Raw genomic sequence first — 55,248 nt, 5'->3', positions numbered from 1 at the left:
CGCCTTGAACTCCGGCGAATGGTTCTTCCGTTTCGACATCTCTAATCTCCTTATCGTCGAAGACCAGCAGACAACAAATCGTAGCTTACGTCAGTGTCCGAATTTCAGGGGGTAGCTCATTCCGAGCTGAAATCTTGAAACTCACAGAATGGCATAGCAGCAGCGGTACCGCGGCCTCGTGCTCTCGGTAACAATGGCGCAATGTCCCTCGCTCAATATGACATCACTGCGCTCGGCCTGGCTTATTACCGCTATGGCGATGTGCCTTTCGGTATCCGTCAGCCGGATCGCCTACTGCACATCTACGTCGTCGGCCAGACCGGCACCGGAAAATCCACCCTCATCCACAATATGGCGCTGCAGGATCATCGGTCCGGGCGCGGATTCTGCGTGATCGATCCTCATGGCGACCTGGCCGACGCCCTGCACCGCGACTGCCCGGGCGTGATCTACTGGAACGTCGCCGATCCGGCGTCGCCCTACGGATACAATCCGCTGACCAAAACCTCTCCCGGTCTGCGTCCACTGGTGACCTCTGGCCTGATCGATGCCCTGAAAAAACAATGGGTCGATGCCTGGGGCGTGCGCATGGAGCATCTGCTGCGCCACGCGGTCCTGGCGCTGCTCGATTATCCCACCCCCGATCTACGTGATATTCCCCGCATGTTTCTGGACCGTGCCTTTCGGATCGAGGCGCTGGCCCACATCACCGATCCGCAGGTCCGCCAGTTCTGGACCGAGGAATATCCGGCCATGAACTACAAGAACGCCGCCGACGGCTTCGCGCCGATCGCCAACAAGCTGGGTGCGTTCCTGTCCCATCCGGTTTTGCGCGCCGCACTTTGCGAGCCGCAGGAGCCGCTCAGGTTTCGCCGGATCATGGATGACGGCCAGGCACTCATCGTCAACCTGTCCAAGGGACGGCTAGGGGCCGATCTGGCCAACGTGGTCGGCGGGCTGCTGGTATCCAGCCTGACCCATGCCGCGTTCACCCGCCATGACCTGCCCGAACACGCCCGCCGCCCGTTCTTCCTCTACGTCGATGAATTTCACGCCTTCACCAGCGAGGCTGTCGCCGATCTCTTGTCTGAAACCCGCAAATACAAGCTCGGAATGCTGCTCAGCCAACAACACACACAACAGAACCCCGCGCCGGTGTTTGCATCGGTGCTCGGAAACGCCGGAACCATGATCGTATTCCGCGTCGGCGCGACAGATGCTCCAATCCTGGCGGCGCAACTGGGCAAGATCGAACCGCGCGATCTGACGACACAGCCAAACTACCGCGCCACAATGCGCATGATGCTTGATGATGCCCCAAGTCCGGCATTTTCCATGACCACACTTCCGGTCACGTCCGGGTTTCGCAGGTGATCTGGGCTACTGCGGCAATCGCGCCGCCGTTATCCTGATGAGATGACACACGACGACCATCTCAAGGAGCATCTCGAAATCTGCAAGGCCATCTATCTTCGCATGCTGGCGGAGGGCACTTGGCCGTGGCCGGATTCGCAAAATTCCGAGGATTTGATAGAGTCAGGGTCCCCCCGAAAGGATTTATGAAACCGTGTTTTGGATACATCCGGGTGTCCACGCAAAAGCAGGGCTTGGGCGTCTCACTCGAAGCACAGAAAGAAGCCATCAAGAGTTTTGCGAGTCAGCACAACCTCACGGTCACGCAATGGTTCGAAGAAAAGGAAACCGCGGCCAAGCGCGGCCGGCCGGTTTTTACCCAAATGATCCGGCAACTCAAACGCGGCCGGGCCGCCGGGCTGATCATGCACAAAATTGACCGCTCCGCCCGTAACCTGCGGGACTGGGCGCTGGTGTCCGAACTGCCAAACCTCGGGATCGATATTTTCTTTGCCACCGAGACCCTGGATTTCCGGTCCCGCGGCGGGCGGCTTGCGGCCAATCTTCAAGCGGTGATCGCCGAAGACTACATCCACAACCTTCGCGAAGAGACCATCAAGGGATTGAATGGCCGCCTCAAACAGGGACTCTACCCGTTCCGCGCCCCGATCGGCTATCTCGACAACGGTCGCGGGGAACCCAAGACGCCCTGCCCGGTGAAGACGCCGCTGATCCGGAAGGCCTTCGACCTCTACGCTTCGGGCCAATATTCGCTGCGCACGCTCCTGCCGGAGCTTGAGCGTCTGGGCCTCAGGAACCTCGCCGGTCAACCCCTCAGCAAGCATGGGCTGGAAACCATTTTGGCCAATCCGTTCTACATGGGGATCATCGTCATCAAGCGCACCGGGTCGGTCTATGACGGGCTGCACGCGCCGATCATTGATGCCAAGACCTTCAAACGCGTCCAGGACGTGAAGGCAGGCCGTGCCGGCAAGAAGGTCACCCGCCACAACCACCTTTATCGCGGGCTGTTCCGCTGTGGACTCTGCGACGGGCCGATGTCGCCGGAACGGCAAAAAGGCCGGGTCTATTATCGCTGCCAGCGCCCGGAATGCCCGACCACGACCGTGCGCGAAGACGTGATTGACGCGACCATCATCGACATTCTGCGGCGCTGCCAGCTTTCCGCAGAACAGGCCGAGCAGCTTCGTACTGAATGGCAAGATTGGCTCGATGCCGCGCCCGGCGAAGATCAACTGCGCTCCATCGAGCTCAACATCGCGCAGTGCCAGTCTCGGTCTGATCGGTTGATGGATCTTCTGATCGACGGGACCATCGACAAAGCGGGCTACGACAAGAAGAAGCTGGCCATTGAGATCGACCTGGCCGGCCTTGAGGCGCAACGCGAGAAACTGCAGACGCCCGGCGACTTGCGCGAAAAACTCGGCACTTTCCTCGAACTCATGCAAAGCCTTGCAGAGCTTCATATTCGCGCCCACGCCGACGAAAAACGCCGGATCGTGCAAAACTGCTTCTCGAACCGCACCGTGGTTGGCAGAAACCTATTCCTTAAGCCGGATTCCTGGCTTGAAATGCGCGATGTGTCCGAGCTGTCCCCTTTGGTGACCCAGCACGACCCACTTCTCGAATTTTTGCAGCGTTTTGAAGAACCGCCGCTGGTAGACGGACCAAACAAACCGTGGCGGAATAACCTGAAAAACCAAACGCCACTTGATCTACGGAGTTAGGTGCGGGAAGACGCTCTGAGCGCTCTCCGAAGCGCACCAGCCGCAAAAATCCAGCAACCTCGATCAGAGGTCAATCACGACCCGATTCTCGGAACTCATCCAGCAGGTCGGCCCAATCCTGCATCAACTGTGTGCGTTGCTCCAGATATGTCGCCCGGTTGTAGGCCCGTCGGACAGCATTCTTGTCCTGGTGGGCCAGCGCGGCCTCGATGACTTCTGGATCGAACCCGCGATCATTGAGGATGGTGCTGGCGGTCGCTCGAAACCCATGCGCCGTCGCCTCGTCCTTGGAATATCCCATGCGGCGCATGGCTGAGTTAAATGCGTTCTCTGAGATCCATTTCCGGTTCGAGTTGAGCGACGGAAAGATCAACTCGACGCCGTCAACGTCGATCCAATTGCGCTCGACCAGCGCCAGAGCCTGATCGGACAATGGCACGACATGATCCCTGCGCATCTTCATCCTGTCGGCCGAGATAGTCCATTTCCGCTTCGGGAGATCGAACTCTGCCTGCTTGGCCCCGCGGACCTCGCCCGGGCGGGTCATTGTCAGGATTTGAAACAGGAGCGCATCCTTGATGACTCCTGCGCCGGTGTAAGCATCAAGGTCGCGCAGAAACTGACCGAACACCTTCTCGTCGGTGATCGCGGCACGGTTTGTGACCTTCACAGGCAAGAGCGCGCCCTTCACAGCAACGGTGGGGTCGTTCTCGGCCCGCAATGTCACGATGGCGAGGCGGAAAATGGCCGACAGGGTTCCCCGCAGCTTCTTGGCCGTTTCCCTGCGACCACTGTGCTCGATCCGTTTCAGTAGATGCAGGATCTCCGCCGACGTGATGTCGTTGATCGGGCGTTTGTGAAGTGGCTTTGCCAATGTGTTGATGTGCCATTCCTTTTTGCGCAACGTGGCGTCGGCCAGTTCGCGGTCGTAAGCCATCTGCAAGTAATCCTCGGCGACCAGCAGAAATGTCATGCGGGCATTGGTGTCTGAGGTGATCTTGTCGAGTTTTTTCTGGACGCCGGGATCAATGCCCTGTGCCAAGAGTTCCCTGGCAGCCTCCTTCTTACGCCTCGCTTCCGCGATCCCCACATCCGGGTACTGACCGTGCGACAGCATTTTTTCGCGGTCCTGAAAACGGTATCTTTGCTGCCAAAGCTTCGACCCGTTCGGCTTGACCAGCAGATGCAGGCCTTCGCCGTCGGACAGCCGATATTGCTTGTCTTTCGGCTTGGCTTTCCTGACTTGCAACTCTCTCAGGGGCATGGCGCGCCTCGGGTATCGGTGCGGGTATCTAGTGGTATTTGCCGCCGAATCGCCAAAATTACCCGATTTTGATACCCGAAATTGTGTGGGTAACGGCGAAAATCAGTGGTCAGCTATGTTCACCATCATACCGCACAACGCGCTGAAAAATCAACGTTTTTGAGGCGAAATGAGCATATATGTTCGGGAGAAATGGTGCCCAGGAGAGGACTCGAACCTCCACGTCCATACGGACACTAGCACCTGAAGCTAGCGCGTCTACCAATTCCGCCACCTGGGCAGGTGTCGTGAGGCAGGCGTTTAAATCGGGGTCGGGGGAGTGTCAACGCAGAATCTGCAAGAAATGCGATCCACGCGGCACCTTATCGCCTTGTCTCGGGTCAGAGGGGGAGATATGCCCAATAAAGACGAACATCAAAGCGAGGCGTCCATGTCAAAACTGGTCACGATTTATGGCGGTTCCGGTTTCGTGGGCCGTTACATCGCGCGGCGCATGGCCAAAGAGGGTTGGCGCGTGCGCGTCGCCGTCCGCCGCCCGAATGAGGCAATCTTTGTGCGTCCCTACGGTGCGGTGGGCCAAGTTGAACCGGTTCTGTGCAACATCCGAGACGACGCCTCTGTGCGCGCCGCGATGCAGGGGGCCGAGGCGGTTGTGAACTGTGTCGGCACTTTCGATGCCAAGGGCAAGAACAACTTTGACGCCATTCAGCACGAAGGTGCCGAGAGGATCGCGCGCATTGCCGCCGATGAAGGCGTGGCGCGCATGGTGCATATTTCGGCGATCGGGGCCGACAAAGAGGCCGAGAGCCAATACGCCCAGACCAAGGCGCTGGGCGAAGAAGGCGTGCTGGAACACATGCCGGGGGCTGTCATCCTGCGCCCCTCGGTTATTTTTGGCTCCGAAGACGGCTTCTACAACCGCTTTGCCTCCATGTCGCGCTTTGGCCCGATCCTGGCGATTGCCGGTGGCGACACCCGGTTTCAGCCGGTTTACGTGGATGATGTTGCCAAAGCGGCGGCCATGGGTGTCACCGGCGCGGTCAAGGGTGGTATCTATGAACTGGGCGGGCCGGCTGTGGCCACGTTCCGCGCCTTGATGAAAGAGATGCTGGGCGTCATCCGCCGCCGCAAGCTCATCCTCAACCTGCCGTTCCCGGTGGCTGGGATGATGGCATGGGGTTTTGATCTCGCGCAGACCCTGACGCTGGGTCTGTTCCACAACTCGATCCTGACCCGGGATCAGGTCAAGTCGCTGAAATCCGACAATGTGGTGTCCGAAGATGCGGCCGGATTTGCCGAGCTTGGAATCACCCCTGTGGATGCCAAGGCGATCCTGCCCGACTATCTCTGGCGTTTCCGGCCCACCGGCCAGTATGACGCGATCAAGGAATCCGCAGGCAATCTCAAGGCCTGACAGAGCCAGAACGATAGAATGGAAAAGGGGCCGCAATGGCCCCTTTGTCGTTTTCGGCGCGGATCAATGCAGTTGCAGCGACTGGAACTCTCGCGCGTTTGGGCATTGCTCCGGCGGGCTGCTATGCGGGACCGAACTGTTGGCCAGCCAGACCTGACATGAGCCGACCCGCGCGCATCCTCGGCACCGCGTGACCATGCGGGCATAGGTTTCCGGTTCCAGTTGCCCCGTGCGCAACGCGTCCCCAAGATTCAGCCCCATCGCCCGGGCAACGCCGCGGGTGATAAAGAAATGCAGGGCGGGATCACCAAGCGGGGCTGCCATCACGCCACCTCGGGATGGGCCGCGCGCAGAGCGGCAAGCGCCTCTTGGTTGCGGCATTGCGGCGGCGCGTCTTCTTGATGTCCGGCAAGCCGGGCACGCTCCATGTAGCGGTTGCACCCCCCGGTCCATTGGCAGCCACGGCATGTTTCAACAAGCTCTGCCCATTGCTTCTGTGTCAGGTCACCCTGGTCAAATGCTTCCGTGGCATCGGTCCCGGTGACGCGCAGCATGTTCTGCAATTTCCAGAAATGGGATAGGCGGGGTCCAAGCGGACGCATGGCAGTCTCCTTTGGCTCAGGATCTGAGCAGGTCTTCGAACAGGTCGGCATTCCGGCAATAGGACGGTCCGGCCTGTTCGGGCGCGGAATGGGTTTCCAGCCAATGGGCGCAGTCCTCGGGATTGGTGCATCCGGTGCAGTTCAGAACCGCATCGGCAATCCCGTCGGGCGAGATTTTCCCGCGCAGAGCGGCTTCTTCCAGATCAAGACCGCGGGCCGTCGCCATGCGATCTACAAGCGCTGCGTGTTTGCGCAGTTTTTCGACATCTGCCATGGGGTCTCCTCCTGACAAGCAATGCTCAAAGGCTAACAGCGCCGGGGCAATCCGCCTTGATGTGAGTCAATTTCAAACCTTGGATGAGGCGGAGCACCGGCAGAACACTATCATATTTGACGTTGTTACCGTTACGTTCACCTTGTTCGCCTAGTGTGAGGCGCATCACAAATGAGCTGATGTGCCGGGGTGATTCCTTTCCGGTATGTGGCTGAAGTTTTTTTGTGTTTTCGGATGATCCGCCTGTCGCGCTGATCATCCCCCTGTAGCGAGTGAGGTGGCGATGCCCGTTCAGCTTGAGCAATACATTCTTGGCAATTCCCTGGTGAACTTTTCTGGCGGGCCACACACCAACGTGCCCCACTGGACCGATTTTTTTGCCGAAGCCGCGGGCCATGATTACGCCGTGAGCGGTGCCTCGGGTTTCCTGCGCCAGTTCGCCGATCAGGACAGTCCGCAAAGCGGATGGGGCTTCGACGGAGACGATCCGGCGTGGAATGCGGAAAGCGAAGCTTTTGAGCAGGCCGGGATCGACGTGATTACCATCACGCCCGCAAATTTCGTTCAGGATCAGGCCCCGGATGCGCATTACTACGGCGACGACCGGTCGCCATTGGATGCCACGCTCGATATCGTTGGCGACATGACCACCGCCCATCCCGAGGCACAGGTGATGATCTACCAGGGCTGGGCCGACCTTGCCTATTTCACCGAAGACCTGTCCGGTGCAGAGGCTGTGATCGAAGACTACCATGCCTATAATCAGGGGGCCTATCTCGACTGGTATCAGACCCTTGTCGATCAGGTGAATGCCGCCGACCCGGATGCAGATGTCGTCTTGCTGCCGGTTGGCTCCATCCTGTCCGAATTGCTGCAGGGTGGCGGTGTTCTTGGCGACCTTTCGGTCGATGACCTTTATGTCGACAGCGCGCCGCACGGCACTGAAACGCTCTATTTCCTGGCCGGGATGATCAATTATTCCGCAGTCTATGGTGAGCCTGTTCCAACCGGATTTGCACCGCCCGAAGGGATCGACCCGCGTGTCATCGAACGGCTGGATGAGATCAACCAGACGATCGTGACCGAATTGGCTGAGGCCGGTTTTGTGATTGACGGCGTCGAACCCCCGGTCGAGCCTGAGCCTGAGCCTGAGCCTGAGCCTGAGCCTGAGCCTGAGCCTGAGCCTGAGCCTGAGCCTGAGCCTGAGCCTGAGCCTGAGCCTGAGCCGCTGCCCGACCAGGACCCGGTCACCGATCCTGCGCCGGAACCCGACCCGGTGCCAGAGCCGGACCCGGTCGACGATTCGGACCCGGTGATTGCGCCACAAGGTGCCATGCTGGCGGAATACGTGGTTGTTTCGCCGGATGTGGGTTCGGTCGAAGATGTGGATTTCTCCGACCCTGTCGTTCAGGAAGTCGTGGATGGATTCGGTTTCCTCGAATCCTCCGATCCGCTTTGGCAAGATGGGCCCAGTGACCATTTCGCGGCCCGCTACACCACCGAAATGACCTTTGACGAAGCTGCCGATTATCGGTTCGAGCTTTGGGCCGATGACGGCGCGGTATTGCGCATTGACGGGCAAACGGTCGTGACCAACGAAGGGGCAGGGCCGGATGCGCATGTGATCGCGGATATCCAGCTTGATGCCGGTCCTCATGTCTTTGAGATGCTGTATCTGGAACGCGACGGCGAACAATCGCTTGATCTGAAATGGGCGGGCCCTGCAACGGATGGCCAGATGCTGCCATTTGCCCCGATTGCAGAGCTTGTCGAACAGCCCACCGACCCCGCCCCGGAACCACCCGTAGAAGACGAGATCGTGACGCTTGAGGACGGTCGTGATGACACGGCAGATCCTGACGATGTCTATAGCGAGATGGCTGCAAGCCTGATGGCTCTTTTCGGCATCGATCCCGATACGGATGACGATTCCGATGCCGCCGCACTGACGGCGGAAGAGAGCGAAGCAGAACTTGTTTGAGCATGATTTGCCCTGCCCCCTTGCGCGTCAGGGGGACAGGGCGTATATGACGGCTCAACAGCGGCGCGTCGGGCCAAGTCCGAAGCTCCACCGGGAAAGATCGACGGGCCGCGCGCCCGTTTTTTTGTGCCCGAATGACGCCTGATCACAGGACCCGATATGACCGACATTCTGTCGAATACTCTGATAGCCAAGACCTCGCTGGACCGCAGGTTGGCCGAGATCATCGCACCGGTGATCGAGGATATGGGATTCGAGCTTGTGCGCATCCGTCTGATGAGCGGCAAGACCCAGACCTTGCAGATCATGGCCGAACGCCCCGGTGGCGGGATTGAGGTGGATGAATGCGCCGAGATTTCCAACGCCGTGAGCGCGACGCTGGATGTGGAGGACCCGATCCTTGACGCCTACACGCTGGAAGTGTCGAGCCCCGGCATCGACCGCCCGCTGACCCGGCTCAAGGATTTCGAGACCTTTGAAGGCTACGAGGCCAAGCTGGAAACCAATGAGCTGATCGACAACCGCCGCCGCTTTCGCGGCGAACTGGCCGGTGTCGAAGGCGACGAGGTGCTGATCAACGTGGACGGGTCTTCGGAAAATACCGAGACCATCACGCTGGGCCTGAAATTTGACTGGCTGGCCGATGCCAAGCTGGTCATGACCGATGATCTGATCCGCGAGATGCTGCGCCAGCGCAAGGCCGCGGGTGTGGACGAGACACAGTTTGACGAGATCGAGACCGACGCGTCTCGCGAGGAGGAATAACACACATGGCGATTACATCTGCCAACCAGCTTGAGCTGCTGCAAACCGCCGAGGCCGTGGCCCGGGAAAAGATGATCGACCCCGGTCTCGTGGTCGAAGCGATGGAAGAGAGCCTCGCCCGTGCCGCCAAGTCGCGCTACGGCTCGGAAATGGACATTCGCGTGTCCATCGACCGCAAGACCGGCCGCGCTACCTTTACCCGCGTGCGCACAGTAGTCGAAGACGAAGAGCTTGAGAATTACCAGGCGGAAATGACCGTCGAGCAGGCCAAGCAATATATGGAAAACCCTGCCGTGGGCGACACCTTTGTCGAAGAGGTTCCCCCGGTCGAAATGGGCCGCATCGCCGCGCAATCCGCCAAGCAGGTGATCCTGCAAAAGGTGCGCGAAGCCGAACGTGATCGCCAGTACGAGGAATTCAAGGACCGCGCAGGCACCATCATCAACGGTGTCGTCAAGCGCGAGGAATACGGCAACGTCATCGTCGATATCGGCCGTGGCGAAGGCATTCTGCGCCGCAACGAGAAAATCGGCCGCGAGAGCTATCGCCCGAATGACCGCATCCGCTGCTACATCAAGGATGTACGCCGCGAAACCCGTGGCCCGCAGATCTTCCTGTCGCGCACCGCGCCGGAATTCATGGCCGAGCTGTTCAAGATGGAAGTGCCGGAGATTTATGACGGCATCATCGAGATCAAGGCCGTCGCCCGTGACCCCGGTTCGCGCGCCAAGATTGCCGTGGTGTCCTATGACGGCTCCATCGACCCGGTCGGTGCCTGTGTGGGTATGCGCGGCTCCCGCGTGCAGGCCGTGGTGAACGAGCTTCAGGGCGAAAAGATCGACATCATCCCATGGAACGAGGATGTGCCGACCTTCCTCGTGAACGCGCTGCAGCCCGCCGAAGTGTCCAAGGTGGTTCTGGACGAAGACGCCGAGCGCATCGAAGTTGTGGTGCCGGACGAACAGCTGTCGCTGGCCATTGGCCGTCGCGGCCAGAACGTGCGCCTTGCCTCGCAGCTGACCGCGCTCGACATCGACATCATGACCGAGGAAGAAGAATCCGCGCGTCGCCAGAAAGAGTTCGAAGAGCGCACGCAACTCTTCATGGACACGCTCGATCTGGACGAATTCTTTGCCCAGCTTCTGGTCTCCGAAGGCTTCACCAACCTCGAAGAGGTGGCCTATGTCGAGGTGGACGAGCTTCTGGTCATTGATGGCGTGGACGAAGACACCGCCAACGAGCTGCAGACCCGTGCCCGCGAGTTCCTTGAGGAACAGGCGCGCAAGGCGCTCGAAGCGGCCCGTGAGCTTGGGGTTGAGGACAGCCTTATTGAATTCGAGGGCCTGACACCCCAAATGGTGGAAGCCCTGGCCAAGGACGGCGTGAAAACGCTTGAGGACTTCGCCACCTGCGCGGATTGGGAACTGGCCGGTGGCTGGACCACCGTCGATGGCGAGCGTGTCAAGGATGACGGCCTGCTTGAGCCTTTCGACGTTTCGCTCGAAGAAGCACAGGACCTCGTGATGACCGCCCGGATCGTTCTGGGCTGGGTTGACCCTGCCGATCTCGAAGCCGAGTCTGAGGAGGGTGACGAAGAACCCGCCGCCGAGGAGGCGGAGGAATAAGAGCACCGGAGCGGGGTCTGACCATGACGCGCGGCGGTCATAATAAAGAACAGGGCGGCACCGGCCCGGAACGTAAATGCATTGCGACCGGCGAGGTGCGCCCCAAGACCGAGATGATCCGGTTTGTCGTCGGCCCCGACGGGCAGGCGGTGCCGGACATCATGGGCAAACTGCCCGGGCGCGGTATCTGGGTGTCAGCCACGCGCGCGGCGCTGGACAAGGCGATGGACAAGAAACTGTTCTCGCGCAGCGCAAAGCAGCCCGTGACCGTTCCCGACGGGCTCGCGGCCGAGGTCGAGGCACAACTGGCGCGTCGCGTCGTGGACCTGATTTCGCTGGCGCGAAAATCCGGTCATGCCGTTGCGGGCTATGAAAAGGTCAAGGATTGGCTGTCCAAGGGCGTGGCCCAGGTTCTGATCCAGTCCTCTGACGGGTCTGAGCGCGGCAAATCGAAACTGAGCACGCCCTATGGCGGGTCCTATATCGGTTGGCTGAGCGCCGATGAGTTAGGATTGGCTTTTGGGCGACAAACTGTGATACATGGCGCGCTCGCGTCTGGTGGACTCACGGATCGTGTAGTAGAGGATGCCGCAAGATTACGTAATCTGCGCGTGCAAGACGACGGCGGCAGGGGTCGCCGGAAAGGAAAATAGAGCTTTATGAGCGATAACGACGGCAAAAAGACACTCGGTGTCCGCGGCGGACCGCGTTCGGGCAATGTGAAGCAAAGCTTCAGCCATGGCCGCACCAAGAATGTCGTAGTGGAAACCAAGCGCAAACGCGTTGTGGTGCCCAAACCCGGCGCGGCCAAACCTGCGGCCCCCGGTTCCGGACCCGGTGCCGGATCGAACCCGAACAAACGCCCGGCGGGCATTTCCGATGCTGAAATGGAGCGTCGCCTGAAGGCGGTTCAGGCCGCGAAGGCACGTGAAACCGAAGAAGCTGCGCAACGCGAAGCCGAGGAAAAGGCCCGCGCAGAAGAGCGTGAACGCCGCCGCGCCGAGCAAGAGGCCAAGGAGCGCGAACAGCGCGAGGCCGAGGAAAAGGTGCGCCAGAAGGCCGAAGAGGAAGAGCGCAAGAAGCGCGAAGCCGAGGAAGCGGCCAAAGCCGCTGCGGCTGCTCCTGCGCCCGCACCGGAACAGGATCGCGGCAAATCCGCACCTGCCAAGACCAAACAGGCGCCCCCGGCCCGCGAACGCGAAGAACGCCAGACCCGGGGCAAGGGTGCTGCCCGCAACGACGGCCGCCGCTCCGGCAAGCTGACCGTGAACCAGGCGCTGACCGGCGGCGAAGGCGGGCGGCAACGCTCCATGGCTGCCATGAAGCGCAAACAGGAACGCGCACGTCAAAAGGCGATGGGCGGTCCGGTCGAGCGGGAAAAGGTTGTCCGCGACGTCAAACTGCCCGAGGCCATCGTGGTGTCGGAACTGGCGAACCGTATGGCGGAACGCGTTGGTGACGTGGTCAAGTCGCTCATGAACATGGGCATGATGGTCACCCAGAACCAATCCATCGACGCCGATACCGCAGAGCTCATCATCGAAGAATTCGGCCACAAGGTCACGCGCGTCTCGGATTCGGACGTGGAAGACGTCATCAAAGAGGTCGAGGACAAGGAAGAAGACCTGACCCCGCGTCCTCCGGTCATCACCATCATGGGCCACGTTGACCACGGCAAGACCTCGCTTCTGGACGCGATCCGCGACGCCAAGGTTGTGGCGGGCGAAGCCGGCGGCATCACTCAGCATATCGGCGCCTATCAGGTGAAAACCGATAGCGGGGCTGTGCTCTCCTTCCTCGACACACCCGGTCACGCGGCCTTTACCTCGATGCGTTCGCGCGGGGCACAGGTCACGGATATCGTTGTGCTTGTGGTGGCGGCGGATGACGCCGTGATGCCGCAGACAATCGAAGCCATCAACCACGCCAAGGCCGCCAAGGTGCCGATGATTGTCGCGATCAACAAATGCGACAAGCCCGATGCCAACCCGGACAAGGTGCGCACCGATCTGCTTCAGCACGAAGTGATCGTCGAAGGCCTGTCGGGTGACGTGCAGGACGTGGAAGTGTCCGCCATCACCGGTCAGGGTCTTGATGAGCTGCTCGAAGCCATCGCGCTGCAATCGGAAATCCTTGAACTCAAGGCCAACCCCGAGCGCGCCGCCCAAGGTGCCGTGATCGAGGCACAGCTTGATGTGGGCCGTGGCCCGGTCGCAACCGTTCTGGTTCGGAACGGCACGCTGAAACAGGGCGACATCTTTGTCGTGGGCGAACAGTGGGGCAAGGTCCGTGCGCTGATCTCCGACACTGGCGAACGCGTGAAAGAGGCGGGGCCGTCCGTACCGGTCGAGGTGCTTGGCCTCAACGGCACGCCCGAGGCGGGTGACGTGCTCAACGTCGTCGATACCGAAGCGCAGGCGCGCGAGATTGCCGAGTACCGCGAAAAAGCGGCCAAGGACAAACGCGCTGCGGCCGGTGCCGCGACCACGCTGGATCAGCTGCTGGCCAAGGCCAAGGAAGACGAAAACGTCGCTGAACTGCCCATTCTGGTCAAAGCCGATGTGCAGGGCTCTGCCGAAGCCATCGTTCAGGCGATGGAAAAGATCGGCAATGACGAGGTGCGCGTGCGCGTGCTGCATTCCGGTGTGGGTGCCATCACCGAAACCGATGTGGGTCTGGCCGAAGCGTCCAACGCTCCGATCCTGGGCTTCAACGTCCGCGCCAATGCGTCCGCACGTAACACCGCCAACCAGAAGGGCGTGGAAATCCGCTATTACAGCGTGATCTACGATCTTGTGGATGACGTGAAAGCGGCGGCATCCGGCCTGCTCTCTGCCGAGGTCCGCGAAAACTTCATCGGGTATGCGCAAATCAAAGAGGTCTTCAAGGTCTCTGGCGTTGGCAAGGTTGCTGGCTGTCTCGTCACCGAAGGCGTGGCGCGCCGCTCTGCCGGTGTGCGTCTCTTGCGCGACGATGTGGTGATCCACGAAGGCACGCTGAAAACGCTCAAGCGCTTCAAGGACGAGGTTGCCGAAGTGCAATCCGGCCAGGAATGCGGCATGGCGTTCGAGAACTACGACGACGTTCGTCCCAACGATGTCATCGAGATCTTTGAGCGGACCGAAGTGGAACGCACGCTGGATTGATCCGGCGCAGCGACATGACACGAAAAAAGGGGACGGTGTGAGCTGTCCCCTTTTTCAGTTCTGCGTGAGAAGTCAGGTGGCCGAAAGCGGCGCGTCAGGCTGCCTTCCCGATGGGTGTTCCCTCAAAGATGCGTTCCCCATCGCGGACGGCAATGCGCCCATCCGGCAAACGCTTCACGAACACACCTTGGACGGAAATATATTTACCCAGAGATATCGTTTTCAGCACTGTCATTACATCCCCACTTGGCCATGACATGGATTAATGTAGTGCCGAAGCGTGGATTCCGGAAAACAAATTTTGACACAAAATGGTCACAATTGTGCTTTCGGCGCACAAATTCATGGCGAAGTTGAGAATTTCACGCCGCGCGACACGAAAAATCGTCTGTATGGGGCAGCTTAGAGCCAGTCCCGCAGTATGGGAATCAACGGAATGTCCGCCGGGGGCATCGGATAGTCGCGCAGCGATTCGGCCCGCACCCATTTGAGCGCCTGGCCTTCGCGCGACTGCGGAACCCCGTCCCATTTGCGGCAGGCAAAGAGCGGCATCAGCAAATGAAAGTCGTCATAGCTGTGGCTGGCAAAGGTCAGCGGCGCGAGACAAGACGCCCAGGTGTCGATCCCCAACTCCTCTTGCAATTCCCGGATCAGCGCCAGTTCCGGGGTTTCCCCGGGCTCGACCTTTCCACCCGGAAACTCCCAGAGCCCGGCCATGGATTTGCCCTCCGGGCGCTGCGCCAGAAGCACGCGCCCGTCCACGTCGATCAGCGCGACAGCAGCGACAAGGACAATTTTCATTGCCGCAATCCCGAACGGAAAACCGGTGCCCGCATTTCCTGAGATGTCTTGTCTTTCACGACCGGTAATCCGCGTTGATGGCGATATAGCCATGGGTCAGGTCACAGGTCCAGACCCGGCGCTTGCCGGTTCCCAGCCCGAGATCGACCGAGATCTGGATGCGCTCGCGCTTCATATGCGCGGCCCCATCTTCTTCGCGATAGTCCGGAGACACCCAGCCGTTTTCGGCCACCAGCACATCGCCAAACCGGATTGACAGCTTGTCCCGGTCCGCCGCCGCGCCGCTCTTGCCGATGGCCATCACGATCCGGCCCCAGTTGGGGTCTTCTCCGGCAATCGCGGTCTTGACCAGCGGGGAATTGGCAATCGCCATGGCGTGAACATGTGCGTCCTTGTCCGACATCGCGCCGGTCACGTCGATCTCGACAAACTTGGTCGCGCCCTCGCCATCGCGGACCACCTGATGCGCCAGGTCCATCATCACCTCAAAGAGCGCTTCCTTGAACGGGGCGCTATTGTCCGCGGCCACACCAGAGCTTCCTGTCGCGGCCAAAATCAGGCTGTCGGAGGTCGAGGTATCGCTGTCCACCGTGATGCAGTTGAAGGTGAGATCGGTGAGTTCCGACAACATGGATTGCAACGCGTCCTGGGACACGGCGGCATCGGTGAAGATGTATACCAGCATCGTCGCCATATCCGGCGCGATCATGCCCGAGCCTTTGGCGATCCCGGCAATTTTCACCGGCTTGCCGTCAATCTCCACTTCGCGGCCCGATCCCTTGGGAAAGGTATCGGTGGTCATGATGGCGCGCGCTGCATCTGCGATGCCGCCCGCATCCAGCGCGCCCGCCAGATCGCCCAACACTGCCGTGATGCGTTCGTACTTCATCGGCTCGCCAATCACCCCGGTGGACGAGGTAAAGACACGTGCCTCCGGGATGCCCAGCACCTGTGCTGTCGCGGCCGTGATGGCCGCCACCGCATCAACCCCGCTTTTGCCGGTAAAAGCATTGGAGTTCCCGGCATTGACCAGAATGGCCGCGCCATCGTTCGCATCACCGCCCAGCTTGGCCTGACAATCCAGCACCGGTGCCGAGCGTGTTGCCGATTTGGTGAACACCCCGGCCACTGACGTGCCGGGGACGAGCTTGGCCAACATCACGTCACGGCGACCGGAATAGCGGACACCCGCCTCGATGGAGGCAAAGCTCACACCTTCAATGACCGGCAGGTCCGGGAATGTTTCGGGCGCCAGCGGCGATACGGGCAGGGCTTTGGCCATTTATTCCCCCAGCAGATCGAGGTTTTGAAGAATGGACGGATCGAAATCCGATTTCGGCTCGGTCGCGATATCCGCTTCGGCCTTGAGCGCGTCCAGCGTCGTATCCACGGCCTTGGTCCGCACCGCGTCTTCAAGCTCCGCGCGGACCTCTTCCAACTTGGGTGCTTCGGCCACGCGGGTATCGTTGAGCTTGATCACATGCCAGCCGAACTGCGTCTGCACCGGGTCGGACACATCGCCGACTCCCATCGCTTTCACGGCGGTTTCAAACTCGGGAACCATCATGCCCTCGCCAAACCAGCCCAACTCACCGCCATTGGGGCCAGACGGACCGGTGGAATGCGCTTTTGCGAGCTCGGCAAAATCTTCGCCTCCGCGCGCGCGCTCGGCCAGCTCCGCCGCCTCGGCCTCGGTCCCGACAAGGATATGCGAGGCGTTGAATTCCACACCCCGATCGCCGTCGGCATAGGCGGTCGCGTATTCTTCCGCCACCGCTGCCTCGGTCAGCGCTTCCTCCATGATGCCCTGCATGTACTCCGCTGCCTGCAGGGACCGCTGCTCGTTTTCGAGCGCAATCGCCACGCGCTTGGAGATATCTTCCGGCCCTGCCTGCACCAGCAGGGTCTGTTGCACGAGCTGATCCAGAATGCCGTCCCACAGCACGTCGTCGGGCAGTTGCTTGTATTGCTCAGGAAGACCGGCGCGGATCATGATCATGTGACCCAGCGTGATCTCGGTTCCGTTGACGGTGGCCACCACGGTGTCTGCCGTAGGCTCCTGCGCCGTTGCCGCGTTGGCCGCGAGCGCCAGAGCGGCTGCGATTGCCGTGGTTTTAAGGCTTTTCAACATCATATCTTCCTTCATTTCTGACCGCGCCGGTGGGCGACGTTGACACTCTCAGATGCGCCGCTTACATCGCTCATGTCCTGCCGGACGCGTGTTTCCCCCAAGCCATATGGGTTGCAGTCGAGACGGGCAAGCCGGGGACACGCAGATTTGCGCATTATTCGACGGAGTGACTATGCTGGGCCTTGGAAAAATTGCCAAAAAGGTGTTCGGAACACCGAATGACCGCAAGATCAAGGCGACCCGCCCGCTGGTCGAACAGATCAATGCGCTGGAACCCGAATTCGAGCCGCTGAGCGATGAGCAGCTGATCGAGAAAACCCGCGAATTCCAAGAACGTGCCAAGGGCGGCGAAAGCCTTGATGACCTCCTGCCCGAAGCCTTTGCCAATTGCCGCGAGGCCGCCAAGCGCGCGCTGGGCCTGCGTGCCTTTGACACCCAGCTGATGGGCGGCATTTTCCTGCATCAGGGCAATATCGCCGAGATGAAAACCGGCGAGGGCAAGACGCTGGTTGCGACCTTCCCCGCCTATCTCAATGCGCTGACCGGCGAGGGCGTGCACATCGTCACCGTCAACGACTATCTCGCCAAGCGGGACGCTGAATGGATGGGCAAGGTCTATGCCGCGTTGGGCATGACCACCGGCTGCGTCTATCCGTGGCAATCCGAGCAGGGCAAGCATGACGCCTATGATTGCGACATCACCTATGCCACCAACAATGAGCTTGGCTTCGACTACCTGCGCGACAACATGAAGTCCGAACTGAACGACATGTTCCAGCGCGGCCACAACTTCGCCATCGTGGACGAGGTGGACAGCATCCTCATTGACGAGGCGCGCACCCCGCTGATCATTTCCGGCCCCGCCGAAGACCGCAGCGAGCTTTACGTGACCATCGACAAGCTGATCCCGCTGGTCGAAGAGGATCACTTCACGCTGGATGAAAAGACCCGCAACGTGACCTTCACCGACGAAGGCAACGAATTCCTTGAGGCTCAATTGCGTGCCCATGATCTTTTGCCCGAGGGCCAGTCGCTTTACGACCCCGAAAGCACGACGGTTGTGCACCACGTGAACCAGGGTCTGCGTGCCCACAAACTGTTCACCAAGGACAAGGACTACATCGTCCGCGACAACGAGGTCGTGCTGATCGACGAATTCACCGGGCGTATGATGTCCGGCCGCCGCCTGTCCGATGGTCTGCACCAAGCCATCGAGGCCAAGGAAGGCTGCGAGATCAAGCCCGAGAACGTGACGCTCGCCTCGGTCACCTTCCAGAATTATTTCCGCCTGTATAACAAGCTGGGCGGCATGACCGGCACGGCGGCCACCGAAGCCGAGGAATTCGCTGAAATCTACGGTCTGGGTGTGGTTGAGGTTCCCACCAACCGCCCGATTGCCCGTCAGGACGATGACGACCGCGTCTATCGCTCGGCAGAGGAAAAATATCAGGCGATCATCGAAGAGATCAAACGGGCCCATGAAAAGGGTCAGCCGGTCCTCGTGGGCACGACCTCGATCGAGAAATCCGAGATGCTGAGCCGGATGCTTCAGCAGGAGAAGCTCAAGCATAACGTCCTGAACGCGCGCCAGCACGAGCAAGAGGCGCAGATTGTCGCCGACGCGGGCAAGCTGGGCGCGGTGACCATCGCCACCAACATGGCCGGTCGCGGAACCGACATCAAACTTGGCGGCAATGTCGAGTTCAAGATCATGGAGGCCATCGCCGCCGATCCCGAAGCCGACCCCGAAGCCATTCGCCAGAAGATCGAAGAAGAGCACGCCGCCGATGAGCAGGCGGTCAAGGACGCGGGCGGGCTCTATGTTCTGGCCACCGAGCGCCACGAAAGCCGCCGCATCGACAACCAGCTTCGCGGCCGTTCGGGCCGTCAGGGCGACCCGGGGCGCTCCTCCTTCTTCCTGTCGCTTGACGATGACCTGATGCGCATCTTCGGTTCCGAGCGGCTCGAAAAAGTCCTGAGCACGCTGGGTCTCAAGGACGGCGAAGCCATTGAACACCCCTGGGTGAACAAGTCGCTGGAGCGCGCTCAGGCCAAGGTCGAAGGGCGCAACTTTGACATCCGCAAGCAGTTGCTCAAGTTCGATGACGTGATGAACGACCAGCGGAAAGTGATCTTTGCGCAGCGTCGCGAGATCATGGAGGCCGAGGACCTGTCGGAAATCGTGCAGGACATGCGCCACGAGGTGATCGACGAACTGGTCGACCAATACATGCCGCCCAAATCCTACTCCGACCAATGGGATGGCGAAGGTCTGCAAGGCTCTGTGATCCAGTATCTGGGCATGGACCTGCCGGTCGTGGCATGGGCGGATGAGGATGGCGTGGATCAGGACACGATCCGCGAACGCCTTGAGGATGAGAGCGACAAGTACATGGCACAAAAGGCCGCCGCTTTCGGGCCGGACACGATGCGCCAGATCGAGAAACAGGTACTGTTGCAGACCATTGACGGCAAGTGGCGCGAACACCTTCTGACGTTGGAACATCTGCGCTCGGTCGTGGGCTTCCGCGGCTATGCCCAGCGTGACCCGCTCAACGAATACAAGAACGAGGCATTCCAGCTCTTTGAATCCATGCTGGACTCCCTGCGCGAAGAGGTAAGCCAGAAGCTCGCCCAGATCCGCCCCATGTCCGAAGAAGAACAAGCCGCGCTCATGCGCCAGATTCAGGCGCAGCAAGCGGCGCAAGAAGAGCTTCAGAAACAGGCCCAGCCGGTCGGCGCCGGTGCGCCAGCCCCCAACCCGGACGCCCCCGCGCCGCTGGTTGCGGGCTTTGACGAAAACGATCCTGCCACATGGGGCAATCCCGGCCGGAACGAACCTTGTCCTTGTGGGTCGGGCAACAAGTTCAAGCACTGCCACGGTCGCATCTGATCATTCTGCATGGCAAACGATGCCACCCTGTTTCCGGCCATTGTGTCGGAAATGGGGGCAATTCCCGCGCAATAGCCTGAAACTCTCCGCGCGCGCGCCCTATCTCCGCCCCCTTTTCTAGCCATTGATTGGCCAGCGAAAAGTCCCGCAACGGGATACAGGAGGCCGAGATGAAATTGCCGCTGAACCTGAAAATGCCTGAGATCAACCTGCCCTTTGGCCGGTCCGGGACATCTGACGCGGATCCAGCCGAGGCAGCGGAACGCGCGCCCAAGCCGGGCCTGTCCGGAAGGACACGGCTGATCGCAGGGACCGCGCTTGCGGTGTTCGGCATTGGCTATCTCATGCAGAACGTGATGGGCGGACCAACGCCTCAACAGCTTCCGAAACGCGGCGCGGAAGCCCAATCCATGCAGGTTGAAAATGTCATGCCGACGGCCTCGGACATGGCATCGGCGACATTGAACGCAGGTATGCTCACCCAACCCGCACCCGAACCGGCGCGGGAAATGACCAACACCGCGTCGTCGCGAATCGAGGTTCTCGAAGATGTGGCGCAGGACGGGGCGCAGCCAGTGGCGCTGGGCGATCTGGAGCCGATCCAGACCGCCGCGCTGGACGAGGTCGAGCCGGAGTTGCCGAAAACGGAAAGCGTGCCCGAACTGTCCTGCGACATGACGCTGGATGCCGTGTCCGCACCCGCCGCGACGGTGGACCTGACGCTGAGCGCGCCCTGCCTGCCAAACGAGCGTCTGACGATGCACCATAACGGCATGATGTTCACGGCAGTGACCGATGCATCGGGCCAAAGCCGGATGCGCGTTCCGGCGCTGAGCGAGAACGCGGTCTTTATCGTCTCCTTCACCAATGGCGAGGGGGCGGTGACCCAGATCGACGTGCCGACGCTGGAATTCTTTGACCGCGTGGTGCTGCAATGGCGCGGCAAATCCGGGCTGGGTGTGCATGCGCTTGAGTTTGGCGCAGAATATTTCGGCAAGGGGCATATCCATGCCGAAACCACCGGCGATGTCGCGGCCACGGCCAAGGGCGAATCGGGTTTCCTGATGCGCTACGGTGTCGATGCAGGCCCTGAGGCGCTGATGGCCGAGGTCTATACCTTCCCCACCGGCACCGCCGTGCGCGACGGCCGGATCGCGCTGAGCGTCGAGGCCGAGGTCACGGGTGCCAATTGCGGCACCAAGGTAGATGCCCAAACCCTGCAAATCCGCCCCGGCGAAGCGTTGCGCACACAGGATCTGGAACTTTTCGTGCCGGACTGTGACGCCGTGGGTGATTTTCTGGTGTTGAATAATTTGCTCCAAGACCTGAAAGTCGCATCCAACTGATCAGCGACGCATCGGGGCAACATGAGCAAGTGTCGTGCGGCGGTTCTCGCCGCACTTTTCCTTTTTCTGACCGCGTTTTCCGCAGCGGCCCAGGATGTCACACTCACCAGCCATGACGGTGACGTGGAGATCGAGGGTACGCTGTTGGGCTTTGACGGTGAGTTTTATCGCGTTGACACCATCTATGGTGAAATCACCGTGGATGCCTCCGGCGTGGTGTGTCAGGGGCCGGGCTGTCCCAATCTCGAAGCCTTCGTGGCGCGGTTGCGCGTGTCCGGATCGGCCACCATGGGCGAGGTGCTCATGCCCGCCCTGATCGAGGCCTTTGCCCTGCGCAACGGGCTGACCGCGCGTCGGGAACAGGACGCGCCGACGCGCTTCACCTATGTTCTGGCTGATAAGGGCTCGGGCGAGGAAAAGGCGCGTTTCAGCTTTCACAACACCACAACCGACGAAGGCTTCAGCGATCTGCTCGCTGACGAAAGCGATATCGTCATGTCCCTGCGCGAGGTGCGCCCATCCGAGCTGCGCCGTGCCAGAGAGCTTGGGTTGGGCGATCTCACTGGCCCGAACCGCAGCCGGGTACTGGCGCTTGACGCGCTGGTCCCTGTGGTCTCCGCCCGCAATCCGCTGCGCGCCATCAACACCGATCAACTGGCGCAGGTCTTTGCAGGCAAGATCACCAACTGGGCACAGCTTGGCGGCCCGGACGCGCCGATCATCCTGCATCTGCGCGCGCCGCAATCCGGCCTGACCCAGACTGCGCAGGACAAGCTTTTGTCCCCTGTCCGCTTGTCGCTGTCACTGGGGGTGACGGCCCATGCCAGCAACGGCGATCTGGTCAAAGCCGTGGCGCGCGACCCCATCGGGATCGGCATCGCCAGCCAGTCCAATATCGGCAACACCCGGCCCTTGGTACTCACCGGATCCTGCGGCTTTTCCCTGCGCGCGTCGCGTCGCGCCATCAAGACCGAGGATTACCCGCTCACCGCGCCGATGTTCCTCTACTTGCCCGCGCGTCGCCTGCCCAAACTGGCCCGTGATTTCCTGACCTTCACGCGCTCTGACCCGGCCCAGATCGTCATTCGTCGCGCCGGCTTCGTGGATCAATCCCCCGAAGAAGTGTCGATCAACGATCAGGGCGACCGCTTTGCCAATGCCATCACCGCCGCCGGGTCCGAGGTGCCGCTCTCTGAACTCAAACGCCTGGTCACCCGGCTGGGAAATATGCGCCGCCTGACCACGTCCTTCCGTTTCCGGCCCGGTTCGGCCCGGCTGGATGCGCAATCCACCTCGAATGTGCAGCAACTGGCCCGTGCGCTTGAGGCCGGGAAATATGACCAGCGCGAGCTTCTCTTCATCGGCTTCTCCGACGGGCAGGGCCCGGCCGCCGCCAACCGCACCATCGCCGCCAAACGTGCCGAGGCCGTGCGCGAAGCGGTGCAACATGCCGCCGAGACCGCCAATTTCGACAAGGTCAGGATCGGCACCGAGGCTTTTGGCGAAGCGCTGCCCATGGCCTGCGACGAAACGGCGTGGGGTCGGCAGGTCAATCGCCGGGTCGAGGTCTGGGTGCGCTGATTGATCCCGCGCCTGCCGCAGGGTATGAGCGCTCAAACCATGAATGAGCACCAGATGTCCGATCCCACTTCCGATACCCCCCGCCGTGGCGTTGTCTATGTCGCCTGGGGAGCCGCCCATGTGGATGTGGCCCGCCGCTCCGCCGCCAGTGTCAAGAAAAGCAGCCCCTGGCTGGAAACCGCGATCTTCTGCGCCGCCGATGACGACACGTCCGGGTTCGACATGTCCTTTGTGGTGCCCGACGGCCTTGTCCGGCCCAAGGTGGACCTGCTCTGGCAAAGCCCGTTCGACCAGACCCTGTTTCTCGACAATGACACCATCGTGCGCGACGATCTGCAATCGGCCTTCCGGCTCTTGGAGAAATACGACATGTGCGGCGCGCATGTGATCCTCTGGCATCGCCCGCGCCACACCAAGACATGGCAGACCGAGCTGCCGGACGCCTTCCCCGAGATCAACACCGGCGTGCTTCTGTTCAAAAAGAACGACAAGACCACGAAATTCTTCAAGGCATGGTCCGCCAATTTCGCCCAAGCCGGTTTCAAGGTCGATCAGGTCACGTTCCGCGAAACGCTCTGGGCTTCGGACTTGGATTTCTACGTGCTGCCGCCGCAGTTCAACAAACGGGTTTATGAGCTGTCGGAACCGATCTATTCCGACCAACCCCGCCCGCGCATCCTGCACCTGAATATCCTGCGCCCGCAGAAATCCGCGTTCAAACGCTGGTTGTCGAATCTGATACGCTAAGGCAGCCTTGCCCAGCGTCGCCGGGCGTGGCACCGTTCGCTCACGCGAGTATCAGGGGCAAACCATGGCCACAGCCGCCAAGACAGACACACAGCTTCCACAGGCATTCGAGGCCCGCAATCCCGGACAGGCGCTGGACCTTGACTGGGTTCTGGGCGCGCAAGCCAATCGCTCGGCCATTGAACGCCGCACCGCGTCCCTGCCGGGGCGGCGCAGCGTGAAAAAAGACTATCAGGCCGCATGGCTCTGTCGCGCCGTGTCCTGCATTGACCTGACCACCCTGTCGGGCGACGACACGCGCGGTCGCGTCCGCAGGCTCTGCGCCAAGGCCGTGCAACCGGTACGCGCCGATATCCTGCAAGAGCTGGGGATGGAGGGGCTCACCGTGGGCGCGGTCTGTGTCTATCACGACATGGTGGAGACGGCTGTCGAGGCACTGGACGGCACCGGCATCCCGGTGGCCGCTGTCTCCACCGGGTTTCCTGCCGGTCTGTCACCCTTTGATCTGCGCGTGGCCGAGATTGTCGAAAGCGTCAAGGCCGGTGCCGCCGAGATCGACATCGTGATTTCCCGCCGCCATGTGCTGACCGGCAACTGGCAGGCGCTTTATGACGAAATGCGCGCCTTTCGCTCTGCCTGCGGCGAGGCGCATGTGAAAGCGATCCTTGCGACAGGCGAGCTTGGCACGCTGAAAAACGTCGCCCGCGCCTCGCTGATCTGCATGATGGCGGGGGCCGATTTCATCAAGACCTCGACCGGCAAGGAAAGCGTGAACGCCACCCTGCCCGTAAGCCTGACCATGATCCGCGCGATCCGCGACTATCACCAGCGCACAGGCTACCGCGTCGGTTACAAACCGGCGGGCGGGATTTCCAAGGCCAAGGATGCGCTGACCTATCTCGCGCTGATGAAGGAGGAACTGGGCGACAGATGGTTGCGCCCCGACCTGTTCCGTTTCGGTGCCTCCTCGCTTCTGGGCGATATCGAGCGGCAGCTGGAGCACCACGTGACAGGGCATTATTCGGCGGCACACCGCCACGCGATCGGGTGACGCGATGATGGGCAACAACCCCTATATCCTGCTCTTCGGGCTGGGTTTTGCTCTGTTCATCGGCGGCAAAAGCTGGCGGCGGCGCAAGCTGAAACGCGCGGTGCGCGACCTGCCCACACGGATGCAGCGCGCATTGGGGGATGAACCGAATTATGACCCGCCCGAGGACCTGCCCGAAGGGCTGGAACCCTATGCGGCGCTGCACCGCCGCTCCCGCCGCGTGATGTATGGCGTCTGGGCCGTGGCCTTCCTCTGGCTGGCCTATGCGCTGGTCCTCGTATTGAGAAAGCAAGTCCTATGACCGTCAAAGAGATATTCGAGACCATGGAATACGGCCCCGCCCCTGAAAGCGCAGCTGATGCCCTTGCCTGGATCGTCGATCAGGGCAGCCGCTTTGGTCAGTTCATAGGAGGCGACTGGACCGCCGCGCGCGGTGAGTTTCACTCCAAAAACCCCGCCAATGGCGAAACGCTTGCCGACCTGACCCAGGCGATCCCGTCCGAGATTGACGATGCCGTCGCCGCCGCCCGCAAGGCGCAACCGGGCTGGCAGGGCTTGGGCGGGCATGGGAGGGCGAAATACCTCTACGCCATTGCGCGGCTCATGCAGAAGCACGCGCGGCTGTTTGCGGTGCTGGAAACGCTCGACAATGGCAAACCGATCAGCGAGAGCCGCGATATCGACATTCCCCTTGCCCAGCGGCATTTCTACTACCACGCGGGCATGGCGCAATTGATGGACAGTGAACTGCCGGGCCGCGTGCCACATGGGGTCTGCGGTCAGATCGTGCCGTGGAATTTCCCGCTCCTGATGCTGTCCTGGAAAATCGCTCCTGCGCTGGCGGCGGGCAATACCGTGGTGCTGAAACCGGCGGAATACACGTCCCTCACCGCGCTGCTCTTTGCGGATATCTGCACACAGGCGGGCCTGCCCAAGGGCGTCGTGAACATCGTCACCGGCGACGGTGCCGTGGGCGAAATGATCGTGTCCCATCCCGGCATCGACAAGATCGCCTTTACCGGCTCGACCGAGGTGGGCCGCATCATCCGCCGCGCCACCGCTGGCACGGGCAAGGCGCTGACCTTGGAGCTGGGCGGCAAGTCACCTTACATCGTTTTCGAGGACGCCGATATCGACAGCGCCATTGAGGGCCTCGTCGACGCGATCTGGTTCAATCAGGGACAGGTCTGCTGCGCTGGTTCCCGCCTTCTGGTGCAGGAGGGCATTGCCGAGACCTTCCACGCCCGGTTGCGCGCGCGCATGGACAAGCTGCGGCTGGGCAACCCGCTGGATAAATGCATTGACGTGGGCGCTATCGTGGACCCGGTGCAGCTGCGCGCCGTGTCTGACATGGTCGACGCCAGCACGACGGGCGAGGTCTATCGCGCCAATGTGGAGATGCCGGTAGAGGGTTGTTTCTACCCGCCGACGCTGATCACCGGGCTGCACCCGTCCGACCGGCTCATGCAGGATGAAATCTTTGGTCCGGTGCTGGTGGGAACGACCTTCCGCACGCCCGCCGAGGCGGTTCAGATGGCCAATAACACGCGCTACGGCCTTGCCGCGACGCTGTGGAGCGAGAATATCAATGTCGCGCTCGATATCGCGCCGAAACTGGCGGCGGGTGTCGTCTGGATCAACGGCACCAACATGTTCGACGCGGCTGCCGGTTTCGGCGGCGTGCGCGAAAGCGGCTTTGGCCGCGAAGGCGGCTGGGAAGGGATGAGCGCCTATACTCGGCCCGCCACAAAGACCAAGACGCTGACCGCGCTTCTTCCCTTCAAGGGCAAAAACACCCCCACCGACCCGCTGGACCGCACCGCCAAGCTTTACGTGGGCGGCAAACAGGCCCGTCCCGATGGCGGCTATTCCCGGGGCGTCTACGCGCCCAAGGGCGCGCTTCTGGGCCACGTGGGCATCGCCAACCGCAAGGACATCCGCAACGCGGTCGAGGCCGCGCAGGGTGCGGCGGGCTGGTCCGGCACGACCGGCCATAACCGCGCGCAGATCCTCTATTACATCGCCGAAAATCTCTCGGCCCGCGCAGGTGAATTCGCGCATCGCCTCAACCAGATGACCGGCAAACGTAACGGCGCGCGCGAGGTCGAGGCATCGATTTCACGCCTGTTCACCTATGCCGCCTGGGCCGATAAGTTCGACGGGCAGACGCATAACGTGCCCATTCGCGCCGTGGCGCTGGCCATGAGAGAACCCGTGGGCGTGATCGGCGCGTTCTGCGACGATGCGCATCCGCTCTTGGGGCTGATCTCTCTGATGGGACCCGCCATGGCCATGGGCAACCGCTCGGTTCTCATCGCATCCGAGCCGTTCCCGCTGGCCGCCACCGATTTCTATCAGGTTCTGGAAACCTCAGACGTGCCGGGCGGGGTGGTCAATATCCTCACCGGATCGCATACCGAGCTTGCGCCAGCACTGGCCGGGCATATGGATGTAGACGCGGTCTGGAGCTTTTCGTCCACGGACCTCTCGAAAGAGATCGAATCTTCTGCTGCGGGCAATCTCAAACGCACATGGGTGAACAACGGGCAGGACCGCGACTGGTTCGGTCCAGCGGGCGAAGGGCGCTATTTCCTCGATGCTGCGACCGAGGTCAAGAATATCTGGGTTCCCTACGGGGCGTGAGCCCTGGGGCTCGGCTCATCGGTCCAGCTCTGCCAGCGTCAGCGGGCAGCGGACCCCGTCATAAAACGTCTCGATCAGGCTTGGAAACGCCTCCGCCTCCGGATCCGCCCGTTCGAACAGCGTCGCGCAGGAGCGTAGTTTGAGCGCGTCGATGCCGCCCATGATCTGTTCTGCGGATTTGTCCGGATGCTCCAGCACTGTCGCCGCCGCCTCGCGCAAGCGCGGTCCCAGCACTGAATGAGCTGCATAAGCTTTGGCCTCGGCCAGATCGGCAATGCCGTAAACCCGCGCCCGATGCGACCGGCCCAGGGAGGCCAACTGGGGAAATACATACCACATCCAATGGCTGGTCTTCTGACCCGCGCGCAGCTCCCGCATGACCTGATCCCAGACGGGCGCCTGTGCCTCGGTGAAGCGCTCAAGGCTCATGCCGCGTAATCCGACCCTTCGGCATCGAGGATCGCTTTCAGCTCGTTCAGATGCCGCACATCCTGTTCCGGGTACTCCTCCAACTCCCGCGCGGTCTTTTCTGCGATCTCATCGGACAGCACGTCCAGTTCCGCCCCGGTCTGCAGCGCGCGGATATAGGTCTCGGCGGCGCGCTCGAAGTAATAGAGCCGGTTGAACGTCTCGGCCACAGTGTCGCCAATCACCATCACCCCGTGATTGCCCATCACCATGACCTTTTGCTTGGGATCGGTGAACAATTGCGCGCACCGCTCCCCCTCATCCTCGAACGCCAGCCCGCCATACTGCTCATCAATCACGATGCGGTTGAAAAACGTGGCGCAGTTCTGGTCGATCGGCGGCAGGCGCTTGTCCTTGAGACAGGCCAGAACCGTGGCGTGGATCGAATGCACATGCATGGCACAGCGCGCATGGGCACAATGACGATGCAACCCGCCATGCAGGCCCCAGGCGGTCGGGTCCGGTGCATCCGGCCCCTGCAACGTCTCGGGGTCATTGGCATCCACCTCGATCAGGTCGCTGGCCTTGATCCGGGCAAAATGCATCTGGTTGGGGTTCATCAGGAACCGGGTGCCATCGTCATTGATGGCAAGGCTGAAATGATTGGCCACCCCTTCATGCATATTGAGCCGCGCGGTCCAGCGGAACGCGGCCGCCAGATCAACGCGTTCCTGCCAATGGTCCATATTGGGACGGATCTGAGTGACGGACATGAGCGGCCTCCCTGAATGCGGTATCTAGATGTCAGCCTGCCTGATTTCGACACAAGGTCCAAGCCTCCGCTGGAAACTGATCCAGTTCGACAAGCGCACCGTAACAGGTGCGTTAACCCAATCAGGAGACGTACCATGACCAAATATATCGCAGTTGCAGGCGCAGCCCTTCTGGCACTGAGCGCGCCGGTATTCGCTCAAGGTCAGAGCAGTTCCGCCAAGTCAATGGCCGCCGCCATCCAGTCTGCTGGCAACGGGTCGCTCCCGGCCAGCGAGATCAAGGGTGGCTGGGGCAATGCCGTCGGCCCAGCGACCGGGACCAACGGCAACAACGCTGTCGGGGCAAAACCCAATTAATAAAACCATCTATTTCACGTCAATTCGCCCCCGGGCCGATGGTCCGGGGGTCATCACATGCTAAAATTTACTGACCTCGAGCGGTCAGGGCGTCCTATTCTGCCATCGTCCCGACCAGACGCATCAGCCGCAGCGCCTCGGCGCGGTAGCCAAACGGGTCGCCCCCCTTGGCGCCATTGGCCAGAGCCACCGCATCGCCGTAATCCCACTGGCCGGTATACTCCCCGCCGCGCAAGAGCTGGCCAAAGCCCGCGATGGCAAAGGCAAAGCGCATGTCATCCGTGGTCTCGCTGCCTTCGACGATGGGCGTTTCGATCAAACGGCTCTCTGCCGCGCCCGGTGCCTTGTAACGCAGGCGCAGGAACCCCAGCTCGTCACTGCCCGCATCGGCCGTGGCCTGATAGCGCAGCGGATCTGTCAGCCGCGCGGGGCTGCCCACCGGCGTGACCTCGTAAATCGCGGTGACTTGATGGCCCGCGCCGATATCACCGGCATCCACCTTGTCATTGTTGAAATCCTCGCGCTTGAGTGCCCGGGTTTCATAGCCAATCAGCCGATATTCAGCGACCTGCGCCGGGTTGAACTCCACCTGGATCTTCACATCGTCGGCAATCGGAAACAGCGCACCGGTGAGTTGATCCACCAGCACTTTCTGCGCCTCGCTCAACGTATCAATATAGGCCGCCATGCCATTGCCGTTCTGCGCCAGCGCCTGCATCAAAGCGTCATCCAGATTGCCACGGCCAAAGCCCAGAACGCTCAGATAGGTGCCGGTCTCGCGCTTGTCGGCGATAAACTCTTTGAGCGCATCCGGGTCATGCAGCCCGATGTTGAAATCGCCATCCGTGGCCAGCAACACCCGGCTTACCTCGCCGTCCTCAGACATCTTTTCGGCCAGCGCATAGGCCTCCTGCAGCCCGGCCTGACCCGCCGTGCCACCGCCCGCGCCAAGACCGTCCAGAGCAGCAAGGATCGTCGCACGGTCCCCGGCACGGGTCGGCTCCAGCGCTACACCGGACGCCCCCGCATAGGTGACAATCGCCACCTCATCCTCGGGGCGCAATTCCCCCAGCATCAGCCGCAAGGATTGTTTCAATAGCGGCAGCTTGCGCGGATCATCCATCGACCCCGACACATCCACCAGAAAAACAAGGTTCAGCGGCGGGCGATCTTCGACATCGGGCAGGGCACCCTGAATGCCGATATGCACGAGCCGCGTATGCGCGTTCCACGGCGTGTCGGCCACGGTCACGCCGGTGCGAAACGCAGATCCCTCGCCGGGCGCGGGATAATCATAGGGGAAATAATTCACCATCTCCTCGATCCGCACAGTCTCGGGCGCGGGCAATTGCCCCGCTTCGATCATGTTGCGCAGGACCGACCATGCGGCGGTGTCAACGTCGATCGAAAAGGTCGATACCGGGTCCTCTACCGTCACCTTGAGCGGGTTGGTTTCGGCCTCAGGATAGGCCTCGGACGTGCTTTCGGGCGCGTAGAACTGGTCCACCAGTGGCGCGCGCATCTGCACATCGCCCAGCTCTGCCGCAGGCTGCCCCGAATACATGCGCACCGTGCCGTTGTTCCCGCCGGGCGCAACATTCATCACTTCGAACTCGAAATCCGCAGATGGCGCTGGTGCCGGGGCGGGTTCCATCGACATCAACCCGCCCGTGGCGGTGCCGGTCGATTTTTGCCGCGGTGTGGCCAAGGCTTCTTCCAACGGGGCGTCCATGGAGGACACGGGCTTTGGCACATCGCGCACAACTTCCGGCGCGCCGACCTCCAAAGTCGGCAGGATCAGCGCGACACCGACAAGGGCAATCGCGGTGGTGGCACCCAATGCGGCGCGCGGGGACAGGGATTTCAGCATGACATCAAGACCTCTCATCAACACGCCCCTCTTTGGGCGTTCGAGAGTTTGACGGGCGCTGTCCCGCGATCCTTGGGACGCGGCAAAGATTTTTTCCGCCTCCGCGATATTGGCGGCCTTGCGCGTCTCATCCGGCGACGGGGTCGCCGCGCGCAAGGACTGCGCCAGCTTGTCGAATTCGTCGCTCATGTCTCTGCCTCCTTCAGCGCCCTGAGACGCTTGCGTATCTCTGACATGCGCCAGCTCACCGTGCCCTCGGAAATACCCTGGATCTGCGCCACCTCTGCGTGGGAGAGCGGTTCCAGCACCAGCACCAGCGTTTCGCGCAGATCGTCGGGCAGGGCCTGCATCGCCTCCGCCAGCCAGCCCAGCTGCTCTCGTGTCTGGTCCGCCTCGGCCCGCCGCGCCAGCTCCACATCGCCCCAGCCCTCAACCGCCCGCGCATGGGACGCCGCGCGCCGCCGCCGGTCATGGGCGGCATTCACCACCACGCGATAGAGCCACGTGGTCAGCCGCGCCCGTCCGTCAAAGCCGCGCAGCTTGCCCGGCAACGCGGCACAGATATCCTGCGTCAGATCCTCCGCCTCGGCCCGGCTGCCGGTCAGCCTGAAGCCAAGCGCAAAGACCCGGTCATAGACGCGGCTCAGCAGTTGGGAAAACGCCTCTGCGTCCCCATCTGCGGCAGCCAGCGCCAATGTCTCATCACTCACCATATCGCGCATGTCTTCTGTAGGACGCGGCTCAGGGGACGATCCTTGGCGTGAACGGGAAAAAAATCTCACGAGGGCTCAAACAGCCCCGCATATTCCTCGCGCAGCGCCTTCTTCTGCACCTTACCCATGGTGTTGCGCGGCAACTCGTCCAGCACGATCACCCGCTTGGGCTGTTTGAACTTCGCCAGCTTGCCCGCCAGCGCCGCGCCCACATCCGGCACTGCGCCTGATCCATCCGGTACCACCACGGCCACCACCGCCTCACCGAAATCCGGATGCGGCACACCGATCACAGCGCTCTCCTTGACCCCAGGAAGCGCGTCGATCAGCCCCTCAACCTCTTTCGGGTACACGTTGAACCCGCCCGAGATCACCATGTCCTTCTCGCGCCCCACGATGGTCACGTACCCCTCCGCATCGACAAAGGCCTGATCCCCGGTGATGAACCACCCATCGGGGCGCAGCTCTTCCGCTGTTTTCTCCGGCATCTGCCAATAGCCCTGAAACACATTCGGCCCACGCACTTCGATCACCCCGATCTCGCCCTGCGCCACCTCGGCCTCGCCATCCATGATGCGCAATTCCACCCCCGGCAGCGGAAAGCCCACGGTCCCGGCCCGCCGTTCCCCTTCATAGGGGTTGGACGTGCTCATATTCGTCTCGGTCATGCCGTAGCGTTCCAGAATACGATGACCGGTCCGTGCCTCCCATTCCTCATGGGTCGATGCCAAAAGCGGCGCAGAGCCGGAAATGAACAGCCGCATATTGGCCGCACGGTCCCGGCCCAGCCGGTCATCCGCCAAAAGCCGGGTATAGAATGTCGGCACGCCCATGAGCGCCGTGGCGTGTGGCATGGCCTGCAGGATCGCATCGGCATCAAAACCGGGGAGGAACACCACCTGCGCCCCCGCCAGAAGCGCCACATTGGTCGCCACGAAGAGCCCATGGGTGTGAAAGATCGGCAGCGCATGGATCAGCACATCATCCGAGGTAAACCGCCACAGATCGCGCAGGGTCTCCGAATTGCTGGCCAGATTGGCATGGCTCAGCATAGCCCCCTTGCTGCGCCCCGTGGTGCCCGACGTGTAAAGGATCGCCGCCAGATCACCGGCCCCCCGCGCCACCGGCTCCACCGGGTCGCCCAGATCGTCAAACAGGCTGCCCTTGCCGCCCGCATCCAGCGTCAAAACCCGCGCATCCCCGGCAATACCCGCCAAATCCCCGGCCCGCTCCGGATCACAGACCAGCACACGCGGTTCCGCATCCCCCACGAAATACGCCACCTCATCCGTCGTATAGGCGGTGTTGAGCGGCAGAAACACACCTCCCGCCATAACCGTCCCAAGATAAAGCTGCACCGCCTCCAGCGTCTTGGCCACCTGCACCGCCACCCGGTCGCCGGGCTGCACGCCTGCGCGCTGCAACACGCCCGCCAGTCGGGCCGCGCCGTCGAACAGTTCGCCAAAACTGCACAAAGCCGCGCCCTCGGCATTCATGGCAAAGACACGTTCCGGCGCCCTGGCGCTTGCGCCTTTCAACGCGTCGATCAAGTGATTGCTCATGCGACCCTCCAGAAATCCTCTGTTTTCATCCCAGCCCATCCATGGAAGTGCAAGCATCCCCCGTCTTCATCTTGCCAGATAAACTCCCGCCGGAGGCTCCCGCAATCCGCCACAAGCGCCCCCATTTGACCTTTGCGCGAAACAGGCGCAGACAAGCCTCATGCAAACCGGTCGTGGCATCGCGCTCAAACTCATCGCCCTGGCGGTCTTCACAATCATGGCCTCGCTCATCAAGGCCACGTCCGACGCTGTGCCGCCGGGCGAGGCGGTATTCTTCCGCTCGGCCTTTGCCCTGCCGGTCATCATTGTCTGGCTGATGCTCAAGGGCGAGCTCTCTACGGGGCTGCGCACCCGAAACCCCATGGGCCATGTCTGGCGCGGGGTGATCGGCGTCTCGGCCATGGGGCTGGGCTTTACCGCGCTCGGGCTTCTGCCGCTGCCCGAGGTCACCGCCATCGGCTTTGCCTCACCGCTCATTACGGTGATCCTCGCTGCGCTTCTGCTGGGCGAACAGGTGCGGATGTTCCGCCTCTCTGCCGTGGGTATCGGACTGATCGGCGTGTTGGTGATCCTCTGGCCAAGGCTCAGCTTCGGCGCAGACCTTGACCGCCTTGCCATGATCGGCGCGGTGGCCATGCTCATTTCGGCCGCGCTGCGGTCGCTGGCACAGGTCCATATCCGGCGTCTTGTCCAGACCGAGCACCCCTCGGCTGTCGTCTTCTATTTCATGCTGACCGCCAGCGTCTTGTCGCTTTTCACGCTGCCTTTTGGCTGGACAGTGCCCTCGCTGCCCGAGGCGGCGATGCTGATCGGAGCCGGGGTTTTCGGCGGTATCGGACAAATCTTCCTGACGCTGTCCTACCGTTTCGCGCCGGCCGGTGTGCTGGCGCCCTTCGATTACGCTTCGATGCTGTTCGCGGTGATCGTGGGCTATGTGGTCTTTGCCGAGGTGCCCACTACGGCGACGATAATGGGCTCTGTCATCGTCATGGCCGCTGGTGTCCTCATCATCTGGCGCGAGCGTCAGCTTGGGCTGCAACGCGGCAAGGCGCGCCCCAAGCTGACGCCGATGGGCTAAAGCATTTCCAGCAAAAGTGGATACCGGTTTTGCGTCCGGAATTGCGCTTTAACCAACGACCTTTAACCGACGATATTGAACCCGGGCCCATAGGGGTAGCCGGTGATATTCTCGTTCCCATCCTCGGTAATGATCAGGATATCATGCTCGCGATATCCCCCGGCCCCGGGCTGACCGTCCGCAATGGTCAGCATCGGCTCCATGGAGATCACCATGCCCGGCTCCAGCACTGTGTCGATATCCTCGCGCAGCTCCAGACCCGCCTCGCGCCCGTAGTAATGCGACAGTACGCCAAAGCTGTGCCCGTAGCCAAAGGTCCGGTATTGCAGCATGTCGCGTTCCTCGAAAAACGCGTTGATCTCTGCCGTCACCTCCGAGCAGCGCGCGCCGGGCTTGAGTAGCGAAATCCCCAGCTCATGCGCGCCGACATTGGCCTCCCAATAGCGCAGGGAGGCCTCATCCACCTCGCCCACGAACATGGTGCGTTCCAGCGCGGTGTAATAGCCCGAGATCATCGGAAAGGTATTGAGCGACAGGATATCACCGCGCTGCAAGCGCCGCGAGGTGACCGGGTTATGTGCCCCATCGGTATTGATCCCCGACTGGAACCAGACCCATGTGTCGCGATACTCCGCATCGGGAAACCGCTTGGCGATCTCCAGCTCCATCGCATCACGGCCTGCCATGGCCACGTCGATCTCGCGCGCACCCTCGCGCACCGCGTCACGGATGGCATAGCCACCCACATCTGCCACGGCCGCGCCTGCACGGATCATCTCAAGCTCCGCCGCGCTTTTATGCATCCGCTGCACCATCGTCGTCTCATACAGATCGACCAAGGCGCTGGGCTGCAAAAACGCCTCCAGCTTGCCCTTTTTCAAGAGCGTCAGGTGATCGCTCTCATAGCCGACCCGCTTGCCCGTACCCGTGACCGAGCCGATTGCGCGCCAATAATTGTCCCGCTGCCAATCGGTATAGGTGATGTTGTCGCCGTAACACCGCCGCCACGGCTGACCGGCATCAATGCCAGCAGAGATCGTCACGCTCGTCTCGGGCGTCACGACCAGCGCATAGGGTCTGCCAAACGCGCAATAGGTGAAACCCGAATAGTAACTCACATTATGCATTGAGGTGAAAACGGCTGCCTCGCAGCCAAGCGCCTCCATGCGTGCGCGAAGGCCCGTCAGCCGCGCTTCGTATTCCGCCTCAGCAAACTGAAGCGGGGCCTTTTCACCATTATGAAACCGATAGAATTCCGGACGTGCAGTCATAGCGACCCCTCTCGTCAAAGAAAGGTCCCGGCGTACAGGACGAAATATATGGGAATGGACCCTGTGGGCGGCGCCACCGCCCCGGTCGCCCAATCCTTTCGCCGATTTTGCCGAGTCTGGCAAGCCCTTCGTAGGGTGGGCAGTCCTGCCCACCATCCCGGCCATCAATCGGGCGCGAGCATATACCCCGCCCCGCGCACGGTCTGAAGGTAACGCGGCTGTTTCGGGTCGCTTTCCAGCTTGCGGCGCAGCCGGGTGATCTGCACATCGACCGCGCGTTCCTGGCTTTGCCCACCGTCGCGGCCCAGTTCCTCGACCAATTGCGCCCGGGTGATCGCCTCGCCCGGGCGGGCAGAAAAGATGCGCATCAACTGGCTTTCCGTCGCCGTCAGCCGCACCTGATCTTCGCCCTGCCAAAGCTCACCCCGTTCGATGTCATAGCGGATGGGGCCAAGCGACAGGATCTTCGGCTTGGCCGCGTCCTCTGGCGCGTCGGGCATACGCCGCAGGATCGCGTTGATGCGCAGCAGCAATTCCTTGGGCTCGAACGGTTTGACAAGGTAGTCATCCGCCCCGGCCTCAAGCCCTGCAATCCGGTCCTCGGTCTCGCCCTTGGCCGTCAGCAAAAGGATCGGTGTGCTGGAGGTTTCACGCAGATCGCGGGTCAGGCTGATGCCATCCTCGCCCGGCATCATCACGTCCAGCACGATCAGGTCGAAATCCAGTCCCGACAGGATGCGCCGCGCATGGGCGGCATCGCGCGCGGCACTGACAAGAAACCCGTTGCGGATCAGGAATTTCTGCAGCAATCCGCGAATGCGCTCATCATCATCGACAATCAAAAGGTGGGCGTCGGGGTCCATCATGTCTTGGTCTCCCTCAGCGCGTGGTAATTGCGGCGCATATCGGGGTCCATCATCGCCTCCAGCACCTGCCGGAACCCGGCCACCGCCTCGGGGCCGGCCTTGCGATAGGCGGCGCGCATCCGGGCGCGCTGTGCGTCAGACAGACGGGATTCCAATGCCTTGCCCTCCTCGGTCAGAAACAGGTGGCGTTCGCGTTTGTCCATGCGCCCCACCTTGCTTTCCACCAGACCGTCTTCGATCAACCGGCGCAAGACACGGTTCAGCGATTGCTTTGTAACACCAAGGATATTCAGCAGGTTGTTGACCGTCGTGCCCGGCGCGCAGTTGATGAAATGGATCGCCCGGTGATGCGCGCGACCATAGGCCATTTCATCAAGGATACGGTCGGGATCTGCGGTAAAGCCGCGATAGGCAAAGAACATGGCCTCGATCCCCTGCCTGAGCTGTTCATCGGTCAGAAACAGCAACTGCTCTCCGGTGGATTCCGCCATGTGCAAACCCTTCCTCATCACGTCTTGCTGTCACATTAAGTCAGCCTTGTTGACATTCCAAGCCTCAACTGGTAGCGAATCCCAGTTTTTGCGCAATTTTATGCCCGGTTCGGACGTATCAGGCGCAATATTTGAAAAGCGGCGGCAAGGGAGAGCGACATGTCTGGCGCATATGATGATCGTGACGGCAAAATCTGGTTGGACGGCAAGCTGGTCGAATGGCGGGATGCGAATGTGCATATCCTGACCCATGGTCTGCATTATGCCAGCTCGGTCTTTGAGGGGGAGCGCTGCTACAATGGCAAGATCTTCAAATCCCGCGAACATTCCGAGCGGCTCTTGCGCTCGGGCGAGATGCTGGACATGCCGATCCCCTATACCGTCGATGAGATCGAAAAGGCCAAGTATGACGTGCTAGAGGCCAATGGCTGGACCGACGCCTATGTGCGTGCGGTGGCCTGGCGCGGCGCGGGCGAAGACATGGGTGTCGCCTCGGCGCGCAACCCGGTGCGCATGGCCGTCGCGGCCTGGGAATGGGGGGCGTATTACGGCGACGCCAAGATGGAAGGCGCCAAGCTCGACATCTCCAAATGGAAACGTCCCAGCCCCGAGACGATCCCGACAGCGGCCAAGGCGGCGGGTCTCTACATGATCTGCACCATGTCCAAACACGCGGCCGAGGCCAAGGGCTGTTCCGACGCGCTCTTCATGGATTACCGCGGCTATGTGGCCGAGGCGACCGGCGCAAATATCTTTTTCGTCAAGGATGGCGAGGTGCACACACCGCTGCCCGATTGCATCCTCAACGGCATCACCCGCCAGACCGTGATCGGCATGCTGACGGACCGCCAGATCAAGGTGCATGAACGCCATATCATGCCCGAGGAACTGGAAGGGTTCGAACAATGCTGGCTGACCGGCACCGCCGCTGAAGTCACCCCAGTGCGCCAAATCGGCGACTGGCATTTCGAGGTGGGTGATATCACGCGGGATATGGCGGAGAGCTATGAGAAGCTGGTGCGGGAATAGGACTATACTGGACTGGTATCTAAAGAGGGCGGAGTTTTGCTCCGCCTTTTTTGGTGGCCAAAGCCTTCTGAAAGTTGGACCGGAACCCTTACAAGACACTCAATTCCGGTTTGCCCGGGGGAACCCCGGGCCGCGCCCGACCCTCCCCACGGGAGGGCGCACTGGCGACGTTTCGCACCTAATCAATGGCTTGAATGCCGCGCCGATGGGGACGCCACAAATCGTGCACGCGCCCTCCCAGGGTCGGGCGCGTCCCTTAGCTCTTTGTGACGAACGACAGTTCTGTCCCGCATCCCTGTCACTAGAATACCTCCCTCAAAAAAAGACCCGAGCCGCAGCCCGGGTCAGTCCAACAGGGAGGTGCATATGATAACCCGCATATGCGACGGGAACTGTTGCAAACCTTGCTAAAGGTACCCTCAGGATACCGCTTTGATCTGGGTCAAGCCATACGACCTTTAGGCATTCAGTCTGTACCCTCCGGATTCGGTCACAAGAAGGCGGGCATTTGACGGTTCCGGTTCAATTTTCTGGCGCAACCGGTAGATATGCGTCTCCAGCGTGTGGGTCGTGACCCCGGCATTATAGCCCCAGACCTCGTGCAAGAGCACATCGCGCGGCACCACGCCTTCGGGCGCGCGGTAGAGGTATTTGAGGATATTTGTCTCTTTCTCTGTCAGGCGGATCTTACGCTCGTCCTCGGTCACCAGCGTCTTCATCGCCGGTTTGAACGTATAGGGGCCAAGTGCAAACACCGCGTCCTCAGACTGTTCATGCTGGCGCAGCTGCGCGCGGATACGGGCCAGGAGCACCGGGAACTTGAACGGTTTGGTGACATAGTCATTGGCACCGGCATCAAGGCCCAGGATCGTGTCCGCATCGCTGTCATGGCCGGTCAGCATCAGCACCGGGGCTTTCACGCCTTGCTTTCGCATCAACCGGCACAACTCGCGCCCATCCGTGTCGGGCAGGCCCACATCCAAAATGATCAGGTCGAAATGCGAGGCTTTGACCCGCTCCATCGCCTCAGATCCATTCCCCGCCTCAAAGACCTCGAAATCCTCGGTCATGATCAATTGCTCGGCCAGCGCTTCGCGCAGGTCCTCATCATCATCCACAAGCAGCAGGTTCTTGAGCTGTGCCATGTCGGTATCCTCCGTCGTGTTGATAAAGAGATGCGGTGGCAGCGGCACCGCGGCAAGGTTTGCTGCAAAGACTTCACGCGCTCGTGTGAAAATCCATGGATCGCCAAGGAAATGTTTCAATTTCCCATGACAAAGGTCTACATCAAGACCCTGATGACACATGGTTTTGCGCCCGATCCCGTTGAATTGATCAACCGCGCCCGTGCCGATCTGCGCATGGGGGTGCCGGTTGTGCTGTGCGGGCATGGCGACGTCGCGCTGGTTCTTGCGGCGGAAACCCTGTCGCCGGAGCGGCTGGCCGCGACCCGAGCATTGGGGCCACAGCCGGTGCTGACCATCACCGGACGCCGGGCCGAAACGCTCAAGGCGCGCGCCTATGATGGCGATGTCGCGCGGCTGCCGCTGCCGGAAGAAGCGGATTGCAGTTGGGTTCACGCGCTGGCCGATCCCAAGGATGATCTGCGCACACCGATGAAGGGGCCGCTTTTTGCGCTGCGCGCGGGTGATGCGGCGCTGCACCGTTTGGCGATTGAACTGGTGAAATCGGCGCAGCTCTTGCCTGCCGCGCTGGTGGTTGAATTGGCCTCAGAGGCCGACATTCCCGAGGCGGGTTGGCTCACGAAACTGAACGCGGGCGCAACCGGCCCTCTGCTGTTGCAGGCACATGCCCCGCATCCGGTGGTTGCCGCACGGCTGCCCATCCGGCTGGCGTCGGGCGGGCGATTGCAGATTTTCCGCCCCGAGGATGGCGGGGTGGAGCATTACGCGTTTGAGATTGGCCGTCCGGACCGCGCCAAACCGGTACTCGCGCGGCTGCATTCGGCATGTTTCACCGGCGATGTGCTGGGATCGCTGAAATGCGATTGTGGCCCGCAGTTGCACGCGGCGCTGGCACAGATGGGCGAAGAGGGGCAGGGCGTACTTCTCTACCTCAATCAGGAGGGGCGCGGCATCGGCCTTGCCAACAAGATGCGCGCCTATTCGCTGCAGGATCAGGGGTTCGACACGGTCGAGGCCAATCACCGGCTGGGATTCGAGGATGATGAGCGCGATTTCCGGATTGGCGCGGATATTCTCAAGCGCATGGGGTTTGGCGCGGTACGGCTGCTGACGAACAACCCCAAAAAGATTGCCATGATGGAGGCGCAGGGAATTTCCGTGACCGAGCGCGTGCCGCTCAAGGTGGGTCTGACCGACCAGAATGCCGCCTATCTCGCCACCAAGGCCGCCAAGTCGGGGCATCTGTTGTGACTCGCTGGGACATGGTCCTGACCCCGCGCGGGGTCCGCTTTGCCGGGCGGTACTGGCCCTGCACCATCGGGCGCGGCGGCGCTACCTCGGACAAGCGCGAAGGCGACGGGGCCACGCCGCGCGGGGTGCACCGCATCGTCGGGCTGCTCTATCGCCCCGACCGTATGGCGCGGCCCGTGGATTGGGCCGTGCCCATCCGGCCCGGCGATCTGTGGTCGGATGATGCGGGGCATGAGGATTACAACCTCATGGTGCGCGCGCCCTATCCCCATAGTCACGAGACGTTGCGCCGCGCCGATCCGCTTTACGATCTGGTGCTGATCACAGACTGGAACTGGCCCCGGGCGGAATCGGGGCGCGGTTCGGCGATTTTCCTGCATCAATGGCGCAGGCCGGGCTTTCCGACCGAAGGCTGCGTCGCGTTCCGGCGCGAACATCTGAGGCAGATCGCCGGGCTGATCCGCTATGAAACGCGGTTGATTGTGCCGTAAGGAGAACAGTCTCCATGGTTCGGATGTCCGCTGTGAGCCCTGAGCAGACATGCTTTGCGCGGGATCAAGGCCGAAGGCCGCCGCGCATCGCCGGGCCGCCCCCCGGCACGGCGATTTGGCTGCCGCAAGCGCATTGATCTGATCTTTTTCGGATTTTGCAGGCATAAAGCTCTGCCCCACAAACGCAGGATCGCCGCACCGCGGCCCGTCAATGAGCGGCTCGCGCAATGGCAGCAAAGTCCGCTTGGCAGACACCGCGCTGAGCCAGGTTGGGGGAGAAGAGGTCTATCGCATGACCGGCTCACAGGCCCCGCCACGATGGCATTGCAGCACCGTGTCGATGACCTCATTCGACGGGTTGGCAAAGCCGAACCCGCCGCAGGGCGTGACCACCAATTCGCGGCTGTCGGCATTCACAAAGGCCAGGTAGCGCGCCCCGCTGACGGCGCTGGCGCACCAAGGGCCGAAACATTGCGCGTTCAGCGTGATCTGCCCGTCGAACGCTTTTTGAAACCCGTCTGCTCCCAGGGATTTGCCTGTGATCCGGGCAGGAATGCGGGTGTCTGGGGGCGTATCCATCTGCTTGTCCCAATCGGTGACCGGCAGCTTGCGCTTGTCAAAGGTCAGCTCGCCCAGCACCACGAAATAGCGCGTCTCGCTGTCGGCGGCCTCGCGGTATACCTGCGCCACGTCATGGGGCATGCAGGACAGCGCAAAAGCAGCCGGGGCGATCAGGGAAAACAGGATACTCAGGACCGGGATACGCATGGCTCAGCCTTTCAGATAGGGGGTGAAGCTTTCGACCACCTTGGCATAGACCTCGCGTTTGAAGGGCACGATATTGTCCACCAACTCGTCGGCGGGCAGCCAGCGCCATTCGGAAAACTCCTGATGATCATCCGCATCAATCCGGATCTGGTCATCCGTTCCATGGAACCGCAACAGGAACCATTTCTGTTCCTGCCCCTTGTAGCGGCCCTTCCAGATGCGCGGCACCAGATCGGCGGGCAGGTCATAGGAAATCCAGCCCTCTGTTTCCGCCTCGACAGTGACCAGGTCGGGGGTCACGCCGGTTTCTTCGGTCAGCTCACGCAACGCCGCATCACGCGGCTCTTCGCCCGTGTCTATGCCCCCCTGCGGCATTTGCCAGGCGGGGATTTCGCTGTCCATGCGCTGGCCGACAAAGGCGTCGCCCGCTGCGTTCACCAGCATGACGCCGACATTCTGGCGATAGGGGAGTTTTGCGATTTCGTCCGGGGTCATGTTCGGGTCACCGTAGTTCCGAAATATTACAAAGATTTCGGTCCGTTGAACTGTAAAATTGTCTCCCAGACAGTTTTACAGTCTCACTCTTTTGAAGAAAACGGGGCCGCGCGGTTGGCACGGCCCCGTCCATACTCATACCGGCGGGCTTACTGCGCGTCCGGGCCCAGCTTGGACAAGCCCTTGAGGATGTCGATGGCATAGGCCAACTGATAATCCTCTTCGCGCAGTTTTGCGGCGGCTTCGGCCTTGGCGCGGTCGGCTTCGATCTGTTTGATCTCGTCCTCGGTCAGGCTGTCATTGTCCAGCGACCCGCGCAGATCGGCCTCGGAGCGGTTGCGGCGTGCCGCGCTTGCTTCCTCTTCCTCTTCTGTCTCGGGCTTGCGGCGCGGCTGTTCCACGACGATGTCGGGGGACACACCCAGCGCCTGGATCGACCGGCCCGACGGCGTGTAATAGCGCGCCGTGGTCAGGCGCATGGCGCCGTCACCGCGCAGCGGCATGACCGTCTGGACCGAGCCTTTGCCAAAGCTCTTGGTGCCCACCACGATGGCGCGGCGGTGATCCTGCAACGCACCGGCCACAATCTCGGAGGCCGAGGCAGAGCCGCCATTGATCAGCACCACGATGGGCTTGCCGTCGGCCAGATCGCCGGGCGTGGCATTGTAGCGGTCGCCATCCTGCGGGTTGCGGCCCCGTGTGCTGACGATCTCGCCTTTTTCAAGGAAGGCATCCGAGACGCGGATCGCCTGGGTCAGCAACCCGCCGGGGTTGTTGCGCAAGTCCAGCACGATCCCGTTCACGTTGTCCATACCGCCCAGTTCTTCGATCTGCTCGGCCAGCCCTTCTTCGAGGTTCGGCATGGTCTGGTCGTTGAAGGTGGTCACGCGCAGCACCACGGTGTCACCCTCGGTCCGGGTGCGCACGGCGGTCAGCTTGATCGTGTCGCGGATGATCGACACGTCAAACGGCTCGGCCTCGCCCTCGCGGACGACGGTGATGATGATTTCCGACCCCACCGGCCCGCGCATCAGTTCAACCGCTTCGTCCAGCGTCAGGCCCAGAACGGATTCGCCATCCACATGGGTGATGAAATCCCCGGCTTCCATTCCGGCCGCATCGGCGGGCGTGCCGTCGATGGGGGAGACGACTTTGACAAAGCCCTCTTCCTGAGTGACCTCGATGCCCAGCCCGCCAAACTCGCCCCGGGTCTGCACGCGCATATCGGCGGCATCATCGGGAGAAAGATAGCTGGAATGTGGATCAAGCGAGGTCAGCATGCCGTTGATCGCCGCTTCGATCAGCTCGCTTTCATCCACCTCTTCGACATATTGCGCGCGGATGCGTTCAAAGATGTCGCCGAACAGGTCAAGCTGCTCATAGACATTGTTCGATGACTTGCTGTCCTGCGCCAGAAGCGGTCCCGCGAATTGTGTCGTGGCGACGATCCCTGCAAGTGTGCCGCCAATTGCGGCCATCACGAATTTCTTCATACTCGGTTTATCCCTTGTCGGCGCGGAACCACGTTTCCGGATCCACGGGCTGATTGAATTCCCTGATTTCTATATAGAGCGTTTCCGGGCGGGTGTTTCCAGCCCCATCACCCGATAGTGAGACATCTGTCTGCAATGTGCCACCCATCAGACCCACGGGATCGCCCGCTGGCAGGACCTGGCCGATCTCGCCAAACACCGCGTCCAGCCCGGCAAAGACAAAGAGGGTCTCGGCCTGTGGCTCAAGGATGGTGACCAGCCCGTAATTGAATAGCGGCCCGCGATAACGGATCGTGGCGGCGGTGGGGCTGGTAACGACGGCTTGTGGCCGCGTGGCAACCAGCATACCGGGGCGCACGACGCCTGCCGCATCCGGTTCGCCCGCCCGGCGCAGGATTTGGCCCTGAACCGGCAGGCGCAGGTTGCCCTTGCGGTGGGAAATATCGGGCAGGCTTCCGGGCGCTTCGTTTTCGGCAATGGTGCTGAGCTCGCTGGCAAAGCCTTCGAGTGTTTCCGTGGCGGCGATCAGAACAGCGGTCTGCACCGCGTCCTCGGTAAAGCGGCGCGGCAGGTCGGTGCGGTCGGCCACCGCCTTGGACAGCGCGGTGCGCGCGTTCTGCGCCCCCTCAAGCCCTTCGCGCAGTTTCGTGGCGGCCTGTTCCTGCAACAATTGCAGCGCCTGAACCTCTTCCAGATCGGCGCGCAGCGCATCGGCCTTGGCCTTGAGCCCCGGCGTGACCTCGGTCAGCAGCATGCCCGCCCGCGCCGTCCCGGTGGGGCCGGAGGGGTGGATCAGCGTCGCGGGCGCAGGGGCGCGCGACATGGATTGCAACACGCCCAGAAGCTGCGCGATCTCCTCCTCGCGGGCGCGCAGATCGGCGGCAAGCTGTGCTTCCCGAATGGCGGCGGCGCGCAGCCCGTCGCGCAGGGCGGATAGCCCGGTCTCGTATCCGCGCACGATCTCGGTCAGCGCCTTGACCCGTTCGCGCCCGCCCTTGGCCAGCGCCAGCGCATCGGCGCTGTCCTCCAGCATGCGCACCGCGTCCAACGCCGCCTCGCCCGGGTCCTGCTGGGCAGTGGCCCCACCTGCGATCAGGCAAGAGAGGATCGCGGCGCGCCAGATCATGCGATAAGGCTTTCCCCGGTCATCTCGTCGGGCTGTTCCAGCCCCATCAGCTGCAACACCGTGGGCGCAAGATCGGCCAGCCGCCCGCCCGGTCGCAGGCGTGCGCCCTCGGGTCCGCCCACCAGAACAACGGGCACCGGGTTGGTGGTGTGTGCGGTATGCGGCCCGCCGGTTTCCGGATCGACCATGGTTTCGCAATTGCCATGGTCGGCGGTGACGATGATCGCGCCGCCGACGTTCTCCAGCGCGGCGAGCGCCTGTCCCAGACCATGGTCAACGGCCTCACAGGCTTTCTTGGCCGCCTCCAGATCGCCGGTATGGCCCACCATATCCGGGTTGGCATAGTTCACGACGATCATGTCATATTGCGCCTCGATTGCCTTGACCAATTCGCGGGTCACTTCTGCGGCGCTCATCTCGGGTTGCAGATCATAAGTCGCCACCTTGGGCGAGGCCGCCATGTAGCGGTCTTCGCCCGTCTCGGGCTCTTCCTTGCCACCGGCGAGGAAGAAGGTGACATGCGGATATTTCTCGGTCTCGGCGGTGTGGAACTGGGTGCGGCCATGCTTGGCGACCCATTCCGACAGGGTGTTTTTGATCTCACGCTTGGGAAACAGGGTGGACATATAGGCGTTATGCGCCTCGGAATATTCCACCATGCCGGTGACGCTGGCCCAGCTCGGTCGTGCGCTGGCATCAAAAGCGTCAAACGCGGGATCGGCCAGCGCAGACAGGATTTCGCGCGCACGGTCGGCGCGGAAGTTCAGGAACAGGATACCATCCGCATCACTCGGGGTCTGAAACCCATCCAGCACCACGGGTTTGACAAATTCGTCATTCTCGCCCTGCTCATAGGCGGATGTCACGGCGCTCACAGCATCCGGTGCCTTGCGCCCCGTGCCACTGACCATCAGGTCAAACGCCTGTTGCACCCGCTCCCAGCGATTGTCGCGGTCCATGGCATAGTAGCGCCCGACGACACAGCCGATCCGCGCGCCGTGCGGCAGCGCAGCCTGCATCTCGGCAAGCTGCGCATCGGCGCTTTGCGGGGCCACGTCGCGCCCATCAGTGATGGCGTGGATCTGCACCGGCACGCCCGCTTCGGCGACGATGCGGGCGGCCTCGGCGATGTGGACCTGATGGGCATGCACGCCGCCGGGGCTTGCCAACCCCATGAGCTGTGCGGTGCCGCCGGTCTCTTTCAGCTTGGCAATAAACGCCTGCAAGGTTTCATTCTCGGCAAAAGACCCGTCCTCGATGGCCAGATCAATCTGCCCCAGATCCATCGCCACAACGCGGCCCGCGCCGATATTGGTATGGCCAACCTCGGAATTGCCCATCTGCCCGGTAGGCAGGCCCACATCGGGGCCATGGGTGATCAGCGTGGCATTGGGACAGTCGCGCATGATCCGGTCGAAATTCGGGGTCGCGGCCTGTGCCACGGCGTTGGCTTCGGTCTCGTCCCTCAGGCCCCAGCCATCGAGAATGCAAAGAACCACGGGTTTCGGCGCTGCCATCTTGTCCTGTCCTTGGGTTTCGGGCGGATCGGTCCGCCATCCTGATGTGCATCAGGTCTTCTTCTCTTTTCAAATGCGCAAATCCACCGGCGTCAACCGGCGGGGCGTTCACGCGTCATAGGTCGGGTGAAACCGGCCCGCGGGCGAGAGCGTGAAAATCTCGGCCCCGTCGGACGTCACCCCGATGGAATGTTCAAACTGCGCCGAGAGCGACTTGTCCCGCGTCACAGCGGTCCAGTCATCGGCCAGAACCTTGGTTTCGGGGCGGCCCAGATTGACCATCGGCTCGATGGTGAAAAACATACCTTCCTCCAGCACCGGCCCGGTGCCCGCGCGGCCATAATGCAGCACATTGGGCGGGGCATGGAACACCGTTCCCAGACCATGACCGCAAAAGTCACGCACCACGGACATGCGCTGTGCCTCGACGTAGTTTTGGATGGCATGGCCGATATCGCCAAAGGTATTGCCGGGTTTGACCGCTTCGATCCCCTTGAACAGCGCATCATGGGTGACCTGGATCAGCCGCTCGGTCTTGCGGCTGAGCTTGCCCGCCACATACATGCGGCTGGTGTCGCCAAACCAGCCATCGACAATCACGGTCACGTCGATATTGAGGATATCGCCATCCTTGAGCTTCTTGTCGCCCGGGATGCCATGGCAGACCACGTGATTGACGCTGATGCAGGAGGCGTGCTGATAGCCCTTGTAACCGATGGTGGCCGATTTCGCGCCTTCCTCTTCGACGCGGGCCTCGATGAAGGCATCAATCGCGCCCGTCGTCTGGCCGACAAAGACTTGGGTAGCCACCTCGTCGAGGATCTGCGCGGCAAGTCGACCGGCGGCATGCATCCCGGCGAAATCTGCGGCTTCGTGAATGCGGATGCCGTCGCGTGTCATCCGGCCCTTGTGACGGTTCATGATCTGCTCCGCTAAATGGCGTTCTGCCCCTTACTTATGCGGTTGCAGCGAAAAGGACCAGAGCGCGCGCATATTGTCGTCGGTTGAGGGGACTCTGCCCCCGCCTGCGGCTTCCCGGAGGTATTTTCAAACAGAAGAAGAACAGGGCGTTAGTCCGTGAAGGGGAGCGCTTCGCCCGGCGTGATCGCGGCGGGGCTGAGGTCACAGCCGAGGACCATCACCTCGACACCGGCGCTGCGTGCTTTGGCGAAGCCTGCGGCATAGGCCGGGTCGATGTCCGAGGCCAGCCGCATCGCCCTGCAGTCAGTGCGCTGCACCAGATAGAGCATCACGGCGCGATGCCCGGCGGCGGTCATGGATGACAGCTCTTCGAGATGTTTCAGCCCCCGCGTGGTGACGCTGTCGGGAAATTCCGCGATCCCGGCCTCGCGGCTCAGCGTGACGGATTTTACCTCGACATAGATGTCGGGCTGCCCGCCCCCGGTCAGAAGGAAATCAATGCGGCTGTTCTGGCCGTATTTCACCTCGGCGCGGACCTGCTCATACCCGCCCAGCCCCGGGACCGCGCCCGCTTCCAACGCGGCGCGCAGCGCGCGGTTGGGCACGGAGGTGTCGACGCCCACCAGCACGCCCTCTGCCGGTTCCACCAGCCGCAGGCCGAATTTCAGCTTTTTCTTCGGGTCGTCATTGGGCTCCAGCCAGACCCGGAAGCCGGGCTCCGCCAGCCCCATCATCGAACCGGGATTGGCGCAATGGGCCGTTACCTCGCGCCCGTCGTCAAGCGTGCAATCGGCAAGGAAGCGTTTGTAGCGGCGGATCAGCGTGGCGGGGACAAGAGGGGTTTGAAACTGCATGAGGCGGGCCTATACCTCGTGTCGGTAAGGATCAAGGAGACCCCGCATGCCCAACCCCAGTGCCGCCATGCTTGTGATCGGTGACGAAATCCTGTCGGGGCGGACCCGTGATGCGAATATGCATTATCTTGCCGGGGAACTGACCAAGCATGGGGTGGATCTGAAAGAGGTGCGCGTGGTGAGCGACGAGGCCCCCGCCATCGTGGCGGCGGTGCGGGCGCTGTCGGGGGCTTATGACGTGGTTTTCACGTCAGGCGGCATTGGTCCCACCCATGACGACATCACCGCCGATTGCATCGCCGAGGCCTTTGGCGCGCATATCGATGTGCGTGACGACGCGCGGGCCTTGCTGGCCGATCATTATGCCGCCACCGGGCGCGAGCTGAACGCGGCGAGGCTGCGCATGGCGCGCATTCCTGACGGGGCCTGTCTGATCGACAATCCGGTGTCGATTGCACCGGGGTTCAGCCTTGAAAACGTGCATGTGATGGCCGGCGTGCCATCGGTGTTTCAGGCCATGGTGGCCAGCGTGCTGCCCACCATCACCGGCGGCGCGCCGCTGCTGAGCCAGTCTTTGCGCATCGACCGGGGCGAGGGCGACATTGCCGGGCCGCTGGGAGAATTGGCACAGGCCTTTCCCGACCTGTCGATCGGCTCCTACCCGTTTCAGGAAAACGGTGCCTTTGGTGCGAATATCGTGATCCGGGGGTCTGATGGCGCGCAGGTGGATGCCGCCATAGCCCGCCTGCGCGAGACCTTTGCATGACCCCGGCCCCAACCCTGCTCTATGAAGCCTGCGAGGCCACATGGCCCCCGGCGCATCGCTTTGAACACGGGCCTTTCCTCCTGCGTGACGGGGCGGGGGGCGGCAAACGGGTCAGCGCGGCAACGCTGCGCGACGGGGCCTTATGGGATACCGGGGCGCTCGCCGCTGCCGAGGCGGAGATGCGCGCGCGAGAGCAAGCCCCGCTGTTCATGATCCGCGACGGCGAGGAGGCATTTGACGCGGGCCTCGATGCGGCGGGCTACAGTGTGATCGACCCGGTGAACATGTACGTGATCGACCCTGCGCAGCTGACGGACAGGCCCATACCGCGCGTGACCACCTTCACCATCTGGGAGCCTCTGGCCATCATGCGCGATATCTGGGCCGAGGGCGGAATCGGACCCGCACGGATTGACGTGATGCACCGGGTCCGGGGCCCAAAAACCGGCATTCTGGGCCGGATCGACGATCAGCCTGCGGCCACCGCCTTTGTCGCCATGCATGAAGGCATCGCCATGCTGCACGCGCTGGAAGTGCGCGAACGTCACCGCCGCAAGGGACTGGCGGATTGGGTCATGCGCGCCGCAGCGGTCTGGGCGGCCGAACAGGGTGCGGCGCATCTTGCCGTGCTCTGCGTAAAGGAGAATACTGCCGCCAACGGGCTGTATAACAGCTTGGGCTTTGCACCTGCCGGGACATATCACTACCGTATCCGGAAAGACTGATCCCCGGAGACGAATATGAGCCACAAAGACCAAGTCACCGCGCTCGACCTGCCCATGGTCGACCCGCTGCCCGAGCAGACGCAGAAATATTTCGATGTATGTCAGGACAAGCTGGGCATGATCCCGAATGTGCTGCAGGCCTATGCCTTTGACATCGACAAGCTCAACGCCTTCACGGGCATGTATAATGACCTGATGCTGGGCGCGAGCGGGCTGAGCAAGCTGGAGCGCGAGATGATCGCGGTGGCGGTGTCGTCGGTGAACAAGTGCTTTTACTGCCTGACCGCCCATGGCGCGGCAGTGCGGGAACTGTCCGGCGATCCGGTGCTGGGCGAATTGATGGTGATGAACTGGCGGGCCGCCAATCTGGATGTGCGGCAGCATGCGATGCTGACCTTCGCCGAAAAGGTCACCAAAGCCAGCGCCGAGATCACCGAGTCCGACCGGCAAAACCTGCGCGATGCAGGGTTCAGCGACCGGGACATTTTCGACATCGCCAGCGTGGCGGGGTTCTTCAACATGACCAACCGGGTGGCCAGCGCGACGGATATGCGGCCCAATCCGGACTACCACGCGCAGCATCGCTGACCGCCCGTGATCCGGACCCTTGCCATATGCCTGTTGCTGTTGTCCGGCCTGCCGCTTGCTGTGGCGGCGCAGGACATTGCCATGCCAGCCGGCGCGCGGCTGGCGCTGGACCAGCAGACCGACCCGGGCAGCTATGCCCTGCCCATCGCGCCGTTCCAGGACGGGCGCGTTCCGGCCGAGGTGCTCGAAGGGCGCATTCAGGAGCAGGTCTGGCGTGTGGCGGGGCAGGGGCTGACCACCTTGCAGCTTCTGGCCCCCCTGCGCAAACAGATCACCGCCGCCGGGTACGAGATCAGGCTCGATTGCGCCGCGTTGCAATGTGGCGGCTTCAATTTCCGCTTCAACACGCGGGTCCTGCCGGGCCCCGAGATGTATGTGGACCTGACCAATTTCCGGTTCCTCTCGGCCACAAGCGGCGCGGGGCAGGGCATTTCGCTACTGGTGTCCCGCTCGGCCACCGCCGCCTATATCCAGATGATCCGCGTCGGCAAAGCCGGCAATGTCACGGTGCCGGAAGGATCGACACCACCGGCGGTGGTGCCGGTTCAGCCACAGGGGTCGCTGGCGCAGGCATTGGAAACAACAGGGCGCTTCATCCTCAGTGATCTGGACTTTGAAACCGGGGCCTCAACGCTGGGTCCCGGGCCATTCAAAAGCCTTACGGACATTGCCAACTATCTCCGCCAACACCCGGAGCGCAAAATCGCGCTTGTCGGGCATACGGATTCGGTGGGCAGTCTTGAGGGCAATATCAACCTGTCCCGCAAACGCGCGACGTCCGTGCTGGAACGGTTGGTCAGCGCTCATGATGCCAATCGGGCCCAGCTTGAGGCTGGTGGCATGGGCTATCTCGCTCCGGTGGCCAGCAACCTGACCGCCGAGGGCCGCGATGCCAATCGCCGGGTCGAGGCGGTTCTGGTGTCCACCGAGTAGCGTTCTCAAGTTCCAAATATCCGGAAAATAAGTCGGATGCGGTGGCATGATACCGCACGCTGCGCAGGCACGGTAGAGCTGGTGAAAATCAGCCAGTTTCCCCCTGACGTAACGGCAGGGATTGCCCATATTGACGCTAATGTGATGCGTTTCACAGATCGCAAAAGCGGATCGTATAACATTGTCCATCACTCCGTCTCTCACCGGGGTGCCCAGACCAACAGGATCGGAGATCTTGCCACGATGTCAGGCGGGCTGACCACTGACCAGAAGCGTGCGTTGCAACGCGCCGCCGAGGATGCAATTGCCTATCGCGACGGGCTGCCGGATCGGCCAGCCAACCCTTCCATGACTGTGGACGCGGCCATTGACCTTTTTCGCCGGCCCTTGCCCGACACCGGGCGACCGGCGGACGAGGTGATTGCCTCGATGGTGCGTGACGCCGCCGACGGTATCCACCAGATGACCGCGCCCAGCTTTTTCGCCTATGTCTGCGGCGCGTCGCACCCGGTGGGCATGGCGGCGGACATGCTTGTGTCGGCCTGGGGCCAGAACGCGGCCTCTTCGACCGAAAGCCCCTCGGTCGCGGCGATGGAACGCGCTGTCTGTGACTGGGTGCTGGATCTGCTTGACCTGCCGCGCGACGCGGGCGTGGGCATCGTCACCGGTGCCAGCGTCGCCAATTTTTCCTCGGTCCTTTCTGCGCGACACATGCTGCTCAAAGCGCAGGGCTGGGATGCGGAAGCGGACGGGTTGTTCGGCGCGCCCGCCTTTCCCGTCATTTTGGGTGCGGATGCGCATTCCGCCACCACCGCCGCGCTGCGCTATGCCGGGATCGGCGCGGGCAAGATCATGCGCGTCGCTACCGATGATCAGGGCCGTATGCAGGAAGACGCGCTGCGCGAGGCGCTGGCGCGCTGCGATGCGCCGCCGCTGGTGATCCTGCAGGCCGGTCAGATCAACACCGGGGCCTTTGACCCGTTCGACCGGCTGATCCCGATGATCCGCGAGCGCGGCGGATGGGTGCATGTGGACGGGGCCTTTGGTCTCTGGGTCCGGGCCGCGCCCGAACTTGCCGCGCGTCTCAAAGGCGTGGAGCTGGCTGACAGCTGGGCCGTTGACCTGCATAAATGGCTCAACGCGCCTTTTGATGCGGGCATGGTGATCGTCCGGGATCGCGCCGCATTGGTCGCCGCGATGACGGCGCGCGGGGCCTACCTGCCCGAAGGGACCGAAGCCTGGGAGCCGTCCGATTCCACGCCGGAGCTGTCCCGCCGGGCGCGCGGCATCCCCAGCTACGCGATCCTGCAACATCTGGGCCGCGACGGGGTGCGCGCCATGGTGCGCGGGCATTGCGCATTGGCGGACCGGATCGCCACCGGCCTGCGCGCCATCCCCGGCGTACAGGTGATGAATGAGGTGCATTGCAATCAGGTGGCCCTGACCATTGGCGAGGGGGCAGAGGGCGACGCGCTCACCAATCGCGTGCTTGCGCGGGTGCAACAGCGCGGCAAGGTCTATCCCAGTCACGGCGAATGGCATGGCCGCCAGATCATCCGTGTCTCGGTGATCGGCTACGCCATGCAGGACCGGCACGGCGACCTGCTGGTGCAGGAGATCGCCGACGCGCTGGCCGCGGAACGCTCACTTGGGGCGTGACACCACCCAGCAATAGCCATCGGGATCAAGGATAAACGCCTCGACCAACCCATGCGGCTTGGCCTTGGGCGGGGCAAGCACCATGCCGCCCGCATCTTCCGCTTTGGCCACGGCCTCGTCCGGGTCGGTGTCGAACAAATGGATCTGCACCCCCCGCCCGCGCGGCGGGTTCTCCGGCAACAGCTCCTGCAGCGGATGACCTGCATAGGTGCCGTCCGAATGCAGCTGAAAGACCTGGGTGCCATAGGCGATGATGGCGAAATCATCCGACAGCCGGTGCACGCCCAGCCCGAACACGGTCTGCAGGAACGCGGCACTGGTCCGCACATCCCGCACCAGAAGGTTGATCCCCAGCCCGCGCAGCGATGCGCCGAACTCTTCTGCTGAAACCGTTTCGAAATCCATTGCAGCCCTCCCTCGCATCGCGGCATGGTTGCGGCCAAAGCCGGGACGAGTCAAATTGCCGGATCAACAATGTAACGGGGCGGACATGGTAAACAGGATCAGGACAATGGCGGTGCAAACACCGGAATTGCCGGAAGAGCAGTTTTTCAAGGATGCCGAGCAGGCGGTAGATCACCTGCAATACCTCTATGACGCCGCCACCGGCTTCCTGAGCGATGCATTCCGCAAGGCGATGCAAGAGGGGCACCCGGGGGTGAAATACCGCGCCTTTTATCCCGAGATCCGGATTACCACGACCACCTTTGCCCAAGTCGACAGCCGCCTGAGCTTTGGCCACGTGTCAGAGCCCGGAACGCATGCCACCACGGTGACAAATCCGCGCCTGTTCCGCGCCTACCTGATCCAGCAGATCAAACTGCTCATTGGCAATCACAATGTACCGGTCTGCATCGCCGTGTCCGACACCCCGATCCCGGTGCATTTCGCCGTGGCCGCGCAAACCGACGTGACCGTGCCACAGGAGGGCGCGGCGGAGTTTATCCTGCGCGACGTGTTCGATGTGCCGGACCTCTCCACCACCAATGACGATATCGTCAATGGCACCCGCACCCCGCATCCCGACGGGGTCGAACCGCTGGCCCCCTTCACCGCGCAGCGCATCGACTATTCGCTGGCGCGTCTGGCGCATTACACCGCCACCGATCCCGAGCATTTCCAGAACCACGTGCTGTTCACCAACTACCAGTTTTATGTGAGCGAGTTCGAAGCCTACGCGCGCGAGATGCTGGCGGATCCCGACAGCGGCTACACCTCTTTCGTCAGCACCGGTAATATCGAGATCACCGGGCCCGATGACGTGATCCCGCCCACCGTGAAACAGCCGCAGATGCCGACCTATCATCTCAAGCGACCGAATGGGGCCGGGATCACACTGGTCAATATCGGGGTCGGGCCGTCCAATGCCAAAACCGCCACCGACCATATCGCCGTCTTGCGCCCTCATGCCTGGCTGATGGTGGGCCATTGCGCCGGGCTGCGCAATTCCCAGAGCCTTGGGGACTTTGTGCTGGCGCATGCCTATCTGCGCGAAGACCGGGTACTGGACGATGATTTGCCGGTCTGGGTGCCGATCCCGGCGCTGGCGGAAATCCAGATCGCGCTTGAGACGGCGGTCGCCTCGGTCACGCAGCTGGAGGGCTATGACCTCAAGCGGATCATGCGCACCGGCACCGTCGCCAGCGTCGACAACCGCAACTGGGAATTGCGCGATCAGGAAGGTCCGGTGCAGCGCCTTAGCCAGTCGCGGGCCATCGCGCTGGACATGGAAAGCGCCACAATCGCCGCCAACGGGTTCCGGTTCCGGGTGCCTTATGGCACGCTGCTTTGCGTGTCAGACAAACCGCTGCACGGCGAACTGAAGCTGCCCGGCATGGCCAGCGACTTCTATACGACACAGGTCGCGCGGCACCTGATGATCGGAATCCGGGCCATGGAACACTTGCGCGAGATGCCGCTTGAGCGCATTCATAGCCGGAAATTGCGCTCGTTTGACGAAACTGCCTTCCTTTGACGGTGCGTAAAGCGCAAAAATCCCATATTTTTATGGCTTTTCGCGCCACAAATTGTTGTGTTGCCCCCCAAGATACCGTTTAATGCGCCCAATGAGGCCCAATAGCTGGGCAGAACCGAGGAGAGACCAGAAAATGGCAAAACCGATGACCAAGACCCAGCTCGTGGCAGCTTTGGCGGAGGAAATGGGCAGCGACAAGAAAGCGGCCGGTGCCGCGCTTGATGCAGTCTGCAACGTGATCACCCGCGAAGTGTCCGGCGGCGGTGCCGTGACCCTGCCCGGCGTTGGCAAATTCTACCTGCGCGAGCGCCCCGAGCGCATGGTGCGCAACCCCGCCACCGGCGAACAGTTCAAGAAAGAGGCGGACAAGGTCGTGAAAGTGACCATCGCCAAGGCCCTGAAAGACAGCGCCAACGGCTGATATCCGCGTCCGCGGGATTGACAGGGGTCGCCATTTGGCGGCCCTTTTTCTTTGTAGGGAGGACATATAATGCAGGATCTGACCGACGCCTATGATAACCGCGCCTATATTCCGGGTGGCGATGATTACCCGCCCCGGTGGATGGCGCAGGCCGCCGCTTTTCGCGACGCGCATGACGTGCGGGAATTGCCCGGGTTTCACGCGGGCACGCGCCGCGCGGTGGATGTGGTCTCGCCCGAGGATTCAGCGCAGGGCACGGTGATCTTTGTGCATGGCGGCTATTGGCGGGCCTTTGACAAAAGCGTCTGGACACATCTGGCGGCAGGGGCCGTTCAGC

The 55,248-nt window shown here is 62.0% G+C and carries 53 protein-coding genes and 1 tRNA gene (1 of these 54 cut by a window edge); 28 read left to right on the top strand and 26 right to left on the bottom strand.

Annotation, left to right across the window (positions count from 1 at the left end; translation table 11 throughout):
• The first annotated feature begins 261 nt into the window (after window positions 1–261).
• Window positions 262–1,374, top strand: coding sequence for a type IV secretory system conjugative DNA transfer family protein (locus PGB28_RS16005; RefSeq protein WP_271422528.1), 1,113 nt, complete (start codon window positions 262–264; stop codon window positions 1,372–1,374).
• Window positions 1,375–1,559: 185 nt separating this feature from the next.
• Window positions 1,560–3,101, top strand: a complete 1,542-nt coding sequence (locus PGB28_RS16000; RefSeq protein ID WP_271422527.1) for a recombinase family protein — start codon at window positions 1,560–1,562, stop codon at window positions 3,099–3,101.
• A 70-nt stretch (window positions 3,102–3,171) separates the two neighbouring features.
• Here PGB28_RS16000 and PGB28_RS15995 read toward each other — a convergent pair whose 3' ends face one another.
• Both PGB28_RS15995 and PGB28_RS15990 read right to left on the bottom strand, forming a co-directional pair.
• Window positions 3,172–4,365, bottom strand: coding sequence for a tyrosine-type recombinase/integrase (locus PGB28_RS15995; RefSeq protein WP_271422526.1), 1,194 nt, complete (start codon window positions 4,363–4,365; stop codon window positions 3,172–3,174).
• Window positions 4,366–4,558: 193 nt separating this feature from the next.
• A tRNA-Leu gene (locus tag PGB28_RS15990) sits at window positions 4,559–4,645 on the bottom strand.
• Between the two features lie 150 nt (window positions 4,646–4,795).
• Between PGB28_RS15990 and PGB28_RS15985 the strand changes: the two genes are divergently transcribed.
• Window positions 4,796–5,779: a complex I NDUFA9 subunit family protein gene (locus PGB28_RS15985; protein WP_271422532.1), complete on the top strand. Its 984-nt coding sequence runs from the start codon at window positions 4,796–4,798 to the stop codon at window positions 5,777–5,779.
• Window positions 5,780–5,842: 63 nt separating this feature from the next.
• On the opposite strand, the gene PGB28_RS15980 is transcribed toward PGB28_RS15985, so the two are convergent.
• Genes PGB28_RS15980 through PGB28_RS15965 form a run of 4 tightly spaced genes read right to left on the bottom strand, consistent with a single transcriptional unit; the run spans window position 5,843 to window position 7,052 of the window.
• Entirely contained in the window at window positions 5,843–6,103 is a 261-nt protein-coding gene (locus tag PGB28_RS15980; protein ID WP_271422525.1) for a DUF6455 family protein, read from the bottom strand.
• Window positions 6,103–6,381 carry a DUF6455 family protein gene (locus PGB28_RS15975; RefSeq protein ID WP_271422524.1) on the bottom strand — a complete coding sequence of 93 codons (279 nt, stop codon included), beginning with the start codon at window positions 6,379–6,381 and terminating at the stop codon, window positions 6,103–6,105. Before PGB28_RS15975 ends, PGB28_RS15980 begins: the two co-directional genes overlap by 1 nt.
• Window positions 6,382–6,397: 16 nt before the next feature.
• Window positions 6,398–6,655 carry a DUF6455 family protein gene (locus PGB28_RS15970; protein ID WP_271422523.1) on the bottom strand — a complete coding sequence of 86 codons (258 nt, stop codon included), beginning with the start codon at window positions 6,653–6,655 and terminating at the stop codon, window positions 6,398–6,400.
• A gap of 25 nt (window positions 6,656–6,680) precedes the next feature.
• The gene (locus tag PGB28_RS15965) at window positions 6,681–7,052 is read right to left on the bottom strand and encodes a hypothetical protein (RefSeq protein ID WP_271422522.1); all 372 of its coding nucleotides are present in this window, start codon (window positions 7,050–7,052) and stop codon (window positions 6,681–6,683) included.
• Between the two features lie 9 nt (window positions 7,053–7,061).
• On the opposite strand from PGB28_RS15965, the gene PGB28_RS15960 reads away from it, so the two are divergent.
• From PGB28_RS15960 to infB, 5 genes are all read left to right on the top strand, one after another.
• On the top strand, window positions 7,062–8,636 hold the full coding sequence (locus PGB28_RS15960; RefSeq protein ID WP_271422521.1) for a PA14 domain-containing protein: 1,575 nt from the start codon (window positions 7,062–7,064) through the stop codon (window positions 8,634–8,636).
• Window positions 8,637–8,807: 171 nt separating this feature from the next.
• The gene (gene rimP, locus PGB28_RS15955; protein WP_271422531.1) at window positions 8,808–9,401 is read left to right on the top strand and encodes a ribosome maturation factor RimP; all 594 of its coding nucleotides are present in this window, start codon (window positions 8,808–8,810) and stop codon (window positions 9,399–9,401) included.
• A 5-nt stretch (window positions 9,402–9,406) separates the two neighbouring features.
• The gene (gene nusA, locus PGB28_RS15950; protein WP_271422520.1) at window positions 9,407–11,026 is read left to right on the top strand and encodes a transcription termination factor NusA; all 1,620 of its coding nucleotides are present in this window, start codon (window positions 9,407–9,409) and stop codon (window positions 11,024–11,026) included.
• Window positions 11,027–11,049: 23 nt separating this feature from the next.
• Window positions 11,050–11,679 carry an RNA-binding protein gene (locus tag PGB28_RS15945; RefSeq protein ID WP_271422519.1) on the top strand — a complete coding sequence of 210 codons (630 nt, stop codon included), beginning with the start codon at window positions 11,050–11,052 and terminating at the stop codon, window positions 11,677–11,679.
• Window positions 11,680–11,685: 6 nt separating this feature from the next.
• Window positions 11,686–14,172 (top strand): translation initiation factor IF-2, encoded by a 2,487-nt coding sequence (infB, locus tag PGB28_RS15940; protein ID WP_271422518.1) that lies wholly within the window; start codon window positions 11,686–11,688, stop codon window positions 14,170–14,172.
• 402 nt (window positions 14,173–14,574) lie between these two features.
• Here the strand turns inward: infB and mutT are convergent, their stop codons facing one another.
• From mutT to PGB28_RS15925, 3 genes are read right to left on the bottom strand one after another with little or no spacing between them, the layout of a single operon-like run.
• The gene (mutT, locus tag PGB28_RS15935; RefSeq protein WP_271422517.1) at window positions 14,575–14,973 is read right to left on the bottom strand and encodes an 8-oxo-dGTP diphosphatase MutT; all 399 of its coding nucleotides are present in this window, start codon (window positions 14,971–14,973) and stop codon (window positions 14,575–14,577) included.
• 55 nt (window positions 14,974–15,028) lie between these two features.
• Window positions 15,029–16,255 carry a bifunctional glutamate N-acetyltransferase/amino-acid acetyltransferase ArgJ gene (gene argJ / locus PGB28_RS15930; protein WP_271422516.1) on the bottom strand — a complete coding sequence of 409 codons (1,227 nt, stop codon included), beginning with the start codon at window positions 16,253–16,255 and terminating at the stop codon, window positions 15,029–15,031.
• A complete protein-coding gene (locus PGB28_RS15925) occupies window positions 16,256–17,104 on the bottom strand; it encodes a peptidylprolyl isomerase (RefSeq protein WP_271422515.1) in 849 nt (282 codons plus the stop codon). It abuts the gene before it with no gap.
• A gap of 172 nt (window positions 17,105–17,276) precedes the next feature.
• Between PGB28_RS15925 and secA the strand changes: the two genes are divergently transcribed.
• The 7 genes from secA to PGB28_RS15890 all read left to right on the top strand — a co-directional run bounded on the left by secA (window position 17,277) and on the right by PGB28_RS15890 (window position 27,365).
• Window positions 17,277–19,997, top strand: a complete 2,721-nt coding sequence (gene secA / locus PGB28_RS15920; protein WP_271422514.1) for a preprotein translocase subunit SecA — start codon at window positions 17,277–17,279, stop codon at window positions 19,995–19,997.
• A gap of 170 nt (window positions 19,998–20,167) precedes the next feature.
• Window positions 20,168–21,343, top strand: a complete 1,176-nt coding sequence (locus PGB28_RS15915) for a hypothetical protein (RefSeq protein WP_271422513.1) — start codon at window positions 20,168–20,170, stop codon at window positions 21,341–21,343.
• 21 nt (window positions 21,344–21,364) lie between these two features.
• Entirely contained in the window at window positions 21,365–22,924 is a 1,560-nt protein-coding gene (locus PGB28_RS15910) for a phosphate ABC transporter substrate-binding/OmpA family protein (RefSeq protein ID WP_271422512.1), read from the top strand.
• A gap of 54 nt (window positions 22,925–22,978) precedes the next feature.
• On the top strand, window positions 22,979–23,671 hold the full coding sequence (locus PGB28_RS15905; RefSeq protein WP_271422511.1) for a putative nucleotide-diphospho-sugar transferase: 693 nt from the start codon (window positions 22,979–22,981) through the stop codon (window positions 23,669–23,671).
• A 64-nt stretch (window positions 23,672–23,735) separates the two neighbouring features.
• Window positions 23,736–24,722 (top strand): deoxyribose-phosphate aldolase, encoded by a 987-nt coding sequence (deoC, locus tag PGB28_RS15900; protein ID WP_271422510.1) that lies wholly within the window; start codon window positions 23,736–23,738, stop codon window positions 24,720–24,722.
• 4 nt (window positions 24,723–24,726) lie between these two features.
• The gene (locus tag PGB28_RS15895) at window positions 24,727–25,023 is read left to right on the top strand and encodes a hypothetical protein (RefSeq protein WP_271422509.1); all 297 of its coding nucleotides are present in this window, start codon (window positions 24,727–24,729) and stop codon (window positions 25,021–25,023) included.
• Window positions 25,020–27,365 (top strand): aldehyde dehydrogenase family protein, encoded by a 2,346-nt coding sequence (locus PGB28_RS15890; RefSeq protein ID WP_271422508.1) that lies wholly within the window; start codon window positions 25,020–25,022, stop codon window positions 27,363–27,365. Before PGB28_RS15895 ends, PGB28_RS15890 begins: the two co-directional genes overlap by 4 nt.
• A 15-nt stretch (window positions 27,366–27,380) precedes the next feature.
• Here PGB28_RS15890 and PGB28_RS15885 read toward each other — a convergent pair whose 3' ends face one another.
• Window positions 27,381–27,794 (bottom strand): DUF1810 domain-containing protein, encoded by a 414-nt coding sequence (locus tag PGB28_RS15885; RefSeq protein ID WP_271422507.1) that lies wholly within the window; start codon window positions 27,792–27,794, stop codon window positions 27,381–27,383.
• Window positions 27,791–28,546, bottom strand: a complete 756-nt coding sequence (locus tag PGB28_RS15880; RefSeq protein ID WP_271422506.1) for a class II aldolase and adducin N-terminal domain-containing protein — start codon at window positions 28,544–28,546, stop codon at window positions 27,791–27,793. The genes PGB28_RS15885 and PGB28_RS15880 overlap by 4 nt, the downstream gene beginning before the upstream one ends.
• A 135-nt stretch (window positions 28,547–28,681) precedes the next feature.
• Between PGB28_RS15880 and PGB28_RS15875 the strand changes: the two genes are divergently transcribed.
• Complete coding sequence (locus PGB28_RS15875; protein ID WP_271422505.1) at window positions 28,682–28,903, top strand: hypothetical protein; 222 nt, start codon at window positions 28,682–28,684, stop codon at window positions 28,901–28,903.
• 94 nt (window positions 28,904–28,997) lie between these two features.
• Here the strand turns inward: PGB28_RS15875 and PGB28_RS15870 are convergent, their stop codons facing one another.
• Genes PGB28_RS15870 through PGB28_RS15860 form a run of 3 tightly spaced genes read right to left on the bottom strand, consistent with a single transcriptional unit; the run spans window position 28,998 to window position 33,048 of the window.
• Window positions 28,998–30,962 (bottom strand): vWA domain-containing protein, encoded by a 1,965-nt coding sequence (locus PGB28_RS15870; protein ID WP_271422504.1) that lies wholly within the window; start codon window positions 30,960–30,962, stop codon window positions 28,998–29,000.
• Window positions 30,959–31,495, bottom strand: a complete 537-nt coding sequence (locus PGB28_RS15865; protein ID WP_271422503.1) for an RNA polymerase sigma factor — start codon at window positions 31,493–31,495, stop codon at window positions 30,959–30,961. Before PGB28_RS15865 ends, PGB28_RS15870 begins: the two co-directional genes overlap by 4 nt.
• A gap of 56 nt (window positions 31,496–31,551) precedes the next feature.
• A complete protein-coding gene (locus PGB28_RS15860; RefSeq protein ID WP_271422502.1) occupies window positions 31,552–33,048 on the bottom strand; it encodes a malonate--CoA ligase in 1,497 nt (498 codons plus the stop codon).
• 160 nt (window positions 33,049–33,208) lie between these two features.
• On the opposite strand from PGB28_RS15860, the gene PGB28_RS15855 reads away from it, so the two are divergent.
• Window positions 33,209–34,126 (top strand): DMT family transporter, encoded by a 918-nt coding sequence (locus tag PGB28_RS15855; RefSeq protein WP_271422501.1) that lies wholly within the window; start codon window positions 33,209–33,211, stop codon window positions 34,124–34,126.
• A 62-nt stretch (window positions 34,127–34,188) separates the two neighbouring features.
• Here PGB28_RS15855 and PGB28_RS15850 read toward each other — a convergent pair whose 3' ends face one another.
• From PGB28_RS15850 to PGB28_RS15840, 3 genes are all read right to left on the bottom strand, one after another.
• The gene (locus tag PGB28_RS15850; protein WP_271422500.1) at window positions 34,189–35,397 is read right to left on the bottom strand and encodes an aminopeptidase P family protein; all 1,209 of its coding nucleotides are present in this window, start codon (window positions 35,395–35,397) and stop codon (window positions 34,189–34,191) included.
• Window positions 35,398–35,561: 164 nt separating this feature from the next.
• Window positions 35,562–36,263: a response regulator gene (locus PGB28_RS15845; protein WP_271422499.1), complete on the bottom strand. Its 702-nt coding sequence runs from the start codon at window positions 36,261–36,263 to the stop codon at window positions 35,562–35,564.
• Window positions 36,260–36,754 (bottom strand): MarR family winged helix-turn-helix transcriptional regulator, encoded by a 495-nt coding sequence (locus PGB28_RS15840; protein WP_271422498.1) that lies wholly within the window; start codon window positions 36,752–36,754, stop codon window positions 36,260–36,262. Before PGB28_RS15840 ends, PGB28_RS15845 begins: the two co-directional genes overlap by 4 nt.
• A gap of 159 nt (window positions 36,755–36,913) precedes the next feature.
• Here PGB28_RS15840 and PGB28_RS15835 point away from each other — a divergent pair, with 159 nt between their 5' ends.
• On the top strand, window positions 36,914–37,783 hold the full coding sequence (locus PGB28_RS15835; protein ID WP_271422497.1) for a branched-chain amino acid aminotransferase: 870 nt from the start codon (window positions 36,914–36,916) through the stop codon (window positions 37,781–37,783).
• A 458-nt stretch (window positions 37,784–38,241) separates the two neighbouring features.
• Here PGB28_RS15835 and PGB28_RS15830 read toward each other — a convergent pair whose 3' ends face one another.
• Window positions 38,242–38,928 (bottom strand): response regulator transcription factor, encoded by a 687-nt coding sequence (locus PGB28_RS15830; RefSeq protein ID WP_271422530.1) that lies wholly within the window; start codon window positions 38,926–38,928, stop codon window positions 38,242–38,244.
• Between the two features lie 126 nt (window positions 38,929–39,054).
• On the opposite strand from PGB28_RS15830, the gene ribA reads away from it, so the two are divergent.
• Both ribA and PGB28_RS15820 read left to right on the top strand, forming a co-directional pair.
• On the top strand, window positions 39,055–40,179 hold the full coding sequence (gene ribA / locus PGB28_RS15825; protein ID WP_271422496.1) for a GTP cyclohydrolase II: 1,125 nt from the start codon (window positions 39,055–39,057) through the stop codon (window positions 40,177–40,179).
• A complete protein-coding gene (locus tag PGB28_RS15820; RefSeq protein ID WP_271422495.1) occupies window positions 40,176–40,670 on the top strand; it encodes a L,D-transpeptidase family protein in 495 nt (164 codons plus the stop codon). Before ribA ends, PGB28_RS15820 begins: the two co-directional genes overlap by 4 nt.
• A gap of 285 nt (window positions 40,671–40,955) precedes the next feature.
• On the opposite strand, the gene PGB28_RS15815 is transcribed toward PGB28_RS15820, so the two are convergent.
• The 7 genes from PGB28_RS15815 to sfsA all read right to left on the bottom strand — a co-directional run bounded on the left by PGB28_RS15815 (window position 40,956) and on the right by sfsA (window position 47,844).
• A complete protein-coding gene (locus PGB28_RS15815) occupies window positions 40,956–41,438 on the bottom strand; it encodes a hypothetical protein (protein ID WP_271422494.1) in 483 nt (160 codons plus the stop codon).
• A 3-nt stretch (window positions 41,439–41,441) separates the two neighbouring features.
• Window positions 41,442–41,933 carry an RNA pyrophosphohydrolase gene (locus PGB28_RS15810; RefSeq protein WP_271422493.1) on the bottom strand — a complete coding sequence of 164 codons (492 nt, stop codon included), beginning with the start codon at window positions 41,931–41,933 and terminating at the stop codon, window positions 41,442–41,444.
• Window positions 41,934–42,082: 149 nt separating this feature from the next.
• Window positions 42,083–43,426 (bottom strand): S41 family peptidase, encoded by a 1,344-nt coding sequence (locus tag PGB28_RS15805; protein ID WP_271422492.1) that lies wholly within the window; start codon window positions 43,424–43,426, stop codon window positions 42,083–42,085.
• A gap of 7 nt (window positions 43,427–43,433) precedes the next feature.
• The gene (locus PGB28_RS15800; protein WP_271422491.1) at window positions 43,434–44,552 is read right to left on the bottom strand and encodes a murein hydrolase activator EnvC family protein; all 1,119 of its coding nucleotides are present in this window, start codon (window positions 44,550–44,552) and stop codon (window positions 43,434–43,436) included.
• Window positions 44,549–46,069, bottom strand: coding sequence for a 2,3-bisphosphoglycerate-independent phosphoglycerate mutase (gene gpmI, locus PGB28_RS15795; protein ID WP_271422490.1), 1,521 nt, complete (start codon window positions 46,067–46,069; stop codon window positions 44,549–44,551). Before gpmI ends, PGB28_RS15800 begins: the two co-directional genes overlap by 4 nt.
• A gap of 108 nt (window positions 46,070–46,177) precedes the next feature.
• Window positions 46,178–46,990 carry a type I methionyl aminopeptidase gene (gene map, locus PGB28_RS15790; RefSeq protein ID WP_271422489.1) on the bottom strand — a complete coding sequence of 271 codons (813 nt, stop codon included), beginning with the start codon at window positions 46,988–46,990 and terminating at the stop codon, window positions 46,178–46,180.
• Window positions 46,991–47,139: 149 nt separating this feature from the next.
• Window positions 47,140–47,844 carry a DNA/RNA nuclease SfsA gene (gene sfsA, locus PGB28_RS15785; protein ID WP_271422488.1) on the bottom strand — a complete coding sequence of 235 codons (705 nt, stop codon included), beginning with the start codon at window positions 47,842–47,844 and terminating at the stop codon, window positions 47,140–47,142.
• A gap of 46 nt (window positions 47,845–47,890) precedes the next feature.
• Here sfsA and PGB28_RS15780 point away from each other — a divergent pair, with 46 nt between their 5' ends.
• The 5 genes from PGB28_RS15780 (at window position 47,891) to PGB28_RS15760 (ending at window position 52,515) form a co-directional block, all read left to right on the top strand.
• Window positions 47,891–48,610 carry a competence/damage-inducible protein A gene (locus tag PGB28_RS15780; RefSeq protein ID WP_271422487.1) on the top strand — a complete coding sequence of 240 codons (720 nt, stop codon included), beginning with the start codon at window positions 47,891–47,893 and terminating at the stop codon, window positions 48,608–48,610.
• The gene (locus PGB28_RS15775; protein ID WP_271422486.1) at window positions 48,607–49,335 is read left to right on the top strand and encodes a GNAT family N-acetyltransferase; all 729 of its coding nucleotides are present in this window, start codon (window positions 48,607–48,609) and stop codon (window positions 49,333–49,335) included. Before PGB28_RS15780 ends, PGB28_RS15775 begins: the two co-directional genes overlap by 4 nt.
• A 15-nt stretch (window positions 49,336–49,350) precedes the next feature.
• The gene (locus tag PGB28_RS15770; RefSeq protein ID WP_271422485.1) at window positions 49,351–49,923 is read left to right on the top strand and encodes a peroxidase-related enzyme; all 573 of its coding nucleotides are present in this window, start codon (window positions 49,351–49,353) and stop codon (window positions 49,921–49,923) included.
• Window positions 49,924–49,929: 6 nt separating this feature from the next.
• Complete coding sequence (locus PGB28_RS15765) at window positions 49,930–50,856, top strand: OmpA family protein (RefSeq protein WP_271422484.1); 927 nt, start codon at window positions 49,930–49,932, stop codon at window positions 50,854–50,856.
• Window positions 50,857–51,000: 144 nt separating this feature from the next.
• Window positions 51,001–52,515: a pyridoxal phosphate-dependent decarboxylase family protein gene (locus tag PGB28_RS15760; protein ID WP_271422483.1), complete on the top strand. Its 1,515-nt coding sequence runs from the start codon at window positions 51,001–51,003 to the stop codon at window positions 52,513–52,515.
• On the opposite strand, the gene PGB28_RS15755 is transcribed toward PGB28_RS15760, so the two are convergent.
• A complete protein-coding gene (locus PGB28_RS15755; RefSeq protein ID WP_271422482.1) occupies window positions 52,501–52,920 on the bottom strand; it encodes a VOC family protein in 420 nt (139 codons plus the stop codon). The two genes, PGB28_RS15760 and PGB28_RS15755, sit on opposite strands and share 15 nt — an antisense overlap.
• 106 nt (window positions 52,921–53,026) lie before the next feature.
• Between PGB28_RS15755 and PGB28_RS15750 the strand changes: the two genes are divergently transcribed.
• The 3 genes from PGB28_RS15750 to PGB28_RS15740 all read left to right on the top strand — a co-directional run.
• Window positions 53,027–54,490 (top strand): AMP nucleosidase, encoded by a 1,464-nt coding sequence (locus PGB28_RS15750; protein ID WP_271422481.1) that lies wholly within the window; start codon window positions 53,027–53,029, stop codon window positions 54,488–54,490.
• A 133-nt stretch (window positions 54,491–54,623) separates the two neighbouring features.
• Window positions 54,624–54,911, top strand: a complete 288-nt coding sequence (locus PGB28_RS15745) for an HU family DNA-binding protein (protein WP_271422480.1) — start codon at window positions 54,624–54,626, stop codon at window positions 54,909–54,911.
• Between the two features lie 69 nt (window positions 54,912–54,980).
• A protein-coding gene (locus PGB28_RS15740; RefSeq protein ID WP_271422479.1) for an alpha/beta hydrolase crosses the window boundary here: on the top strand, window positions 54,981–55,248 show its start. It continues 521 nt past the right edge of the window; 268 of the gene's 789 nt are visible here — the first part of the coding sequence; it begins with the start codon at window positions 54,981–54,983; the stop codon falls past the right edge of the window.

The sequence above is a fragment of the Primorskyibacter aestuariivivens genome (assembly GCF_028023675.1).
Taxonomy (GTDB): Bacteria; Pseudomonadota; Alphaproteobacteria; order Rhodobacterales; family Rhodobacteraceae; genus Marinovum; species Marinovum aestuariivivens.
Note: the sequence above shows the minus strand (reverse complement) of the source record. Positions and strands in the feature narration are given on the sequence as shown.

Coding starts and splice junctions, on each gene's coding strand:
- PGB28_RS16000 (WP_271422527.1), top strand. CDS start 1,560: ATGAAACCGTGTTTTGGATACATCCGGGTGTCCACGCAAAAGCAGGGC.
- PGB28_RS15995 (WP_271422526.1), bottom strand. CDS start 4,365: ATGCCCCTGAGAGAGTTGCAAGTCAGGAAAGCCAAGCCGAAAGACAAG.
- PGB28_RS15985 (WP_271422532.1), top strand. CDS start 4,796: ATGTCAAAACTGGTCACGATTTATGGCGGTTCCGGTTTCGTGGGCCGT.
- PGB28_RS15980 (WP_271422525.1), bottom strand. CDS start 6,103: ATGGCAGCCCCGCTTGGTGATCCCGCCCTGCATTTCTTTATCACCCGC.
- PGB28_RS15975 (WP_271422524.1), bottom strand. CDS start 6,381: ATGCGTCCGCTTGGACCCCGCCTATCCCATTTCTGGAAATTGCAGAAC.
- PGB28_RS15970 (WP_271422523.1), bottom strand. CDS start 6,655: ATGGCAGATGTCGAAAAACTGCGCAAACACGCAGCGCTTGTAGATCGC.
- PGB28_RS15965 (WP_271422522.1), bottom strand. CDS start 7,052: ATGGCCCGCGGCTTCGGCAAAAAAATCGGTCCAGTGGGGCACGTTGGT.
- nusA (WP_271422520.1), top strand. CDS start 9,407: ATGGCGATTACATCTGCCAACCAGCTTGAGCTGCTGCAAACCGCCGAG.
- PGB28_RS15945 (WP_271422519.1), top strand. CDS start 11,050: ATGACGCGCGGCGGTCATAATAAAGAACAGGGCGGCACCGGCCCGGAA.
- infB (WP_271422518.1), top strand. CDS start 11,686: ATGAGCGATAACGACGGCAAAAAGACACTCGGTGTCCGCGGCGGACCG.
- mutT (WP_271422517.1), bottom strand. CDS start 14,973: ATGAAAATTGTCCTTGTCGCTGCTGTCGCGCTGATCGACGTGGACGGG.
- argJ (WP_271422516.1), bottom strand. CDS start 16,255: ATGGCCAAAGCCCTGCCCGTATCGCCGCTGGCGCCCGAAACATTCCCG.
- PGB28_RS15925 (WP_271422515.1), bottom strand. CDS start 17,104: ATGTTGAAAAGCCTTAAAACCACGGCAATCGCAGCCGCTCTGGCGCTC.
- secA (WP_271422514.1), top strand. CDS start 17,277: ATGCTGGGCCTTGGAAAAATTGCCAAAAAGGTGTTCGGAACACCGAAT.
- PGB28_RS15915 (WP_271422513.1), top strand. CDS start 20,168: ATGAAATTGCCGCTGAACCTGAAAATGCCTGAGATCAACCTGCCCTTT.
- PGB28_RS15910 (WP_271422512.1), top strand. CDS start 21,365: ATGAGCAAGTGTCGTGCGGCGGTTCTCGCCGCACTTTTCCTTTTTCTG.
- PGB28_RS15905 (WP_271422511.1), top strand. CDS start 22,979: ATGTCCGATCCCACTTCCGATACCCCCCGCCGTGGCGTTGTCTATGTC.
- deoC (WP_271422510.1), top strand. CDS start 23,736: ATGGCCACAGCCGCCAAGACAGACACACAGCTTCCACAGGCATTCGAG.
- PGB28_RS15895 (WP_271422509.1), top strand. CDS start 24,727: ATGATGGGCAACAACCCCTATATCCTGCTCTTCGGGCTGGGTTTTGCT.
- PGB28_RS15890 (WP_271422508.1), top strand. CDS start 25,020: ATGACCGTCAAAGAGATATTCGAGACCATGGAATACGGCCCCGCCCCT.
- PGB28_RS15885 (WP_271422507.1), bottom strand. CDS start 27,794: ATGAGCCTTGAGCGCTTCACCGAGGCACAGGCGCCCGTCTGGGATCAG.
- PGB28_RS15880 (WP_271422506.1), bottom strand. CDS start 28,546: ATGTCCGTCACTCAGATCCGTCCCAATATGGACCATTGGCAGGAACGC.
- PGB28_RS15875 (WP_271422505.1), top strand. CDS start 28,682: ATGACCAAATATATCGCAGTTGCAGGCGCAGCCCTTCTGGCACTGAGC.
- PGB28_RS15870 (WP_271422504.1), bottom strand. CDS start 30,962: ATGAGCGACGAATTCGACAAGCTGGCGCAGTCCTTGCGCGCGGCGACC.
- PGB28_RS15865 (WP_271422503.1), bottom strand. CDS start 31,495: ATGCGCGATATGGTGAGTGATGAGACATTGGCGCTGGCTGCCGCAGAT.
- PGB28_RS15860 (WP_271422502.1), bottom strand. CDS start 33,048: ATGAGCAATCACTTGATCGACGCGTTGAAAGGCGCAAGCGCCAGGGCG.
- PGB28_RS15855 (WP_271422501.1), top strand. CDS start 33,209: ATGCAAACCGGTCGTGGCATCGCGCTCAAACTCATCGCCCTGGCGGTC.
- PGB28_RS15850 (WP_271422500.1), bottom strand. CDS start 35,397: ATGACTGCACGTCCGGAATTCTATCGGTTTCATAATGGTGAAAAGGCC.
- PGB28_RS15845 (WP_271422499.1), bottom strand. CDS start 36,263: ATGATGGACCCCGACGCCCACCTTTTGATTGTCGATGATGATGAGCGC.
- PGB28_RS15840 (WP_271422498.1), bottom strand. CDS start 36,754: ATGGCGGAATCCACCGGAGAGCAGTTGCTGTTTCTGACCGATGAACAG.
- PGB28_RS15835 (WP_271422497.1), top strand. CDS start 36,914: ATGTCTGGCGCATATGATGATCGTGACGGCAAAATCTGGTTGGACGGC.
- PGB28_RS15830 (WP_271422530.1), bottom strand. CDS start 38,928: ATGGCACAGCTCAAGAACCTGCTGCTTGTGGATGATGATGAGGACCTG.
- ribA (WP_271422496.1), top strand. CDS start 39,055: ATGACAAAGGTCTACATCAAGACCCTGATGACACATGGTTTTGCGCCC.
- PGB28_RS15815 (WP_271422494.1), bottom strand. CDS start 41,438: ATGCGTATCCCGGTCCTGAGTATCCTGTTTTCCCTGATCGCCCCGGCT.
- PGB28_RS15810 (WP_271422493.1), bottom strand. CDS start 41,933: ATGACCCCGGACGAAATCGCAAAACTCCCCTATCGCCAGAATGTCGGC.
- PGB28_RS15805 (WP_271422492.1), bottom strand. CDS start 43,426: ATGAAGAAATTCGTGATGGCCGCAATTGGCGGCACACTTGCAGGGATC.
- PGB28_RS15800 (WP_271422491.1), bottom strand. CDS start 44,552: ATGATCTGGCGCGCCGCGATCCTCTCTTGCCTGATCGCAGGTGGGGCC.
- gpmI (WP_271422490.1), bottom strand. CDS start 46,069: ATGGCAGCGCCGAAACCCGTGGTTCTTTGCATTCTCGATGGCTGGGGC.
- map (WP_271422489.1), bottom strand. CDS start 46,990: ATGAACCGTCACAAGGGCCGGATGACACGCGACGGCATCCGCATTCAC.
- sfsA (WP_271422488.1), bottom strand. CDS start 47,844: ATGCAGTTTCAAACCCCTCTTGTCCCCGCCACGCTGATCCGCCGCTAC.
- PGB28_RS15780 (WP_271422487.1), top strand. CDS start 47,891: ATGCCCAACCCCAGTGCCGCCATGCTTGTGATCGGTGACGAAATCCTG.
- PGB28_RS15775 (WP_271422486.1), top strand. CDS start 48,607: ATGACCCCGGCCCCAACCCTGCTCTATGAAGCCTGCGAGGCCACATGG.
- PGB28_RS15770 (WP_271422485.1), top strand. CDS start 49,351: ATGAGCCACAAAGACCAAGTCACCGCGCTCGACCTGCCCATGGTCGAC.
- PGB28_RS15760 (WP_271422483.1), top strand. CDS start 51,001: ATGCGTTTCACAGATCGCAAAAGCGGATCGTATAACATTGTCCATCAC.
- PGB28_RS15755 (WP_271422482.1), bottom strand. CDS start 52,920: ATGGATTTCGAAACGGTTTCAGCAGAAGAGTTCGGCGCATCGCTGCGC.
- PGB28_RS15750 (WP_271422481.1), top strand. CDS start 53,027: ATGGCGGTGCAAACACCGGAATTGCCGGAAGAGCAGTTTTTCAAGGAT.
- PGB28_RS15745 (WP_271422480.1), top strand. CDS start 54,624: ATGGCAAAACCGATGACCAAGACCCAGCTCGTGGCAGCTTTGGCGGAG.